The organism is Ectobacillus sp. JY-23 (genome assembly GCF_023022965.1).
In the GTDB taxonomy this organism is placed as follows: domain Bacteria; phylum Bacillota; class Bacilli; order Bacillales; family Bacillaceae_G; genus Ectobacillus.
This window is the reverse complement of sequence record NZ_CP095462.1, coordinates 2,356,729-2,414,399: the sequence shown is the minus strand read 5'-3', so window position 1 is coordinate 2,414,399 and position 57,671 is coordinate 2,356,729. Positions and strand designations below refer to the sequence as shown.

The window sequence follows — 57,671 nt, the reverse complement described above, 5'->3', positions numbered from 1 at the left end:
GGTTTCCTGGTGCTGCTGAGTTAAGAATAAAGTTAATGAGCACGAGATCGACAGATGAAGTGCGTGCATTGCTTGATAGCTTTGAAAAAGAATGTTGATGGGGCAAGAACAGTGAGATGATGTCAGTCTCAAATAGTGAGAGAAAAAATGTGTACCGATTTGATTGGGATAAAAGGTATATGGTTAAGAAAGTTAAGGAGAGAAGAGAGGACAACAAATCCTCTCTTTTTTTATGCAAGAAGCAATGATATGCATTAATAAAGCTGAAAGCACTTCTAACATCTGTTTCCAAACTGTAACAAAATATACCTAATCATTAAGCAAGATTAACATGTACTTAAAATTTATCGTGTTTAATAGAGTTGTGAGAGACAAATTACTAGGAGGCAGTTAGGATGATTAATAAGAAACTAGTAAAAAAGGGAGCAGCTTTAGCGCTTGCCCTAGCTATTACAGCTCCAGCACTAGCACCTGCAGAAGTAGCTGCTCAGAATAAATTTAAAGTAGAATCAGTTAAGTTTAATGGAATGAAGGCACCTACTACTGTTGACGAAATGGTAAAAACATATACAAACGCATCAGTTACAGTAAAGTATCAAAATGGGAAAGAGAAAACATTCCCGTTAATATACAAAACTTTGTTTAAATCAGAAGATAAAGTAGCAACAGTAAAGGGAGAACGAGTTCCTGCGGGTACACCAATTGATGTGAATGGAAATCCTATTGTTGATCCAAGTAGCCCAGAAAAAAAATACTTTGTTTCAGATGCACCAGACTCAAATACAATATTGAACCCAATTAACGGTAAGTTATATATGATTACGCATTACGAGTATCAAACGGTTGATGCTGCCGGGAAATCAGCTTATGGATTAGTTCCTGCTTCTATGTCTTTAACGGAATTGAATCAAAACTCAAAAACAGGAGAGCTTAAAGCAAAATCCGTTAAAAAAATTGATTTTTCTGCAGTAAACGGCCTTTGGATTCCTTGTAATGGCTCTATGTCTCCATGGAATACGCACTTAGGCTCTGAAGAGTATGAGCCAGACGCACGTCAATTTTTAGATACACAATCTAAAACAAGAAGCCAAGTAGAAACGTTTGCTCAGTTTTACTTTGGAGATAAGTCAAAAGCAAATCCATACTACTATGGCTTTACGCCAGAAATTACAGTAGATAAAAAAGGTAAAGCTTCGGTCGTGAAGCATTACAGCACTGGACGTATCTCGCATGAATTAGCTAAGGTAATGCCGGATAATAGAACTGTTTATTTTGGTGATGATGGTGGGAATACAGGATTATTTATGTATGTAGCCGATAAAGAAAAAGATTTATCAGCAGGTACACTATATGCAGCTAAATTTAAGCAAACAGGTTCTGAAAATGGTGGTTCTGGTGATTTAGAATGGATTAATCTAGGGCATGCGACGGATAAGGAGGTAGAAGATATCATTAAGAGCGGCATCACGTTTAATGATATTTTTGAAACGTCAGAGGTCCCTGCTGAAGGTTTTACAGCCATTAAGCAATATTCATACGGTAAGATAGAGTATTTAAAAGTAAAGCCTGGTAAAGAAAAAGCAGCAGCTTTCCTAGAAACACGTCGTTATGCAGCTATGCTTGGCGCAACAACAGAGTTTAACAAAATGGAAGGTGTAACGTTAAACGAAAAAGATAGAAAGCTATACCTAGCAATTTCTGACCAAAGCAAAAGTATGGAAAAGGATCCGACAGGAAAAGATCCGGCCGACCATATTCAACTACCAAAAATTAAATCAGGTGTAACGTATGAATTAGGGTTGAAAAAAGGTCAAACAGATAGCAAAGGAAAAGCGATTCATAGCTCCTATGTAGCTCCTTCTATGCATGGCTTAATTGTAGGTGAAGATCTTCCTAAAGCTGATGCTTATGGTAATACAGCAAATGTAGATAAAGTAGCTAACCCAGATAATCTAAGCTATTCTGAAGCAATGAGAACACTCTTTATCGGTGAGGATAGCGGAAACCATACCAATAACTATGTTTGGGCTTATAATGTTGATACAAAAGAGTTAGCGCGTATTTTATCTGTTCCAGCTGGTGCAGAAGCAACCGGATTGAATGCTATAGATAACAGAAATAACTACGCTTATATCTTTAGCAATTTCCAACACCCTGGTGATGAGATTGCTGATAGATCAATTACAGCGGTTAATAAAGATGAGTTATTGAAGGCCGTGGATGAACAGATTGGAATTAATAAAACAGGTGGTATTGGATATATCTCTGGTTTACCTTCTTTTACAAAGATGTCTGATGCTGTATCTAAAAAATCTGTAAGTAAATAAGCTAAAATCAATAAAAAAAGGCAACTACACAGCTATTTAATAGCTGTGTAGTTGCCTTTTTTGATGTAGGTTAATACTACTTTTATTAGAATACTTGTAGTTGAAACTACAAGCTAAGAAAAGAATGTGTTCTTTCATAAAGAGGCATTGCAGTCTATATATGTACGCTTGTACATTCATTTCTCCTATGCAATAATATATCGTGGAATAATACTGATTTTTCGTAAAATAAAGAGGTGAAAGGATGTCCAAAAATTCGCCGCTATTGACCATTGTGGTACCCTGCTACAATGAAGAGGCTGTATTGGGAGAAACAACAAAGGAATTAACAAGAGTAATGAATCGTTTAGTTACGGATGAAAAGATTAGTGACGCAAGTATTATCTTATATGTTGATGATGGAAGCGCAGATCGGACATGGGACATTATTGAAGAGCAAATTGCCTCTCATAAGTATGTAGAAGGCTTAAAGCTAAGCCGAAATTTTGGGCATCAAGGGGCGTTAATTGCGGGCTTAGAGACGGCGAGACAATTCTCTGATTGCGTTGTTTCAATTGATGCAGACCTCCAAGATGATGTAGATGTGATTTATGAATTTATAGAGAAGTATCAGCAAGGCTATGAGATTGTTTATGGTGTTCGTGATAAGCGTGATACCGATACGGCTTTTAAGCGAAATACAGCTTTGGGCTTTTATCGGTTAATGGGGAAACTGGGTATTAAGCTGGTGCCTAATCATGCTGATTATCGATTGATGAGTAAGCGAGCTCTAGATGAGTTTGTAAAGTATCAGGAGGAGAATGTATTCATTCGCGGCATTGTACCGCTATTAGGCTTTAAGGCAACTAATGTATATTACAATCGAAAAGAGCGTTTTGCAGGAGAATCAAAATATCCGTTAAAAAAGATGCTGGCATTTGCTTGGGAAGGTATTACATCATTTAGTATTGTCCCAATCCGCTTTGTATCAGCGCTTGGATTCTTTATGGTGTTAATTGGAATCGGGATTGCGATTTATACCTTGTTTGCTAAGCTTTTTTCAGAAACAGTTAGCGGGTGGACTTCGCTTATGTTATCTATTTGGATGGTTGGTGGTATACAGCTTCTTGCTTTAGGCATCATTGGTGAATACATTGGGAAGATTTTTAGAGAGACGAAGAAGCGTCCAAGGTATACGATCGAAAAAAACAGCTATGTAGAAAATCAAGAAAGACATTTGATGAATAGTAAATAAATGTACATAGTATCTGATGAGTGATTATGGTACTTTCATAGGCTAGACAAGTAAGTTATGTTCCTACCAAGTATCTGATATTAAGAAGAGGTTAAAGTATGAATTTAAAGATGTACCGATGGATCCCTATTGTATTACTTTACATCATTCTGGTTGTATATCATCAAGTCGTCTATCTTGTGCCTGGTGATGATTTGAATTTTCTAAAACTGACTCAACAGTATTCTCTACCTGGGTATGTATATATGAGATATTATGATTGGTCAGGGCGTGCGTTCTCAGAGGCGCTAGAATATATCACACTAAACATTCCTTTAATAATATGGTATATCTTAAACCCACTTTTTTTAATGGGGCTTGCATATGGTCTCGTAAGAATTTGGAAAGAGAAGGTTGATATTCTTGCATTTTTTGCCGCTTTCGCAATGATTGGTTATTTTGCACAAAGTACGTTAAGCGCAGCTTTCTTTTGGGTTACAGGCACGCAGTTTTATTTGTGGCCCCTTACGCTAGGTTTGTTTGCCATTACTCCGTATGCAGATAAAGTGCTACGCGGTCGTGAGGATTGGGATAATCGATACTTTGTACTGTGTGTAATATTAGGAGTTTGTGCTTCTATGGGTACAGAGCAAATTTCCTTATGCATGACAGCATTTGCGGTGCTGTCTCATGTAGCGATACTCATACAACGTAAGAAGCAAAGCAAGCGTTTATTGTTGTTTACTGCCCTTATGGCAATGGGAACGAGTATTTTGGTATTTTCTCCTGGAAACAAGGTGCGAACAATTGAAGAGGCGGCCTACTGGTATCCTGGTTTTAATGAGCTCAGCATCCGCGATCATTTCTATATTGGCTTTAGCTGGGCATTTGAGCGTGTATTTATTGATATGAAGTTTATCGTCTTGCTACTGACAATCGTAGTACTAGTGGCTTATATGAGAAAGGAAACGAAAAAAGGAATTTGGACAGCATATACGCTTATCTTGTTGGTGAGTATTAGTGTATATGCCCAAATGAGCAAAGTGGGCACGCGGGAATTATATATGTTCAATGAAATTAAAAAGTTTGATATTAGTGCTAATATATTGGCTCTTAATGACCAAGCATTTTTAATTGCATTGCTTCCTTATATATTCTGGATTGCATATGGGTTGTTGCTTTTATATGTAATGATGCAGGTGACGAGAAGTCGATTTTTTGTGCTTGTATGTGTACTTGCTGCAGCGTGTTGTCTAATCGTTATGTTTTTCTCCCCTACTATTTACGGTTCGGGAAACCGTTCCTTAGCAGTCAGCTCTGTATTGCTTTCGCTTGTAACAATAGGAATATTAATTGAAAATCAACTGATAAGAACTTCAATGGCTGTATATTTCATTGGTTTATTTGCTTTATTAAACTTTGCTCATATGTATTCCAAATGGTTTAGAGACGGTTTTAATTCATTTCTTTAAATAAGACGAAAAAAGGGTGTTCCGTTACTTTTGGAACATCCTTTTTCTATACATATAAGTTTTTTATGTTTCATGTGAAACATATTTTCGTTACGATTTAAAGGTCCAGAGTTTATTTAAGATGAAATTATAAAAAACATTAAAAAAAGTGACTATTACTTGTGCCGGAAATTCAGATATAATAAATACATCTACCAAGCAAAAAAGTAATAGCAAATTAATTAGCAAAGACGAAATATAAACACTAATAAATTTTAATGCTTGCCCGGCTGTTCGCTTTTGTTTGAAAACGAAGGATGAGCTTAAAAGATAGCCATTTAAAAGACCTGCACAATAAGCAAGGGTGCTGGCAAGCAGGTATGGTACATCAGCGTTTAATAAAAAGTAGTATACAATAAGTGAAATAGATGTATTTGTCACGCCGACAATACAAAACTTAATAAATTGTGCATGTTTTTGAAACAAAATCTTTATAGTATTCAATGTATAATCCTTTCAGTCCTTACATTCTGCAGTATGTATAAGTCTCATAAACCTATATAAAGTTGAAGAACAAGCTTCCATTCCAACTATATCATTCGAGGGTATCTATGCCAATAGGTTCTCCGCATCCATTCATGCTTGAGGTATGTTTACCTATTCAAACACTTTAAGGATTATTTTAGTAAGATACTGCTTTTTTGCTCTCTAATGGCTTTTACAGTAAAAGGTTCTTGCAATAAAATGTAATAATATAATGAACGATTCAGGTATGCATATGATAACATTAGATATTTTAATATTTTAAATATTTCTGATATAATATAATGAGGCTATGGATGATTCGGAGAAGATATGCATGTAGGTTATATTCTTACTTTGCTTTAAGGCCGAAACATAAGTGTCTATATCTTTTCTGCAAATCTTAGGGGATAAGGATGGGGAAAATGAGTAACAGACAAACAAGCACAGACGTTATTTTAATAGGTGCCGGAGTCATGAGTGCAACTTTGGGCGCATTACTAAAAGAGTTAGCACCAGAATGGGAAATTAAAGTATTTGAGAAACTTGCAAATGCAGGAGAAGAAAGTTCTAATGAATGGAATAATGCAGGAACGGGTCATGCTGCACTGTGTGAGCTTAACTATACATCCGAAAAATCCGATGGATCAGTAGATGTTAGCAAAGCGATAAAGATTAATGAACAGTTTCAGCTTTCAAAGCAGTTCTGGTCTTATCTTGTGAATAAAAACGTGATTCAAAATCCACAGGATTTTATTATGCCCATACCTCATATGAGTTTAGTGCAAGGAGAAAAAGATGTAGCCTTTTTGAAAAAGCGTTTTGAAGCGCTTTCAAAAAATCCGTTGTTTCAAGGAATGGAATTTTCTACGGACCCCGAGAAGTTGAAAAAGTGGATGCCACTTATTATGGAAGGACGTACATCTCAGGAACCGATGGCAGCTACTAAAATCGACTCAGGGACAGACGTAAACTTTGGTGCTTTAACACGCATTTTGTTCAAGCATTTAAAGAGTAAACATGTTCAAATTCACTATAAGCATAGTGTTGAGAATATTAAACGTGCAAATGATGGCTTATGGGAATTGAAAGTGCGCAATATAGATAGCGGTGTGGTTGAACACCATGCTGCAAAATTTGTGTTTATTGGGGGCGGGGGCGGAAGCTTGCCGTTGCTACAAAAAACAGGTATTCCTGAATCCAAACAAATTGGTGGATTCCCAGTAAGTGGTCTATTCATGGTATGTAAAAACCCTGAGGTTATAGAAATGCATCATGCAAAAGTATATGGTAAAGCGAAGGTTGGCGCTCCACCAATGTCAGTGCCACATCTTGATACGCGATATATCGATGGTGAAAAAACATTATTATTTGGACCGTTCGCTGGTTTTTCACCAAAGTTTTTAAAAACAGGTTCATATTTTGATTTAATTGGTTCCGTAAAGCCAAACAATGTCCTTACAATGTTAGCAGCAGGTATAAAGGAGATGGCTTTAACGAAATACTTGATTCAACAGGTTATGTTATCGAATGAAAAGCGTATGGAAGAATTACGCGAATTTATTCCAAATGCTAAAAGTGAGGATTGGGATATTATTGTAGCTGGTCAACGCGTACAGGTTATTAAGGATACAGAAACAGGCGGAAAAGGAACACTTCAATTTGGTACAGAAGTAGTTAGTGCGGCAGATGGTTCTATCGCGGCATTATTAGGTGCTTCTCCAGGAGCTTCTACTGCAGTTCATGTTATGCTTGAAGTATTAGAAAAATGTTTCCCAGAACAAATGCATGCATGGGAAGCTAAAATAAAAGAAATGGTTCCTTCTTACGGTATATCATTAACAGGAAAACCGGAATTGTTTCAACAGATTGACACTTCCACATCCGAAACTTTGGGACTGTGCAAAAAAAAACTGGTTTATAGTTAATTTGAGAAGTAGATAGGAGAAAAAGAGGGGGATTTTAAAAACGCCCCCTCTTTTTCTTGCTAGTTTAAATTTCATCTTCATCATTAATAAATATAGTTAGAATGGAATCTAATGCTTCAGTTCCGTTAGCTACTGCGTTTACTTTATTGACATATTTCTCGCCAATTAGATGCTTTAAAGGTTGTTTTACCTTGTTGAAGTATTTAAATGCTTCTCTCGCCATTTCATCCCATACTGTATAATAGGTTAAATAATCGTTGGCAGTCACTCTTATTCTTGATGTACCTTCTTCCGGTATGCATTCAAATGTCTCGTCTTCTCCCATCGCTCCATAATCAGCTGTCAATTGTTCGCCAGGTTGGATATCCCTCGCAGCTAATTCAAAGTCATATGCAGTATCTACGCAATTTGGATTGAAGCTATGATTCATGTATCTCGCATGATCCCAACATAATACATACTCCCCCTCACGATCTTCGTAAGCATATTTATATATGAACTCTTTTCTAATAGCGTCAAGACTTTCAATATACTCTTCACTAAGAATCATATCTAAGTCATCTTTAATCCAAACGATAGTCCCTTGTGGAATGAATTTGGTTGCAAATATACCAATCCCTACTTCTTTACTTACATATCGAATTTCTGTATCTGGATGCATCATTTTCTTTTCCTCCTTTGTATTAACCAGCTTCAATATATTTATGCGTGTGTTTTATAATTGGAGTAGATTTTTGTCCCATCCTCAAACTACGATAATATAAACTTAAAAAATGATTGAGCACCTAAGTATTTCTAAAATTAACCCTAATTTTTTTTAGTCAACACGTGTTACACTGAAGGAAATAAAAAATAAGATAGGTGCAGCAGATATGAGGGAGCAAAAAATACGAGCTATTTTGAAGAAAGAATTAGTAGTTGCATTGGGGTGTACGGAGCCAGTAGCAATCGCGTTAGCCGCTGCAACAGCAAGAAGCTATGTGATGGGGGAGGCAATTGAATCTCTTCATTTAGAAGCTAGCGGAAATATTATTAAGAATGCGAAAGCAGTAGGTATACCTGGTATGAAGGCAAAAGGCCTCACGTTTGTTGCTGCGCTTGGAGCAGTAGCAGGCAATCCCGACAAGCAGCTGGAAATTTTAAATGGTCTTACACAAGAGGATGAAATGAAAGCGTTAGAGCTAGTAGAGGAAGGAAAAGTAACAGCGGCGCAGGCGTATACATCAAAGCGGCTTTATATTGATGTGTATATCAAAACAAAATCACATACTTCGAGAGTTGTAATTTCTGATGATCATACAAATATATCTTTAATTGAAGTAGATGGCGAAGTAAGGTATCAAGGTAGTTGTGAGGATGGAGCTTCTACATCAGAACAAACAGTGTTACATGGACTTACAATAGATGAAATCTTCGACTGGGTATTGCAGGCACATCCAGAGGATTTGGTGCTCGTTCAAAAAAGCATCACATTAAATCGAGCAATTGGTATGGAAGGCCTTTCTGGTACGTACGGATTAAATGTGGGACGGACGATACAGGAAAATGTAAAAAAAGGCTTTCTATCAAATGATTTAGCATCGGCAGCAATGGCATTAGCCGCCGCAGGATCGGATGCGAGAATGGCGGGATCTATTCTACCTGTTATGGCAAACAGCGGAAGTGGAAATCAAGGGATTGCTGTTACTCTTCCAGTTGTAGCGGTTGCAGAGCGACTACAGGTTTCTGAGGAAAAGCTGGTACGCGCTGTGGCTCTCAGTCATTTAATTACCATTCATATTAAATCTAAGTTTGGTCGTCTTTCCGCTCTATGTGGTGTAACTGCTGCAGGAATGGGAGCGAGCGGAGGCATCGTGTATTTGCTAGGGGGAGGACTTGAAGAGGTAAAGTCATCCATTCAGAATACAATTGGTAATGTTTCCGGTATGATTTGTGATGGTGCTAAGGCAGGTTGTGCAATGAAGGTGTCTACTTGTGCTAATGCTGCTGTTCAATCCGCTCTTATGGCAATCAACCAGCAGAGGATTCAGTCGACAGATGGTTTTATTCATGATGATGTCGAGAAAAGTATTGAAAGCTTCTGCAAGCTTGGAAACGAGGGAACGAGACAAACAGATGAGCTTATCTTACAGCTCATGATGGAAAAGGAATCTGCCTTAAAGGGGAGCGTTTAAAAATAGGTACTGTCTGTGATGACAGTACCTGTTGATTTTATTCTTGTTTGAGAAAACGCCAAGCATAGTCAACCTCTAGATTTATAACGCCCGTAAAGACAAATAAAAATTGGCCTCCATAAGGATTTCCTATGTAAAGGGGTTTACTATATTTTGCGTGTTGACAATACATATGACACTTGTATACACTACGTGAGAATTCACTATAAAATAGGCAGTAAGATGGAGAACATAAATATGAGCATTTCAAATAGAATTGAGTGGATTGATGTATGTAAAGGAATAGGGATTTTTTTCGTGGTGCTCGGCCACACCATGATTGATGGTATGGCGAGAAGTTATATCTATTCGTTTCATATGCCGCTTTTCTTTTTCATTTCAGGTTATTTGTTTTCGACAAAAAAATATGTTACTTTTAAAGCATTTTTAACAGCTAAAGCGAAGACGTTACTCATTCCGTATATAAGCTTTTCTATTATTGCGCTCATCGCACTGAAGGTGCTGGTTCATCAAAGTATAGATGTAACAAGCTTTATAAAAGCATTTGTTATGTCAAAACGAAATGAAATTTATTATAACGATCCGTTATGGTTTCTAACGGCTTTATTTACAATTGAGGTTATGTATTATCTATTTGATAAGTATGTAAAAAGAAAATATGTCGTAATGATAGTTGCTATTTTAGTAAGCTATTATTCTTTTCTTATCTTTAACCCATTAGCGGGTACTCATGTTTTGCCGTGGAGCTTAGATCAATCTTTATATTATCTTATTTACTTTGGTATTGGATATTTTATAAAAACAACAATTCCAATGAGAAATGAGTTGAAAAGATCTTATGTGTTAATAAGTGGTGCTGTGATACATGTGTATATTGTCTGCAACTCTACAGACGTTTTTAATATGTGGAAAGATATTACTGTATACGGTGTATTTCCAGATAGTGCTAATGTTTACCTTTACGATATAGTAACGACGCTATGTGCGATTAGCTTTTGGATATATGCCTCGAGCTATTTATCTTTTATGAAACCTATAACATACATGGGTAAAAACTCTTTAATCATATTAGCATTGCATATATGTGTAGGATTCAATCTTGTTCATCAGCTCTTTTTACAGAGGATTTTCCCGAAAATTGGATTATCGATTGAAAATCCTAATATGTTAGGTCTTTTCTTTACTATTGCTTCGCTCTGTATACTAGTTCCTTGTATACATGTGATCAATCGATATATACCCTTTATACTTGGGAGGATTAGTGTAAAAAAACAATCTCAATCTCAAAGGAGAGCTGCTTAATCTATAAATTTTTATGCAGTATACAAATATTACAGATATAATATAGTTATAGATGAATATAAAGGGGACGAACTGGATGGAGGCAATTGTTAATCAATTAAAAAAGCACTTGCGCAATATGAAGGTGTACGAGCTGTTAAAAGCAAATCCGCTATTAGCAAAAGTGAATGCAGGCTATCGCGCAAAGCAAACGCAAGAAAAAAGCAAGAAGCTGCAGGAGCATGGATTACAAGCTCTAGCTCTTATGAAAGAAGCTTTGCTTGCAACCAAGCATGAGTTTTGGTTAGATTATGGGACATTACTGGGCGCAATTCGTGAAAAAGATTTTATCGGTCATGACTTTGATATTGATTTTGGTGTGCTATATATAGACAACGAAAAAGTAAGGCAATTGGAAGAACAATTGCTTACTAAAGGTTTTTCTAAGTCACGAACATTTGACTTAGATGGTCGTATTGTAGAAGAAACATATCTTTATGAAGGCGTTCATATCGATTTGTTTTATTATGAAAGTAGTGCACCGGGGAAAGTAAGTTGTTATTCCTTAGAAGCGGGTGAACATACAAAGTATACGTATCCAGAAGGGCGAGAAGAGATTACAAATCTAGTTGTGAAAAAGATTACCTCATCCTTCAATGGGACTACTACAATTGATTTTAAAGGCCATACATTCCCTGTTCCTTCTAATTACCATGAGTATTTAACAGACAATTACGGTGAAACATACATGATTAAGAATGCTAACTGGGATTGGACAACATCTGTTTCTAATTTTGAAGTTTTGAATCATCAAGGTGTAACTAAGGCAGTTATATACAAATAAGCAAAATTATATATGTTATAATGAAGCATAGAAAAAATAACCTTAATCTATAGATTAAGGTTATTTTAATGCTAGGTAAACTATGGATAAGGAATGAAATGAATGAATCCGTCATTATTTAAAAATACCATCTATAAAATCATACTGAATGCTTTTAACTTAGTATTGCCAATCTTTGTAGGGGCATATGTAGCTCGTACCTTAGGGGCTACCTCAATGGGAAAGGTACAGTTTTCCGAAACCATTTTTATGTACTTCTTTATTTTTGCAACGTTTGGTGTATATCAGTATGGTATGCGGGAAATGAGCCGTGTTAAAGGAAATCCGCAGAAAGTTAGTCAGCTATTTACAAGTTTATTCACGATTAGTACAATTACAAGCTTGCTTTCATTAGGGTTATATATTTTAGTGGTATATACAGGATATGGAGAGCGTGATATATTTCCTATTCTTTTACTATTCTCATTTAACTTTCTTTCTAATATATTCTATGTAGAATGGGCGAATGAGGCGTTAGAACGATATGGATTTATTACATTAAAAACAGTCATCTTACGTTTAATTTATGCTGTACTAATTATTGTCTTTATTCAAGGGGCGGAGGATTACACTCAGTACACCATTTTATTAGTGTTGTTTATGTTTTTAAATAATATTGTAAGCTTTGTGTATGTAAAACGTCATATTCCATTTTCATTTTCAAATCTTATCTTAAAAAAACATATTAAGCCTTTATTTTTAATGGTTATTTTTTCTAACGCCAGCATTTTATACACGCAGCTAGATCGATTCATGCTTGGTGAATTTTCAAGCGCAAGCAACGTTTCATACTATGTAGTTTCACAGCAAATTATGGGTATTATTAATATGCTAATGTTAAGTGTTGTGCAGGTCACAATTCCAAGGCTTTCCTATCTATCTGAAAATGAAGGCGAAGAAGCATACATCAGCGTATTAAATCAAGTTTCTAAGGTATATTTTTCAACCTTGTTTCCGGCCGCATTCGGTCTGTTCCTCATCTCGGATGTGGGGGTCGTTCTATATGGCGGTGTTGAGTTTACGCCTGCGGGAGCTGTATTAGCTGCCTTTGCGTTATACATGATTACATTAGGGATGGAATCTATCTTATCTAATCAAATTATGTATATTAAAGAAAAAGAACATATATTAGTTAGAATTGTATTTATTGGTGGTATAGTTAACCTACTATTAAATGTTTCCTTAGTTGTATCGGGTTACTTAACGCCATTATATGCTGTATTAACAACCGTGCTTGCTAATGCTGTTCTAGTAGGTGTGGAATATTGGTATATAAGAACAAAGCTAAAAGTTGCATATCGAATGTTTGAGTGGGCCAAACTAAAATACTTTGTCTACTCCTTGTCGTTTTTGCCTGTCTCCTATCCAATTAAAGTGTTCGTAGATAATATCTTTGTAGAGATAGGTTTGTTAGTTATTGTAAATGCTAGTTTATATATAATGATTCTCTTTGTGGTAAAGGATGAAGTTTTATACTTATTCATTAATAAAATTCGAGCTAGATTAAAACGCTTTTAAGTATGAGAAGCACGCAGTATATAAGCTGCGTGCTTTTTATATAGCAACAGCTTTTTGTAAATATTACTTTACGTAAAATTAATAAAAGTTAAATAAAATATTTACATATTAAACGCCCTGTGTCATGATAATCTTACATTCAAAAATTGAATCTATAGGGCGGAGATGGGATGAAGCAGGAAGAATTAAGCATTTTAAATGTGATTAATAATAAAACAGATGTAAGTCAGAAGGATATAGCTCAGATGTGCGGTGTATCTGTCGGTAAGATTAATTATATGATTAATCCACTAATTGAGCAGGAGTATATTTATAGAAAACGAGTAGGAAAAAGCACGCGCTATCATTTAACCGAAAAAGGAATTGAATCACTAACACAAGGACTCAGCAGTCTGCAAGACAACCGAGTAAACATTCATCATCGTTCATTTAAACCAATTAAGCAAGCTGTCATCTTGGCGGCGGGCCAGCGTAAAGAATTACAAAATCCGGCCGGCTTAGCCGATTTAGATGGACAAGTATTACTTGAACGTAATGTCGAGATACTGAAAAGAAATGGTATTGAAACTATTGTTATGGTTACAGGCTATAAAAAGGAACTATTTACGCGGTTTAGTGAAGATGAATCTATTACAATTGTAGAAAACAATCAGTATAAATGGACAGGCACAATGATTTCTTTAGCGTGCGCTGCAAAATATATTACAGATGACTTCCTATTATGGGAATCAGATATTTTAATTGAAGAGTACGCGATTTCTAAGCTGTTAAAGCATGAAGAACGTGATTGCGTTCTCATTACGAATGAAAGTGGCTCGGGTGATGAAGCATTTGTTGAAATTAGAAACGGAAATTTATACAAAATTACAAAAGATATTCATCAGCTAAACAAGATAGATGGAGAAATGGTGGGTATTAGTAAAATTTCCTACAATATGTTTAAGCGGCTCTTAACAGAATTCAAAGATAATCGCAATCCATATGTAAATTACGAGTATTTGTTGTTAGATGCGGCTAGACACTACAAACTAGGTTATTTAAAGGTCCCTGATGCGGTTTGGGCGGAGATTGACACACCACAGCAATACCATAATGTAGTGAACTTTGTTTATCCGAGGCTTAAGCGAAAAGAAGCGGAATATCAAAAACAACAGATTAAAGAGATTTTACGTGAAGCGCTTCAGCTTAATGAAGAGGAACACTTTGTAATTGAGCCGTTTGGCGGTATGACAAATAAAAACTATAAAGTAACGCTGCGTAATAAGGAATATGTATTGCGTATTCCTGGAAATGGTACGGAAAGCATGATTAATCGATATGAAGAAAAGTTTAACGCTCGTATCGCAAGTGATTTAGGAATTGATACACCTATTCTTTACTTCAATGAACATACAGGTGTGAAGGTAGCAGAAATGATTCCAGATGCGGAAACCTTAAATGCAAAGAGCGCAAAGCGTCAAGAGCATATGCATTTAACTGCAGAATTGCTGCGGACCCTTCATACTTCTCAGGCTGTGATGAAGAATAGATTTGACGTATTTGAAAAGATTGAGGAATATGAGCTGTTGTTAAAACAGGCAAACGGTGAAAACTTTTCGGACTATAAGGAAACACGTGCAGCAATTATGTACATGAAAGATATATATGAAGCTTTAGACGTAACGCTTACACCTTGTCATAATGATACATTACCTGAAAACTTTGTGAAAAGTGGAAGCGGTAGAATGTATTTGATTGATTGGGAATACAGCGGTATGAATGATCCGATGTGGGACGTAGCGGCTCATTCGTTAGAATGTAATTTCTCTCCTGAAGAAGAAGAATTATTTCTTCAGCTCTACTTTGGTCAGCCGGCAGAAGAGAAAATCAAAACACGTATATTGCTTAATAAAATTTTTCAAGACTTTTTATGGACTATCTGGACCCAGATCAAAGAAGCACAGGGCGATGATTTTGGTACGTATGGAATAGATCGTTATAACAGAGCGAAGGCAAACTTAACGCAATTATTTGAGCGCGTTTAATACAGAGGGGGATATATGATGAACAAGGGGCAAGGAAAAGGTATTTTTTTCGGATTATCTTCAGGGATACTGTGGGCACTTGATACCGTATTAATTGGAATTGTTTTATCAAGAGCCGTATTTTTATCAAACGAGCAAGTGATTTTTTTGGCACCTTTGGTAAGTACTTTGCTTCATGATATGTTGTCTGCTATCTGGATGGCAATTTATATGTTGTTCCGCGGTGAACTCAAACAAACATTTTCTAAACTAAGGACGAAAAGCGGCTTGTTTGTTGTATTAGCAGCATTAATGGGTGGTCCTGTAGGTATGACTGGTTATGTGTTAGCAGTAAAGTATATCGGAGCCTCTTATACAGCTTCTATCTCGGCTGTTTATCCAGCTGTTGGCGCATTGTTTGCGTTTATCTTCCTAAAAGATAAATTAGGTCTTAGAAGTTGGTTTGGTTTATTAATTAGTATTGGCTTTATCTTTTTCTTGGGCTACTCTAATGAAGGAATAGCAACTGAAAGTTATTTACTTGGATTTTTCTTTGCAGCAATGTGTGTTGTTGGTTGGGGACTAGAGTGTGTTATTATTGCATATGGTATGAAGGATGATGAAGTAAGTCCGGAGCAAGCCTTGCAAATCAGACAGCTTACATCAGCTCTTACTTTTGCGGCCATCATTATTCCGGTGTTTGGCGGTCATTTCTTAACAGTGGATGTTTTGATGAGTAAAGAGCTTCCGCTAATTGCAGTCATTGCTTTAGCAGGTACAGCATCGTATGTATTTTACTATAAAGCAATCAATCATATCGGACCTACAAAGGCAATGGCACTCAATATCACATATGCGGCATGGACAGTTATTATTGGTATGATTGTACTAGGAACAGCCTTCTCGCCAAAGCTATTGCTTTGCAGTATTGGAATTATTGTTGGCTCAATTTTAACAGTAGCAAGTCCAAAAGAAGTCATTGGTATTAGTTTTAGAAATGGAGAAAAGAAAACGGCATGAGAGCGATATTACTAGCAGCAGGAATGGGAACAAGACTACGACCTTTAACATTGACTACGCCAAAATCGTTAGTTGAAGTAAACGGGAAACCGATGCTAGAAAAGCAAATCGAATTCCTTCGTGAAAAAGGTATACAAGAAATCATTGTGGTGACAGGCTATTTGCATGAGAAGTTTAACTATTTAACTGAGAAATACGGTGTTACGCTTGTTCATAACGATAAATATGATCAGTATAACAACATTTACACTATGTATTTAGTCAAAGAGTATTTAACGGATTCTTATGTAATTGATGCGGATGTATACTTGCATCGAAATTTTTTGCTAGAAAATCCACAGACTTCATTATACTTTAGTTCGAAAAAACCTGATTTTAAAAATGAGTGGGTTTTACGATACGACGAAAGTGATCGTATTTACGATATTGAAGTACGAGATGGAACTGAGGATTATATCCTTTGTGGTATTTCCTATTGGGCAAAAAGAGACGCAGAGAAGATACAAGCAAGTTTAGAAGAGTTTATTGCAGATGGAAATTTCACAGATTTATATTGGGATGATGTAGTGAAGCATAATTTGCCTTCCTTACAAGTACATCTACATCGCATTCAAAGCGATGATAGCTTTGAAATTGATTCTCTTGAGGATTTGAGAAAAACACAGGAAATCTTAAAGCTGGAGAATATAAAATAACAGTGTATATCCCTTATGTATAAACAAAGAGCTCCCAATCATTTGGGAGCTCTTTGTTTATACGATTCTCTATTAAAGAGAATATATTAATTGCGGATAAGGTAGTCGAATGCACCTAGTGCTGCAGTGGCACCTGAACCCATGGAGATAATAATTTGCTTATAGGCGCTGTCCGTGCAGTCGCCGGCCGCAAATACGCCAGGGATACTTGTAGCACCATGCTTGTCCACAATGATTTCACCGAAGCGTGTGCGTTCAATCGTATCGCCTAACCATTCTGTGTTCGGTACCAGGCCAATTTGAACGAATACGCCTTCCAGTTCAATGTGGTGAACTTCCTCTGTGTCGCGATCCATATAGCTAATACCGTTCACTTTATCAGTACCTGTAATTTCTTTTGTTTGCACATTTTTCAGTACTGTTACGTTAGGAAGACTATATAGACGCTCTTGTAGTACTGCATCTGCCTTTAACTCTGGCATAAACTCAAGAACTGTTACATGCTTTACAATACCTGCAAGATCAATCGCAGCTTCGATACCAGAGTTACCACCACCGATAACAGCCACGCGCTTGCCTTCAAACAGAGGACCATCGCAGTGTGGGCAATATGCGACGCCTTTGTTTTTGAATTCTGCTTCGCCAGGAACGCCAACATTGCGCCAACGTGCACCTGTAGAAAGAATGACAGTTTTACTTTTTAGAACAGCACCGTTCTCAAGCTCAACTTCAATAAGATCTTTCTTTTCCAAACGTTTTGCACGTTGTAAGTTCATGACATCAACGCCATACTCTTTCACATGCTCTTCCAAGCCTGCTACAAGCTTAGGACCTTCAGTTTGTTTTACACTGATAAAGTTTTCAATCGCCATTGTGTCCATAACCTGACCACCGAAGCGCTCCGCTACAAGACCTGTACGAATGCCTTTACGTGCCGCATAGATTGCTGCACTGGAGCCTGCCGGACCACCGCCAACAATCAGTACATCATAAGGCTCTTTATCCGCAAATTCAGAAGCGTCTGGGGCGCTGCCGATTTTCGCCAGAATTTCTTCAAGCGTCATGCGGCCGCTGCCGAAGGATTCGCCGTTTACGAAAACAGTCGGTACTGCCATGATATTTTTGCTTTCAACTTCTTGCTTGAAAGCTGCGCCGTCAATCATGGTATGCGTAATACCTTCATTTAAGATACTCATTAGATTAAGCGCTTGTACCACATCAGGACAGTTGTGGCAGCTTAAGCTAATATAGGACTCAAAATGGTATTCGCCTTTCATATTTTTAATCTGATCAATTAGCTTTTGATCTACTTTTGGGGCTCTGCCGCTAACCTGCAGCAAAGCCAAAACAAGGGAAGTAAACTCATGTCCTAGAGGGATACCGGCAAATGTTACGCCCGTATCTTCTCCAATACGATTAACGCTAAAACTTGGTGTACGCGATAGTTCTGCGTGTTCTACTTTAATTTTAGGTGACATAGTGGCCAGTTCGTCCACTAGAGTCAGCATGTCACGGGATACTTCGTCCGTTCCCGCGCTGACTTTAAGCATTATATCGCTCTCTAATAATTGGAGGTACTGGGCCAACTGTGCCTTTATATCTGCATCTAGTAACATTTGTATCAAACTCCTTAGATTTTACCTACAAGGTCAAGGCTTGGTTTAAGTGTAGCGCCACCCTCTTGCCATTTAGCAGGGCAAACTTCGCCTGGGTTGTTGCGCACGTATTGTGCTGCTTTAATTTTGTTTACAAGTGTGCTTGCATCGCGGCCAATGCCACCTGCGTTGATTTCAACTGTTTGAATAACGCCATCTGGATCGATGATGAATGTTCCGCGCTCTGCTAAGCCGTCTTCTTCGTTTAATACGTCGAAGTTGCGAGAAATTACATGAGAAGGGTCACCAATCATAATATACTCAATTTTACCGATTGTTTCAGAAGTATCATGCCATGCTTTGTGCGTGAAGTGAGTATCTGTAGAAACAGAGTATACTTCTACGCCAAGTTCTTTAAGAGCTGCATATTGATTTTGAAGATCTTCTAGTTCTGTAGGGCATACAAACGTGAAGTCTGCAGGATAGAAGCAAACAACGCTCCATTGACCTTTAAAGTTTGCTTCTGTAACGTCGATGAACTCACCTTTTTGAAAAGCCTTTGCTGAAAATGGTGCTACTTCTTTACCGATTAATGCCATTTGAAAATCCTCCTAAAATAAAAAGTTTTAGTGCAATAACACTTTGTAATAATTCTAATTCGATATTAATTATTATATAAATCCTATTACTTTGTCAAAGGAAAAGCATATATATTTTTAAAATTGTTGAACGTAAGGAAATTTACATGCTGTGTATACAAGGCGCTGTAAGGCGAATTTTACGCATTATAGGCATCTTATAGGCTCTCTATGTAAACAAAAATCACGTCAATTTGCTGCTTATCCTTCTATATCTACCAATTAAATTTTTACCTATCTTATATTTTTCATTCATGAAAATATGAAGTATAAAAAAATATTCTGTTTTTTGGATATTGTTTACATTATAATAATCTAAATACGATATCATTTTCTAAAAATAGGAGAAAGATATATGAAAATTTTCAAGCAATTACGTAAGTCTAATACGTTTTGGTTATTAGCAATACTGATTGTTTTAAAAGCTTCTTTAAAATTACAAGGCATTGAAACACAAATAGGTATATTTTTTGATATAGCTATAGGTGTGACTATTCTCATTTTAGCGCTATTCACATTTTATTTTATGCATAAGGATTTACAAGACTATGCCCAAGAGCTAGAAGAATCGCGTGAAAAAATGAATAATATATTTCAAGCGCTGGATATAGCAGTTTGGTCACATGATCTTGTGGAAGATACATTATTAATTACATCGAAAATAGAAACGCTGTATGGTTATTCGCTGCGACAATTTTACCAAGATAAAAACCTATGGAAGAAGGTTATTATACAAGAAGATATACACCTGTTGCTAGAACGCCAAACAGAGCTTCTTAAGGGAAACCCGGTAACAAGCATATATCGTATTCGCCGTGCTGATGGAGAGGTACGCTGGATTCAAGATAAGGGCTTTCCAATATTAGATGCGAAAGGGAATTTTGTACACTTTACAAGTGTACTCATGGATATCACAGACAGAAAAGAAAGTGAAAGCTTATATCAAAGCTTAGTAGAAATGTCACCTGACAGTATCGCAGTTGTGAGCGGCGGACGAATTGACTATGTGAATGAGGCGGGATGTCAATTGCTTGGAGCTAAAACACAGCATGATTTAAAACGCATTTCAATAGAAGCTTTCCTTGATAAAGCAACATTACAAAAAATCAGAGAGCATCGTTCGCAAGGTGAACCAGTCAACCGTTTGGAGTTGGTTATGCATAATCTCAAGGGACAAGAAGTACAAATGGAAATGTCTATGAGCGAGCTGTTTTATGAAGGGCGTCCTGCCGTACAAGTCATCGGTAGAGATATAACAGATCGTAAACAGTCTGAAAAATCCATGGAAATGTTAGCATATTATGATTCCTTAACAGGTCTGCCTAATCGTTATAAATTTCGAAAATACCTAGGAGAATTATTACGAGATCATAAAACAGAAGGCTTTGTAATTATGTTTTTAGATTTAGATCGTTTTAAAATCATCAACGATACCAAGGGACATACGGTTGGCGATAAGCTTTTGCAGGGCGTAGCAGATCGATTGCATACATCTATTACCAGTAACGGTATTGTGTCAAGACAAGGCGGAGATGAGTTTATTGTTCTGTTGGAACATGCAAATATACAAGAAGCAAAACAAGTAGCAGGAGACATTTTACATGCATTTGCGAATCCTATTGATGTTGAAGATGACCAGTACTATATCACTCCTAGTATCGGAATTAGTATGTATCCGCAGGATGGAGATAATGTAGAAACGCTCATTAAGCATGCGGATACTGCAATGTATGCGGCAAAAGAAAGAGGTAAAAATACATATCAATTCTATACAGCTCATTTAATGGAGCGTTCTGCACGTAAAATGGAATTAGAAAATGATTTGCGTAAGGCTCTGAGCAAACAGGAGTTGCAAGTATATTATCAGCCACAAATAGATTTACAAACAGGAGTCGTCACAGGGATGGAGGCGCTTTTACGTTGGTCGCATGAGAAATATGGCTTTATATCTCCTTTAGAATTTATCCCAATCGCAGAAGAGAGCGGCTTAATCGTTCCGTTAGGCGAGTGGGTCTTAAGGCAAGCCTGTCAGCAAAATAAAAAATGGCAGGAAGAGAAAATTGCATGTATCCCTGTTGCGGTAAACTTATCTGCCCGTCAAATGCAGGAAGAAAACTTTATTGATAGGATGATACAGGTACTGCATGACACGGAGCTGACACCTCAGTTTTTAGATTTAGAAATCACGGAGAGTGTAGTGCAGGATATTGAAAACTCCACTGTAATTTTACATAAACTCAGAGATCTTGGGGTTAAGCTGTCCATTGATGATTTTGGCACAGGTTATTCGTCTTTAAGCTATCTCAAGCACCTTCCAATCGATAAAATAAAAATCGATAAGTCTTTTGTTGATGATATTATTCATCATGAAAATCAGGGTGCCATCGTTAAAACAATTATTGATATGGGGCACAATCTTCAATTCAAAGTCATTGCAGAAGGAATTGAGAAAGAAGAACAGGTTGAGTTTTTAATGAAACATGGATGTACCATGGGACAGGGTTACTTTTTTAGTCCACCTTTACATACCAAAGAAATGAAAAAATTCTTATTGCGAGATAAGGAAGTATTGGAAAGAGCATAATAAAGAAATGAAGAAAATGTGTAAGTGGCGAAGTTTAAATTTCACTTTAGCCCATATGGTACTATAATATATAAGGGACAACATACATAGGAAGGAATGAATATTATGCCAAAACAACAAATTGGAGTTGTCGGTGTAGGTGTTATGGGAAAAAGTCTAGCGCTTAACTTCGAAAGCAAAGGTTATTCCGTAGCCCTTTATGATATCTCAAAAGAAAGAGTTGACGCGATTATCGCTGAAAATACTGGAAAAAACTTGGTAGGTACAAGTGAAGTTCAGACTTTTATCGATTCCTTAGAATTGCCACGCAAAATTTTATTGATGGTAAATGCAGGTGAAATTACAGATAAAGCAATTGATTCTTTACTTCCTTACTTAGATGCGGGCGATATCCTTATCGACGGTGGTAACACGTACTTTGAAGACACGGTTCGCCGCAATAAAAAGCTTGCGGAAAAAGGTGTTAACTTCATCGGTGCTGGTGTATCCGGCGGTGAAGAGGGCGCTCTAAAAGGTCCTTCCATCATGCCTGGTGGTCAAAAGGAAGCCTATGAAAAAGTAAAGGATATGCTTGAGAACATTGCAGCAAAGGTCAATGGTGAGGCTTGCTGTTCATATATCGGTCCAGACGGAGCGGGACATTACGTTAAAATGGTGCATAACGGTATTGAATATGGCGATATGCAGCTTATCTGTGAGGCATATTTCTTCCTTAAACAAACACTTAATCTGAGTGCGCAAGAGTTTCACGAGATTTTTGCAGAGTGGAACAAAGGTGAGTTAAATAGCTACTTAATTGAAATTACAGCAGATATCTTTACAAAGATTGATGACGAAACAGGAAAGCCGCTTGTTGACATGATCTTAGATAAAGCTGGTCAAAAAGGTACAGGAAAATGGACAAGCCAAAGTGCGCTTGATTTAGGCGTTTCCTTGCCAATTATCACAGAGTCTGTATTCGCGCGCTGCATCTCCGCTTTAAAAGAAGAGCGTATTCATGCAAGTACAGTGTTGGCAGGCCCTGAAAAGTTACCACTAGGCTTAAGCAAAGAAGAATTAATTGAGGCTGTTCGTCAAGCGTTATACATGAGCAAGATTTGTTCCTACGCACAGGGCTTCACACAATTGAAGGCGGCGTCTGAAGAGTACGGATGGAACCTTGACTTTGGAAGTATTTCTATGCTTTGGAGAGGCGGTTGCATCATTCGTGCGGCATTCCTACAAAATATTAAAGAAGCTTACGAACGTCAAGCAGACCTGCCAAATCTGCTTCTTGACCCATATTTTAAAGAAATTGTAGAAGCGTACCAAGGGGGGTTACGTACAATTATCGCAGCTGCGGTACAACAAGGAATTCCAGTGCCAGCATTCTCAGCAGCTGTTTCTTACTACGACAGCTATCGCACAGCCACTCTGCCTGCAAATTTACTGCAAGCGCAACGCGATTACTTCGGTGCACATACGTATAAGCGTATTGATAAAGAAGGAACTTTCCATACACAATGGAAGTAAAAACAGCATATGTGGCTTAGCTGCTAAACAAAAAACCGAGCCGAGGCTCGGTTTTTTATTATATAGAATAGTCACTGTCATCTCCGATTGGCCACCAGTGGAAGCCATCTTGTGCCAGCAGATCATCAGCAGCCTTTGGTCCCATAGAACCGGCAGGATACAGCTCAAACTCACTGCTTGTATCTTCTTTCCATGCTTCAGAGATTACATCAACAAATTTCCAGGATAGTGCAACTTCATCCCAGTGTGTAAAGTTTGTTGCATCACCGTGAATTGCATCGTTAAGAAGCTTCTCGTATGCTTCCGGTGTATTGATACCGTCGATGCAATGATTGCAATAATCCAGCTTAGCCGGTGTTGTTTTATCAGTCATCCCAATCTTTTTACCATTTAAAATCAGTGAGATACCTTCATCTGGCTGGATATGGATAATAAGAAGATTTGGATGAACGTTATTTTCTGATTTAGAGTACAGATTCATTGGCAATTCTTTAAATTCAACTACAATCTTTGTAGATTTTTCTTGCATACGCTTCCCTGTACGGATATAAATCGGTACACCTGCCCAGCGGAAGTTGTCAATCATCAGCTTACCTGCGACAAATGTCTCTGTACGAGATTCTGGGTTTACCTTAGGCTCACTGCGGTAGCCAGGTACTTCTTTTCCATTCATGGAGCCCGGACCATACTGACTGCGAACGAAATATTGCTTTACCTCATCCTTTGTCATTGGGCGCATAGCACGTAATGCTTTAATCTTTTCACTGCGGATTTCTTCTGTTGTTAAGCGAATTGGTGGCTCCATCGCAAGCAAAGCTACCATTTGAATCATATGGTTTTGTACCATGTCGCGCAAGGCGCCTGACGTATCATAATAACCACCGCGGTCTTCTACACCAAGTGATTCACTGGAAGTGATTTGAATATTAGAGATGTGGCGATTGTTCCATAACGATTCAAAAATCGCATTGGCAAAACGGATTACACCAATATTTTGAACCATTTCTTTGCCTAGATAATGGTCAATACGGTAGATTTCATCCTCCGCAAACGCTTGTCTTAAATCCTCGTTTAGCTTCTGCGCAGAAGCGAAATCATGACCAAATGGTTTTTCAATAATAAGGCGATTCCAGCCTTGTTCATTGGTTACACCTTCAGACTTTAAGTAGGAAGCAATTGTTCCAAAGAACTCCGGTGCCATTGCCATGTAAAACATGCGGTTGCCCGGGATAGAAAATTCTTGCTCTAAGCTGTTTAATAGCTCATGTAAATCTTGATAAGAAGCTGCATTGGTAACATCAAACGCAAGATAACGAAAATGAGAGAGGAATTCCGTTAGGTCGCCTTCAATAGAAATATTGGAATCCTGCAAGGAAGCAGTAACATTTTCACGAAAAACTTCATCGCTCCACTCTCTGCGCGCCACACCTACTACAGCGAAATTTTTGTCTAGCGTACCTTTTTTGTACAGATTGTATATAGATGGGAAAAGCTTCCGTTTCGCTAAGTCGCCTGTTGCTCCAAAAATAACCATGGAGCAATATGTATGATTGTTCATGACAAACCCTCACCTTTATTAATTTATAAGAAATATTATTCCACAAAACAATAACATAATCCCGAATAAAGCAATCTCCTATTTCCAAAAAAACTTCATAATAGCCGTAAGTACCTTAAAAAGTATAACCCTTTTTATAATAGTTATCAATTTCTTGCTACATCATTTCGTATTAAGCGACATAAAAGTGATAAAATGAAAATGGATAAAGAGCTGAGAGGATGAAATCAATGTATATGACAATCGCAGAAACGGCGGAGTATTTATCACTTCCAGAAGCAACAATTCGTGCATTAGTTGGACAGGGTAAAATTAGAACTGTTCATGACGGCGAGCAGTACCTCATCTATAAAGACCAATTTGCTGACCATATGAAGCAGGTAGAAAAAGCAAAAAAGCAGCTTGCTGAATGGAACAGCGAGCCACTTCCCGAGGATATTGATATTAAGGATGAAGATTGAAGCCTTTGCGATGCAAGGGCTTTACTTAATAGTGAAGCCTTCCTCATCTAGATATTGAGCTGCTTCTCGATAGGAGTTGAATGTACCATCAAGGTTTAAACCAGCATACACATTCCACAAATCGTCTTCTTCCACAAGCGTGAGAGTATGTCCTTCGTCATTGATCCACTCTTCTTCAAAAGCAGGCTTATCAGGAACCGCTATCTCTTCTTCTGATAGAGACAAAATGGACTGCTCGACAATTGTGCGAAGCGCATCCGCTGAGAAATCACGGATATTGACCATACCCTTGTCGTTCATTTCATACCCATTCAGATATTCCCCATATACAAAGCCATTGCCATTTGGGTGCAGGTGATAAACAACCACTTTTTTCTCCTTCACGCTGCCTTCAAAATGGAAATTCACGCGCCCTAACGACACGTTTTTTCGCTCTAATTCTGAAAAAGATGAGATAATTGCAAGTTTTTCTTCAAAAGTTAGCATAATGCCTCCAAAATATATGATGAGTACTTATTATAGCATAAGAGCAAAAGCAAACAAAAAGCCAGCCTCCCCTTTACCAGTAAGAGGAGGCTGAAATGTGTGAATAGCTGATTAGAACAACTTCGTTGTCCAGCTCTCGCAATTCCATACTTCAGTCGCAACCTCACGATAGAATTCCGGTTCGTGACTGATAAGTAGGATGCTACCTTTGTAGGCTTTTAAGGCGCGCTTTAACTCTTCCTTCGCATCTACGTCCAAGTGGTTGGTAGGCTCGTCCAGTACCAGCAGGTTTGTCTCGCTATTTACTAGCTTACACAGGCGTACCTTCGCCTTTTCTCCCCCGCTCAGGACTTCTACCTTGCTTTCAATATGCTTTGTTGTAAGGCCGCATTTTGCTAATGCAGCACGCACTTCGTATTGTGTAAAGGAAGGAAACGCGTTCCAAACCTCTTCAATACAAGTATTGTAGTTGGATGTTTTAATTTCTTGCTCGAAGTAGCCGATTTGCAAGTAATCACCGCGCTGAACGCTGCCAGAAATCGGCTTAATTTCGCCTAAAATACTCTTTAGAAGTGTTGTTTTACCAATACCGTTTGCACCCATCAAGGCAATTTTTTGACCGCGCTCCATTTTCAAGTTTAAAGGTCTAGAAAGTGGGCTGTCATAGCCAATAACAAGATCCTTCGTCTCAAAAATCAGCTTGCCGGATGTACGACCTTCCTTAAAATGAAACTCCGGCTTCGGTTTTTCCTTCGCTAGCTCAATCACTTCCATTTTATCAAGCTTTTTCTGGCGGGACATTGCCATATTTCGTGTAGAAACACGCGCTTTATTGCGGGCAACAAAGTCTTTTAGCTCGGAAATTTCCTGCTGCTGACGCTTATAAGCAGACTCCAGTTGTTGTTTTTTCACTTCATAAATCTTTAGGAAGTTATCATAATCACCCACATAGCGATTCAATTCTTGGTTTTCCATATGGTAGATTAGATTAACTACACTATTTAAGAACGGAATATCATGGGATATCAAAATAAATGCGTTCTCATATTCCTGTAGGTAGCGCTTCAGCCACTCAATGTGCTTTTCATCTAGGTAGTTGGTAGGCTCATCTAGCAATAAGATATCCGGCTTCTCAAGCAATAGCTTCGCAAGCAGAACCTTTGTGCGTTGTCCCCCGCTCAGGTCGTGTACATCACGATCTAGGCCGACATCATCTAAACCAAGTCCGCGCGCTACCTCTTCTACTTTAGAGTCAATAATATAGAAGTCATTGTTAGTTAAAGTATCTTGAATGACCCCAACATCTTCCAGCATTCTCTCTAGCTCTTCAGGAGTTGCTTCTCCCATTTTCTCATAAATACCGTTCATCTCAGCTTCCATATCAAAGAGATATTGAAAAGCAGTTTTTAAGGCATCACGAATTGTCATTCCTTGCGACAAAACAGCATGCTGATCCAAATAGCCTACGCGCATATGCTTAGACCATTCAACTTTCCCTTCATCTGGCTGCAGCTTGCCAGTAACAATGTTCATAAAGGTAGATTTACCTTCTCCGTTGGCCCCGACTAACCCAATATGCTCGCCTTTTAATAGGCGGAAGGAGACGTTATTAAAGATAGCGCGGTCGCCAAAGCCATGACTTAAATTGCTTACTGATAAAATACTCATCTATGCATACACCTTTTCTTTATAGTGACGTAGTTGAAACTTCTCTATTGATTATAACGAAGTTGCAGGGAGGATTAAAGAGGGCAAATTATGTAGTACAGATAACACAAACTATATCATACAGTTTATTTATGAGAGGTACGAAGAAGCGGCAGACTATATGTATATGCTTCTCTTTGATTTTTGTATATCTATATAATAATTAGGCTCTTTTATAAAAGATTGTTGTTTTTAGATAGGTTTCTTTGTTTCAGGTTGGTTGGAGCGGAAATCAACCACTCCCCATTATTTGTTACATAGCAACAAAGTTTGCGAAAACAGCCAATAATTATGAATATATGTACCATTATTTCCCGAAGGTCTTTGTTAATATATTTTCTTTGCAGTCACACGATATATCGTCAAAAAGTGTTAAAATAAAGGAATGAACTTTATGAGGCAGTCAAAGGAGACTTTATAATATGCTGCGTGAAAGAACGGATATGGAAGGAGGAAATGCATTGAGTTATACAATAGATCATACCGGCCAGACCTCCGATAGCTTGATTTTAGAGCACTATGGCCTCAATGAACTGAATTTCGAGTCGGTAAAAAACTACCGGCAGCGCTTTGCGGCGGTCAAGCCGGATCATCCGTGGAATGCGCTGGAGTTAAAGGAGTTTCTTTATAAAATCGGTGCCTGGGGAAAGATTCGTAATACAAATAAAGAAGGACTGACTTTGGCTGGCTTATTAATGTTTAGTGAAGAGCGAATGATTACAGAAGTTTTGCCGCAATACTTTCTTGAGTATCGTGAGAGTTTGGGAAATAATGAAAATCTATCTTGGTCCCATCGATTTACTTCACAAGATGGAACTTGGTCTGGAAACATATACGACTTCTATTTCCGAACATTAGATAATATAAGGAATAGTATGTCTGGTGATCTTGGAGTTGAACAAGCTACTATTTTTCATGAAGCGATTATAAATGCGATTGTACATGGAGATTATTATGCAGAGGGCGGTATTGTAATCGAGAAAACACAAGATGCATATATATTCACTAACCCTGGTTATTCACGTGTTGCAGCAGAACAAGCTCTTGAGGGCGGCATTAGCAATTTAAGAAATCCCAATCTATTTAAAATGTTTATTATGATTGATTTATGTAAAAGAGCTGGCTCAGGTATACGCAATATGGATGTAGCGGCAAAACAGCTCAATTGGATCATGAGGTTTACATCTGATTCGGAAAATAATAAAACGAATCTTACCCTGAAGATATATCCTATGATTGTACCTATAGAAGAGGCATTTTTGTCGGGATGGCAGGAAAATGAGGACTCCTATACTAACGGTAGAAACTCCGATAATAAAGATTACAACTCCTATAATAAGGTTAAAAACTCTTATAATAACGATTTTAACTCCGCTAACAAAGACGTAATCTCCGTGAATAAAGAGTTTGGCTCCGATAATAAAGATTACAACTCCTATAATAAAGATATTGTCGGAAATAGTGAATCAACGAGGTCCATAAATAACAAAATGAAGGATTCTGTCGAAGTGCCTAGTACTGAAGATATATATGAAGAGGTGCTAGAGGATGATATAGAAGCAGAGCTATGGCAAATAGCTGAGCTAGCCAGGAAGAAAAAACGCCTGTCTCCAGACGTGATGGAAGATATTATTTTGCAGCTTTGTGCCAAGCGTCCATTGAGACTTAAGGAGTTTGCTTATCTGCTAGAGCGAACACCGGATGGTCTGAGAAACAATTATTTAGCTAAGCTTTTAGATAAAGGCAAAATTAAGTTAAAATACCCGAATCAGGTGAATCATCCAAAGCAAGCATACGTGATAAAATAGCGGACTAATTAATAGTTAAGGATTATATATTGAAACCTAGGTAAAGGAAGAGTGAGGATTACTCTTCCTTATTCTATTTCCTAGGTAATGGAAAGGAGGCATATAAATGGCTATATGGAATCCAGAATATATCGTCACACAAGAACTGGCAAAACGCCTAATTGAAGAGCAGTTTCAAGAGTTGATACCTGTTAAGCTCTCTTTATTAGGAGAGGGCTTTGATAATACGGTTTACCTGGTCAATAACATGTATGTATTTCGTTTCCCGAGACGAGGCATTGCCATCCCGCTTTTACAGACAGAAGGAGAAGTATTGCCGTTCCTCGCTGAGCAGTTACCTCTTGCTGTGCCGGAACCAGTCTATTATGGAACAGAAACAGAGCAGTATCCATATCCTTTCCTCGGATATAAGCTAGTAAAGGGACATGCTATTATGCAGTTATCTTCAAAGCAACGAAAAAAGATGGTTGAGCCGCTTGCCCTGTTCTTACGTACCCTACATGATGTACCGGTGCCTGATGGAGTGACGTTTGATGAACGAGATCGTTTGCATATTGAAAAGCGGAGGCCTATGCTACAAGATTATATCGAACGTATCGCAAGCCTAAATCTATATGACGTAACCTTTTTAAGAGAATACGCAATCAATATCCCGCATTGCGAGCATATAGCCCGGGAAACGCTTGTACACGGAGATCTTCATATCCGAAATATGATAGTGGATACGGAAGGGAATTTATCAGGTGTGATAGATTGGGGTGATATGCATCAGGGGGACCGTTCCGTGGACTTAGCGGCAATTTATACATTATTTGAACCGGAAGATCGTCGAGTGTTCTTCGACATATATGGAACAGTCCAATATCATGAACGAGAGCTGGCGAGATTTCGGGCCATTTTTACAAATGCTGTGCTTCTTCTATACGGATATGACAAAAGCGATGAAGCGCTTGTCAAATTAGCGCAGAACAGCTTGTATCTTGCGCTGACGAATGATGTCTAAATATCAGAATGCTTTTCATTTATGTACAAAACGTCTAAGATATAGAATAGAAGAAACCGGAAAGGATGTTTAGATGAAAACAGTTGTATTGGCGGAAAAGCCGTCTGTTGCCCGTGATTTGGCACGTGTATTAAAGTGTGGTAAAAAAGGGAACGGTTATTTAGAAGGAGAGCAATATATCGTAACATGGGCGCTTGGTCATCTGGTGACACTTGCCGATCCTGAGGCTTACGATGATAAATATAAGTCATGGAAAATAGAAGATTTACCCATGCTTCCAGCTCATTTGAAACTTGTGGTTATTAAACAAACGGGTAAACAGTTTCAGGCGGTAAAATCGCAGCTGCTTCGTAAGGATGTAAAAGATATCGTGATTGCGACAGATGCGGGACGCGAGGGCGAGCTGGTCGCACGCTGGATTTTGGAAAAGGTGCAGGTGAAAAAGCCAATTAAACGGCTTTGGATTTCATCTGTTACGGATAAAGCGATTCAGGAAGGTTTTCGTAAGTTGCGTGACGGCAAGGAGTATGAAAATTTATACGCGTCTGCGGTCGCGCGCGCGGAAGCAGATTGGTTCGTCGGTATTAATGCAACGCGCGCTTTAACATGCAAGCATAATGCGCAGCTATCCTGTGGCCGTGTACAAACACCAACGCTCGCAATTATCGCAAAGCGTGAAGAAGAGATTAAAAGCTTCCAGCCAAAACCGTTTTATGGTGTAACCGCCATCGGTAAAAATGTAAAGTTTATCTGGCAGGATGGGAAGACAAAGGAAACAAGAACATTTTCTAAAGAAACGGGAGATGCGATTGTAAAGGCGGTACGCAATCAAAAAGCGAAGGTTACAGAAGTGCAGAAAACCTTGAAAAAAACGTATGCGCCGCAGTTGTATGATTTGACAGAATTACAGCGCGATGCAAACCGTATTTTCGGCTATTCTGCCAAAGAAACGCTGTCTATTATGCAAAAGCTGTATGAACAGCATAAGGTGGTCACGTATCCGCGTACGGATTCCCGTTATCTTTCAACAGATATGGTAGATACATTGAAGGATCGCATTGCGGCTTGTAATGTAAAGCCCTATGCAAAAATTGCTTCAAGGTTGCTGCAAAAGCCAATTAAGGCGAGCAAATCCTTTGTTGATAACAGCAAGGTTTCTGATCACCATGCGATTATTCCAACAGAAGAAGCTGTCTTGCTTAGTTCCTTGAGCGATAAAGAGAGAAAGATTTATGACCTTGTTGTAAAGCGCTTTTTAGCGGTACTATCACCAGCCTTTGAGTTTGAGCAAGTAACGATTCGTGCCACAATCGGGAAAGAATCCTTTGTAGCCAAAGGGAAAACAATTCTTTCACAGGGCTGGAAGGAAGTATATGATAATGACTTTGAAGAAGAGGAACGTGAGGATGTATCGGATCAGGTTCTTCCATTCATTGAGCAAGGAGAAGAAATTGAAATTCTAAATATCTTGCAAACAAAAGGTGAAACCAAGCCGCCGGAGCGCTTCACAGAAGGAACGCTTTTGTCTGCGATGGAAAACCCAGCAAAATATATGTCCAGTGAAAGCAAGGATTTAATTCAAACGATTGGAAAAACAGGCGGTCTTGGTACTGTCGCGACACGTGCAGATATTATTGAGAAGCTGTTCAATAGCTTTTCACTTGAGAAAAAAGGGAAGTATATTCATATTACTTCTAAAGGGAAACAGTTGCTAGAGCTTGTTCCAGAGGATTTAAAATCGCCGGCGTTAACCGCCGAATGGGAGCAAAAGCTTGAGGCAATTGCGAAGGGAAACTTAAAGAAGGATACCTTCTTAAAAGAGATTCGTGAATATACGAAAACGGCTGTACATGAAGTGAAAAATAGTGACCAAAAGTTTAAACACGACAATATAACAGCGACGAGATGCCCGGATTGCGGCAAGCCGATGCTTGAGGTAAATGGTAAAAAGGGCCGTATGCTTGTATGTCAGGATCGTGAATGCGGTCATCGTAAAAATATTGCCAAGCTGACCAATGCAAGATGTCCAAACTGCCATAAGAAGATGGAGCTTCGCGGTCAAGGTGACGGACAAATCTTTGTCTGCAGCTGCGGTCATCGTGAAAAAATGAATGCATTCCAAGAGCGCCGTAATAAGGCCAAGCAAGGGAACGTATCAAAGAAAGACGTGGCCAAGTATTTGAAGCAGCAGGATGATGAGCCAGTAAACACAGCATTAGCAGATGCATTAGCGAAGTTTAAATTTAATAAATAAGAAAAAGGCGTTGTGCATGTGCACAGCGCCTTTTAATCTGCAATGATCACTTCAACTCCGTAATGGTCTGACACAATCGGGCGATTATTCTCATTGAAAATAACTGTTGAACGTTCGACTGCAACCGGCTTATTCGTTAGAATTAAATCAAGGCGAAGGTCTGCTTTGTTTTGATCCCAGCCGGCAATTTTGCCTTTTACGGTAATCCCGCTATCTTTTTCCTTTGCGAGGGCAAATGTATCATACAAGCCTTTTTCGAGTAAATAGTCGTACCCTTCACTGCGAATAAAGGCATTGTTATTAAAATCGCCCATCAAGTAAAAGATTTCGTTTTGCTGCACGTGCGCAAGCAAACGATCCGCTTGATACACGAAAGGCTCTTCTTCATCTTCCCACCAACCAAGGTGGCAGCTGTAGAATGAAATAGGCTTTCCGTTATATTCAATAGTGATACCAACGATTTTACGTGTTTTCCAATAGGATGTATCTTCGCTTTTAGAGATAAAGAAGGAAGCTTGGTCAATGATAGGATGCTTTGTTAAAAGCGCCAATCCTTCTTCGTACACATCATAGCCGATATGAGCAAAGTCCCATACATACTCGTATTCAGAAGTACCAAGCTGCTGCAATTCTTCAAGCAAAACCGAAGCGAAATTTTTCGCTTCGATGTTAGGGTCAATGGATTGGCTTACTTCTTGTAAGGCAACCACATCATATTGCTTTTCATGTATTGCTTTCGCAATGTCACGAATTTTTTCCCATTGCTTGTCTTCCTGCCAGGAGTGACAATTCAGCGTTAAAAGCTTCATCGCTTTATGCTCCTAAAAGGTCTTGAATATCAGATTTCAATACATCTGCTTTTGGACCGTAGATTGCTTGTACACCTTTGTCTTTTAGAATTAGGCCTAATGCGCCTTTATCTTTCCATTCCTTCTCAGATCCAACAGCACTTGGATCTTTTACTGTTACACGAAGGCGTGTCATACATGCATCTACATCTTCAATGTTATCTGCACCGCCAAGCAATTGAATTAAGTCAGCTGCTAGAGAGCCGTCGTTTACATTGTTATTGCCAGATGCAGCTGGTGCCTCATCTTCAATGTAGTTTCCATTACGACCAGGTGTCGGAAGGTTGAACTTTTTAATTAATAAGCTGAATACACCAAAGTTTAAGGCAAAGAATGCAAGTGATGCGAAGACAAAGTTAATTAAGTCTTTTGTTAATCCTGCTTTTACCATCATCGGTGTTCTTGTTAGTAATTCGATGAAACCGAATGCGTGAACACGAAGGTTAATGATATCGGCAAGCGCGAATGCTAAACCTGTTGTAATTGCGTATACTACGTACAGAACTGGCGCTACGAACATGAACATAAATTCGATTGGCTCTGTAACACCTGTTAAAAATACTGCAAGACCTGCAGAAAGGAACATTGGCTTATATTTGTGACGCTTTTCTTTATCAACATTCATGTACATCGCAAGAGCTGCACCGATTAGTGCTGCAGTAGAACCGATAACTTGTCCCGCTTTAAAACGTGCAGGGTGAACATCGCCAAGCAATGCCTCGTATGCAGCTGTTTTACCTGCATCTAGTAGGTTGTTCAAATCTGTAATCCATGCCAACCACAGTGGATCTTGACCCGCAACGATTTGACCTGCTTTTGCACCTGTTAGAATTTTATAAGTACCGCCAAGCTCAGTGTAGTTCATTGGTACCGTTAACATATGATGCAAGCCGAACGGAAGTAAAATACGTTCTAATGTTCCATATACAAATGGCGCGATAATTGGTGCTGTATCTTTTGATGTCGCAATCCAACGACCGAAAGAATTTAATAGACCTTGTACAAATGGCCATACAGTTGCCAAAATAAGTGCCGCTGCAACAGAACCTACGATAACAACGAATGGTACGAAACGCTTACCATTAAAGAATGCAAGTGAGTTAGGTAACTTATTGTAGTTGTAATACTTATTATAAAGAGAAGCTCCCAAGAAACCGGAGATAATACCAACGAATACACCCATGTTTAAAGCAGGTGCACCTAGAACAGAAGTGAAGTAATCCTTAACAACAAGCTCTGCTCCAAATAAAGATTTAACCGTTGCGCCTTCTTTTGTTAGCATATCGCCGGATACACCAAAGATTGCTCCGGTAATACGGTTTGTTAAGATAAATGCGATAAGTGCAGCGAATGCGCCGCCAGCACGATCTTTTGCCCAAGAACCACCGATTGCTACAGCGAACAGGATGTGCAGGTTAACAATGATACCCCAACCGATATCCTCCATGATACGTGCAATCGTTTGTACAAAACCAATGTCTCCTGCAGACATTCCAATTAATTTACCGATAGAAATCATTAGACCGGCAGCTGGCATAACAGCTACTACAACAAGCAGCGCTTTACCGAACTTTTGCCAAAAGTCGAATGAAATCAATTGTTTCATTTTTGACATATGTGTTCCTCCTTTTATGGTAACGTTCTCATAATGCAGAAAAAATAAAAAACTAGAATAATAGCGTGAAGTTTTTGTGCAAATAAGTGCAATCGCTTGCACTATCCTATTCTAATAAAAGGGCTTTCATAAATCAAGAGGAAAAAATTATTTTTTTGAGGTTTTATAAAACAAAAGGAAACATTCTTTGGAGTAGAACGTTTCCTTTCTTATATACATAGCTTTTAATTTACGTGTATGATGTAGTTAATCAGTAATGTATATATCAAAATATTTCCAATTGTTACAATCCAAGAAGAAGTTTTTGGATTGCGGTTTACTAAATTGTTGTTGGATAATAAAAGGAATAAGAATGATGCGATTGGAACGAAATAACGTCCTTGAACACCTTTAATAACAGGATCTCCAACACTTGTAAATCCAACGTACAGTGCTGTCATTGTTAAAACGACTACTGCAATAATAATAAAGGCAAATAGTACTTTATTGAGCGCCGTTAGCTTCATATGAGCATCTTCTTCCGTTTGTATCATACCAAATAACACCAATAATATAAGGAAGCTATCAACGACAAATAACGGTGTAGCATAAGAGTAATTGGTAGCGATTTGTCCAAGTATCCCCATTAAGTAAGGCATGGCTTGTGAAAGAAAAGAGCTAAGTAAAATTTTCGTGTACGTAATTGGATTGGTTAACACGAACTTAACCTGGTCAGATGGAGATACTCCTGCATAACCACGTAAATCTGGAACAGACATGTTTTTCATATTAAGCAGGTTCCATATAATAAATGGAATTAAACATCCAATGAGCACAAGTACAAACTTTTGAAGATAATCTTTCTTATTTTTAAACTTTGCTAATGGGATAATTAGAAACATAAAGATAATTGGTATATATACAATTTTTGATAGTGCAATGAAAATACCGATAGCACTAGAAATAATCATATGCTTTGTGCGTATGGCATCTGGCTTTCCATATGCCAAGTAAAGCATATAGCATACAAATAACAATGCAGAAGCATTTGTCATGCCATCTGCTGACAAGGATGAAGCGTGAATTAAGCTCATTGGCAAAATGGCTAATATAAAAAAGAATAGCTTTTTAACCGGTACAATTTTTAAACTGTAGTATGCAATCGCTGTGTAAGCAGCGAAATTAAATAAACGGCCTAAAAATAGCATAAGTAGTGGCGAATCAAATAAAACGCGTCCCAATATCAACCCCAAGCTTTGTGGGATGTACACCAAAGGCGGGTATGAAGATGCATAATTTCGAAGGAAAATTCTCTCCTCCGACTGTAGCGGAATATCCAATGCTTCCTTTACTAGGCTATATTTGTAGCCATCCTGATGTATATATCGAACACTGGTTACAGTGTCAACGAGGCTTTTGGGGATATAATTTCCGACCTTACCGTCCACAATTTGGTTGATAAATTTCCCTTCTGAAACTTCAAAAGCCCTATAATAGTGTTCAAGCTCGTCAAGTTGATCAAAAGGAGGAACAATAAGAGACATGACGACTCCAAATGGAATAACAATCGCTAAAAACGCTTTATGAAGTACATGTTTATATTTTAAAACGAGTAACGAAGACACACCGAACATGATAAAAAAGATAAGTGTAATAAAAGCAAGTTGTTGCTTAGTAAGAAGGGGCTTATTTTCAACATACATGACCTGAAAGTATAAATCCCCTGTTCGATTGATCCCGTCAATTGTAAATGTACCATCCGCATAGGAATCTTTAGAGCTTTTCCAAAGAGTAAAAGATTTCCCAGGTAAAGTATTCGTACTTCTTAAAGTAAATTCATATGTTTTTCCTTTTGCGTTTTGAACAGCAGGAAAGGAGAAGCTGTTGATACCATCCTTTAGCTGTTGTATCTCAATGGTTGTTTCAAAGAGTGGCTGCGATTGCCCCGCTTCTTTTAATTGGAAAGAAACAACGCCTTGATTTTCTCTTTGATAGGTACCGACAGATAGCTGCACTTTTGAAAATGTATCTTTAGGGGAAACAAAAGATTGTGAAACAAGCATATTGTTTCCAAGCTCACCCATAATCGCATTACTCTCATTTTGGGATACAACTGTATGATCCATCTCTCTAGGTACTAAAAAAAGAGAGCGATGGTCGTACATAAACAGTAGAAATGAAAGCAAGGTGAGTAGTATTAAAAGGCCATGAAGCCAATAGCTTTTCAGGACTGATTGAAATCTAGACATAATGAGTACATACCTCTTTACGTTTTTATTTTACGATTAAATACACGCCAAATAATATAACTCCTGTCCCAATCCACCTTGTAATAGGAATATGTTCTTTAAAGATAAGGAAGGCGATGATTAGTGAAAATACATATGCTAAGCTTTGCAATGGATATAAAAAGCTTAAAGGCAGTTTAGATAACAGATACATCCATATCACGGTAGCTAATATGTATAATACAAAGCCTAAAAAGATAAGGGGCGAGAAAACAAACTGAAAGAATTTCTGTACAATGTTTCCGTGCAGCTGCATATTTTCCATTCCAAGCTTCCATGATGTTTGGCCCAAAACAAGGCACAAGATGTTAACTAAGATTAATACATATTTCATATATCCATCCTCTTGCTTTCACGATTTTGGCTTTGTTTATAAGCCTCAAAGTCATTCTTTAAAATACCAACTTCTTGAGACAATTGACTAAGCTTATTAGAAATACGTGAAATTGTAAGTGTGAGGCTGAAAATTAGAAAGAACTGAAACATAAAAGATAGAAGAAAAATAGCATTTACAGGCTCTTGGATACTTAGTGCATCGGCAACAAAGGTTGAGATGTTCGAGAATGAAGCCAATAAAATATTTACAATACAGAAGAATAACCACAGGAGAGAATACTTTAATTCCAGGTTATATTTTCGTATCATATTGATAATAAGAAAGAAAGTAATTATCGATGCTATCAATAGGATGATTTGCAGTTTTACTGTAATCATAAAAAGCTCCTTTCAATAGGAAAAGTAGGTAAATCTACTGGTAAATCCTTTATGTTAAACCGTATTTACGCAAATTATCAATAATAATAGCTAATGAAACTTTGATCATGTAATACACAGATTTGAATGCGTTGATACTGGATTCTCCACCCATTCTTTCATTCATAATAACTGGTACTTCAGCTACTTTATAATTATTGCGAAGCAAATACACAATAGATTCTGGCTCTGGATAGTCGACCGGGTAACGCTGGCTAAACAACTCAATAACCTCGCGATCACATGCTCTAAAGCCTGATGTGGGATCTGTGATTTTTTGTTTTTGCAGCAACTTGATTAAAAAACTGAAATAGGTAATCCCTACACGCCTCATAAATGTAGATTGAAAGCCTTCTTTATTTAAATATCTGGACCCAATTACTAGATTCGCTTTTCCTTCTACAATAGGTTGTATAAGACCTTCAATGTAGGAAGGGTTATGCTGTCCATCTCCATCGACTTGAATAGCTATGTCATAGTTATGCAGCTTGGCGTATTTATAGCCTGTTTGTACAGCCCCGCCAATCCCTAAATTACAAGGTAAATCGACAACATTTAACCCGAATTCGCGACAGACTTTTGATGTTCTGTCTTTGGAGCAATCATTGACAACTAATATATCAACATTATTTATATTCTTAAATTGCTCTACAACATGTTTAATACCTTCTTCTTCATTGAATGCGGGGACAATTACCAAAACCTTCATCATAATAGACCTCCTATTAAGTAAATATGTTCGGTACAAGGTGTTGGAAAGCTCGGATAACAAAGCTTGTAATAAAGAATGCTGTATTTATAATTTCCAAACCAATGAAAATCTTATGTTTGCCATGTGCTGGAAACAGCTTTATCCGATATTTAGATTACCATATCAACCATGAATCTACAATGTTCGTCAAAAAGTACACTATAAGAAAAGGGTATCCCGACAAAGGATACCCTTCTTATGAATGCTTTACTTCTTCGCCTATAGCAGGGTCTGATTTTAGCACAGGGAAATGGACGTTGTAATAAAAAGAAACCACTCTGACAACAAATGTGATAAATAAGCATATATAGAGAGCGAATATATGCGATACACTATTATATGTTAAGAGAAAGCTTACTGCGCCTAGGATTGAGGCAATTGCATATACTTCTTTGCGAAATACATAAGGGATATCTTTTGCGAAAATATCCCGCAAGATACCGCCACCAATACCTGTAATTAAGCCCATTGAAACAACCAAAAACGGCTCATGTACATGATTCATGACAGCGGCGTTAGCGCCTACTGCTGTGAATACACCAAGACCTACTGCATCTGAAAGCATGATAACATTTTGTAATTTCGTAATTCTTTCATAAAAAATACAAGTGATAAGAGCCGTCCCTACACTAACAAAAAAGTAAATCGGTTTAATAAATGCGACAGGAGGGAGATGACCAATCATTACATCGCGGATGATACCACCGCCTAAAGCTGTAGCTACTGCTAAGCAAATCACTCCAAACCAGTCTAGTCGTTTCTTCATTCCTACCAATGTCCCAGAAACTGCAGCAGCTATGATGCCGATAAAGACGAAAATATTAATTAAAAGCATTTCTTGTAACCCTCTCTATTCCATACTTTATATCTTGATTTGCTAATGAATAGAGAAACTATACAATAAAGTATTCCAAATGACAATCGTTGTTTTGCGACATGCAAAAAATGGTGTAAAAGATGATAAGAAAGCGTTTATTATAGTAGATTTGCAGCCTGAAGTTCTAATCTTTAGAATATGAATTTGAAATATGTTGTAATATGATAATTGTCTTAAAATGAATTAAACTAGGATAAAAGATCATCTATTATCAAGCGAACAATAAGTTTCTATCGCATTTGTTATTGCACGTATTATACAATGATAAAGAACTTTATCGATAGCAAAATAAAGTAATGCCATTAGGAAAATGATTCTTTATATGCTATCTTTTAGATTACGTAACAATAGTCTGCAATAAAACTACATATGGGAGTTCAGTGAATGTCTGTTAAAAAGAAATTGGTTACCAACTTTGTTTCCTTAGCAAGTGTACAAGGGCTAAATTTTATTCTACCTCTCATTACCATTCCATACTTGCTTCATGTATTAGGACCTGATAGGGTGGGGTTAATTAATTTTGCTCAAGCTTTTATTCAGTATTTTATTTTATTTACGGATTATGGCTTCATATTTGTAGCAACAAGAGATATCTCCCTAGCGAGGGAAGACAATAAAAAGCTTTCCGTTATCTTTTCTACAGTCATGCTAGTGCGGACGCTATTGATGCTGATTAGCTTTATTGTGTTGATAGTTTTACTTTACACGGTACCAAAGTTTAAAGCGGACAGTATGATTTACATCTTAACTTTCGGTATGGTGTTAGGAAATGTTCTGTTCCCGATTTGGTTTTTTCAAGGAATAGAAAAGATGAAAACAATCTCAATTTTAAATGCAATTTCTAAGGTTATTTTCACTCTAGGTATCTTTGTATTTGTGACAGACGAATCAAAGTTTATGTACGTACCTATCTTTAACTCGTTAGGATATATTGCAATTGGTATCATTGCTATTTATGTAATTACATCACACCACGGTATTCATTTTGTAAAGCCTTCTAAAGAAGATATTATGTACCAGTTAAAATCGGGCTGGCATATTTTTGTATCTAACATCATGACAAGCTTATATACGACAAGCAACGTCTTTATTCTAGGCTTCTTTGCAAGCAACACCATTGTCGGATATTATTCTAGTGCAGAAAAAGTGGTCAAAGCTGTTTTGAGTATTATTACGCCTCTTGTTCAAACCGTCTATCCGCATTTAAGCCGGGCGCTACAAGAGTCTAGGGAAGCAGCAATTGCCTTATTGCATAAAGTATTCTTGCTCGTTACAGTCCTTATGGCTACATTATCCTTATTTGTTGGAATTTTTGCGGCACAGATTGTTGAAATTGTATTCAAGTATGAAGAAATTACACCTATCTTGCAAATTTTAGCAGCGTTTCCGCTCATATTGGGTTGGGCCAATGTGTTCGCCATTTTAACAATGATTAATTTTGATTATAAAAAAGAGCTGTCTCGTATTTATATTGCGGCCAGTATATTCAGTGTTATATTAATGTTTCTGTTAATTCCTCAGTTCAAACAATACGGAACTGCGTGGACAGCTGTTTTGACGGAGGCGTTTGCGACGAGCTTAATGGCAATCTTCTTATGGAAAAAAGGCATTCATGTTTGGAAGTGGCGGGGAAAATAAAAAAAGGAATCGGGCAACCGATTCCTTTTTTATTGTTGTTTTTCATTTGTGATAGTATGCTTTTGAGCTGTATTTATTTCTTGCTGATTTGCTACAGATTTATTTAAGTGAAGATGATCAAGAAGCTTATTAGACAGTGCTTTGCGATCTTTCTCTTCTACATTGTAGTACCAAAGCTCATCGCTCATAATCTTACCTTCTCCCGGAATTTCAATCTGCTCAACGTTGAAGGCGGCAGATTTATAATGAGATTGGATATCCATCATTTCTTTAAAGGTTAAGTTTGTTTTAATGTTTTGTTCTAAAGCCTTAAGAACTTTGTCATACTTCGTTAAGGAAGAGAAGCTAGCGCCTTTATCTAGTATTTTTTGAATGACTTCACGCTGTCTTTTTTGACGACCAAAATCACCGTTAGGGTCTTCTTTACGCATTCTCGCATACTGCAAAGCTTGTTCACCGTCTAAATGAACAGCTCCTTCCGGGACATACACGCCATCTAGTTCGAATGCAAACTTGTTGTTGACGTCAATTCCTCCTACCGCGTCTACAATATCACGAAACCCTTCCATATTAACTTTAATATAGTAATCAATAGGAATATCTAAGAAATTTTCTATTGTCAATATAGATCCTTCAATGCCGCCATACGCATAAGCATGGTTAATTTTATCCTTTTTATTCATGCCTACAATGGTTGCCCGAGTATCTCTTGGGATACTGACCAATTTAGTTGATTTCATTTGAGGATTTACAGTTAATACAAGAATGGAATCTGTTCTTGAATTTTGTCCTTCACGTTCATCTACACCAACCAAAAGTACAGAAAAAGGATCTTTTTCCTTGAATTCAAGTTCTTCTTCACGCTTTTCGGATTTTGTTCTTGATATAGAACTATGCATCTTATCCGTAGCTTTTGCGACGTCTAAATATAGCTTATATGCAAACCCTGCTCCTAATAACCCTACAAAAAACAAAGTAAATAATAATATACGTGCAATCGTTTTCTTTTTACTTTTCTTTATGTTTTCTCTTGAAATGTTCATATAATTGTCTTCCTTTTGCTTGTTTGTAATGACTTACTTAGAAAAGCAGCTACTAAACTATCAATATACCAATTCTGAAAAATTAGACATTTAAAAATAAAAAAATTCTGAATCAGATAAGGCGTCATCACCCGCCTAAAACTAAGTCTAACACTAAATTGCGAGTTGTCAATATTGTGTACAAATTAGGTATAGTTAGTGTTATAATGTTAATTTGTTAAAGGGTAGGTACAGTTTTCTATTTGTATTTCACATAATGTAGGATGTAAGGTGAACACTCGCCTGCTCTATAGTAGTTATGATGATAAATTTGTATGAAGATATACAAGATAAGTAAGGGATTTTAGTTTTAAATCGTTTGTTACAGTTACATGAGATATGATTTGAAAAGGAGCATCATAGGTTCTGCTTCAATATAAGGAGAGTGAAAAAATGGGTGCAATGGTCGCTGTTAGTATAGTAACATACAATAGTAAACATATCTTTAAGGTATTAGATAATATTAAAGAAGAGTTCGACGGTGACGAACGTTTTCGGTTCGTTATCTTTGATAATAATTCAGAAAAAGAATATCAAGAGCGTTTAGCAACTTATAAGGGCCTCGTAGATCTTACATTTTATCATGAAAATAATGGTTTTGGTTTCGGTCACAATTATAATTTAATGCATGCAGATGAGAAGTACTTCCTTGTTTTCAATCCAGACATTATTTTAAAAAAGCAAGATTTATTGAATATGTTGGAAATAATGGAGCAGCAAGGTGATATTTCTCTTTTAGTACCCAAGGTATTAAATGCAGACGGCACGACGCAACATTTAGTACGTAACCGTGTTTCTGTTTTTGATTATGCGCTTAGATTTATCCCTTTCCAGTTTGTAAAGAAAATGTTCAGCAAACGACTGCATTCATATGAATGCCGAGACCTACCTAATGATAGAAATGTTGATATTCGTATCGGTTCAGGTTGCTTTATGCTAGTTAGGGCAGAAGCTTTTAAACGCGTAAATGGCTTTGATGATCGTTATTTCATGTACTTTGAAGACTATGACTTATGCTTAAAACTTAGACAGCGAGACGAGCGTGTTGTGTATACTCCGTTTTCCGAAGTAATTCATTACTATGAAAGAGGGGCACACAAAAACTCCAAGTTATTTAAAATTTTTATGCAATCTATGTATAAATTCTTTGATAAATGGGGTTGGAAACTGTTTTAAACATAAAATATAAGTTCGGCTACATTTATTTCAGGAGTGAGAGGATTAGTGAATAAGTTTGAAAAATGGCTGTTAACAGTGTTTTTTATTGAGCTTTTCGTCGGCGGTGGCGGTAGGCTGATTGACTTTGGTGTGTTATCGATCCGTCAGGTATTATTCCTTTTGGTTGTTGCGACTTTCTTGTTTAGAATTATAAAAACCAGAGCCTTTTTTGATAAAAAGGTAAATACATTTTTGTTATTTGATCGAACAGCAATCGCGATTTATATGTTAATGGGATGGTTTGTAGTCAGTGCAGTGATAGGTGCTATTAATGGAAATGCCTTATCAGTGATTGTAATGGATTTTCTTCGGGTTGCATTCTTTGCATTGTACTTCCCGCTCGCATATTACATTTCTAAAGATAGATATGAAAAAGAAACTATTATTACCATTTTAAAGTATTCTTCTTTAGGTGTTGCTGTTTTTACAATTGTTATTTCTCTATTAGGAAAGACTGTATTTAGTAGCAACTTTGCTTCTTATTACTACTTTTTAAATGATGTAATGAATGATGATTTATTTTTTAGACCGAGTCACAGCGTGTTCTATAAAAGCCATTTCTTTGTGTTAATGGGTGTATTCCTTTCTTTGAATGCATTATTAAGCAGAAAATATTCTAAGCTTGACATTGCAAATGTTGTATTAGGTTTGATATCAATTGTATGGTCAGAGACAAGGGGCTTTTTATTAGCGCTTATGTTTGGCATTATGTTCATCGTGTTCCTTGATGTTAAAACATTTACAGATGCAATCCGTGGCTTGAAAAATAAGTTTTTGACAGTTGTACAATCTAAAGTTATGCTGCGTAAAATCGCGGTATCACTTATGATTGTCGCTGCTGTGCCATTTATGTACAAGTACATGACGATTGAGCGCTTTGGGCAGGATGTCGCGGCTCCTACGCAGGAAGGCACAGAATCATCGAAAGGCGATAAAGCGGAGCAAGAGATTAATGATGTCAGTGTGAATGCACGTCTTGATTTTATTTTGGCGTCTAAAGATCTTGTTTTTAAAAGTGTACCTGATTTTGTCGTTGGTAGTGGCTATGGAACAGAAATTGCTGGTCGTGATACAGGAATAGAAATGAGCTTCTTGGATATTTTAGTGGAGCAAGGAATTATCGGACTAGCACTCTGGCTGTATGTATGCTTTATTTTATATTACAACTACCATATGTATTATGTGAAAAAAGGGGTTCCTGATACAAATGATGTATCTTTGCTTGCTTGTATAGCAGCGCTAGGACTTTTAACAAATATTAATCCGTTCATTAATAATCCATTGGGAATCGGCTTTTTGTTAATCGTATTAGTATTATCTAAGCGTAAAGCGGAATCGATTAAAACTACTGCATAATAGATGCAGGTAAAGAAGGTATTTGTATGAAAACAACAATTGTAATGGTCCTCTACAATCAAAAGCTACAGGAAAGCAAAACCTTTGTCACAATCGAACAGATATTACTCAATAATAAAGGCTTTACTGGGCAATATGAATTCATCGTGTATGACAACAGTTTAAAGCCGCAGGAAGTTCCTGCTACTGCAGGTATAACTTATGTGCATGATGAACGAAATCTGGGGATTGCACAGGCTTATCAGTATGCTTGGGAGCAGGCAAAACAAAATGGTAGTGAATGGCTGTTGCTATTAGATCATGATACAGAGTTAACACCAGAGTACGTAGATACATTTTTTCAGTTAGAGATAAATCGAGATGAAATAGCCGCTGTTGTACCGATGGTAATGTGTGAAGGAACGATGATTTCTCCTGTTTTCAGCCATACGTTGCAACCTTTAAGAGGGAAAAAACCGGTTGCAGGTAAGCAGGAGCAACCGGTTATGGCTATTAATTCCGGAACGGCTGTAAATATGGCGTTTCTCAGTGAAATTGGCGGTTTCACACAAGAATTCCCGCTAGATTTTTTAGATCATTGGTTCTTTTATAAGGTGTACGAAGAGGGGTATAAAGTACTTGTCTCTCCTGTGACTCTCGAGCATGAGTTGTCTGTGATGAACTATGATACAGTTTCCTTGAACAGATATAAAAGCATCATAGGTTCAGAACTGAAATTTTATAAAAAATACAAGCGTCATGTTTTAAAACGATATAGATTGCAATTAATGATGCGAGCAGGAAAGCAGTTATTGTTTGTGAAAAACAAAAAAATCGCTCTGCATACGTTGCGCACATTATTAAAAGTATAGAAAGGATTTCTGTCCATGATATCAGTATGTATAGCAACATATAACGGAGCTGGCTTCATTGTTCGGCAATTAAATTCTGTGCTATCGCAGCTTAGCGAGCAAGATCAGGTCGTAGTGGTGGACGATGGCTCTAAAGATGATACAGTGCAGGTAATCAAAGATACTTACGGCAATAGAGTCGAGGTTTACGTGAATGAGCGTAATGCTGGTGTAATCAAAAGCTTTGAAAAAGCAATCTCAAAAGCGCGCGGCGATATCATCTTTTTGTGCGATCAAGATGATATGTGGCTTGCTAATAAGGTAGAAACAGTCGTAAATGAATTTAGAACTACAAATGCATCGGTTATTGTGCATGACGCATATGTAACTGATGGAGACGGTGAAATCATTCACGAATCTTGGAATGCCCATAATAACAATCGTGAAAAGGGCCTGATCGGTAATATCGTGAAAAATAGCTTTACTGGATGCTGCATGGCCTTTAAAAAAGAGATTGTTGGGGATATCATACCGTTTCCAAAGTCTATTGAGATGCATGACCAATGGATCGCGTTGGTTTGTATGATGAGTAAGCGTAAAATAGTGTATATCCGCAAGCCATTGATGAAATATGTTCGCCATGGCGGAAATGTAACAGGTATGCGAAAGCGTTCTTTCAATGAGCAGCTCAAAGGAAGGCTAGGTACCATTAAAGCAGTCATGCAATATAAAGCTACGCATTAAAAAGTTAAGTTATTATTACTAAATGGTTACAATATAAGATATATGTTGTTCGTATTTGTGTGGTTTCATTATAATGTGAGGTGCGGTGTATAAAGCACCTCTTATCCATGAAAAGGGTAAACTAATTTGCAAGGAGATGGGATGTAATTATGAAGGGAATTATATTAGCAGGCGGTAGCGGTACACGCCTTTATCCGCTTACAAAGGTCGTTTCTAAACAGTTGTTACCTGTATACGATAAACCTATGATTTACTATCCACTTTCTGTTTTAATGCTAGCGGGCATTAAAGATATTCTTGTTATTTCTACACCACAGGACATTGAGCGTTTTGAACAAATTTTAGGTGATGGCTCTGATTTTGGCATTCAACTTACATATGCTGTACAGCCGCATCCAGGTGGTTTGGCACAAGCGTTCTTAATCGGCGAGGAATTTATTGGGGATGATAGTGTTGCGCTTGTGCTCGGCGACAATATTTTCTATGGACATGGCTTGACGCAATTATTGCATAATGCAGCACATCGTGAAGAAGGTGCTACCGTATTCGGTTACTATGTAAATGATCCAGAGCGCTTTGGCGTCGTTGAATTTGATGCGGAAGGTAAAGCTGTTTCTATTGAAGAGAAGCCAGAAGAACCTAAGTCGAATTACGCAGTAACAGGCTTGTATTTCTACGATAATCGCGTAGTAGAAATTGCAAAAAGCATTAAGCCTTCAGCACGTGGAGAACTTGAAATTACAGATATTAACCAAAAATATTTAGAGCTTGGGGCTTTAAATGTTGAGTTACTAGGTCGAGGCTATGCTTGGTTAGATACAGGAACGCATGAATCTTTACTAGAGGCCTCTCAATTTATTGAAACAATTGAAAAACGTCAAACGTTAAAAATCGCTTGCTTAGAAGAAATCGCATATAAAATGGGTTATATCTCTAAGGAAAAATTGTTGGAATTGGCAGAGCCATTAAAGAAAAATCAATACGGCCAATACTTAATTAAGATTGCAAATCAAACGAGATAGGTGAAAATATGAATATTGTCAAAACAAAAATTGAGGACGTAGTCATTTTAGAACCAAAGGTTTTTGGTGACCATCGCGGTTATTTTATGGAAAGCTATAACAAAGACCTGTTTGAACAATTAGGGCTGACCCAGGATTTTATCCAAGATAATCAATCCCTGTCTGTACCGGTCGGCACATTACGTGGCTTGCATTTTCAGTTAAATCCGAAGGCACAGACAAAAGTAGTGCGCTGTGTAACAGGAGCGATTTATGATGTGGCAGTTGATATTCGCAAAGGCTCTCCTACTTATGGTCAATGGGTAGGTGTAATTTTGAGTGAGCATAACAAGCGTCAGCTTGTTGTACCAAAAGGTTTTGCGCACGGCTTCTGCACATTGGTACCTAACACAACAGTTGCCTACAAGGTAGATGAATATTACTCTCCTGAGCATGATGCAGGCATTCTTTGGAACGACCCAGCACTGAGCATTGATTGGCCAGCAAGCAACCCAATTTTATCGGAAAAAGACACAAAGCATCCTGTATTAGCAGAAGCAGAGATTAACTTCGTATACGAGAAATAGGAGGATTACAATGAAATTACTAGTAACAGGCGGCGCAGGCTTTATCGGCAGTAACTTTGTACGCTATATGGTAAATAAATACCCTCAGTATCATATCGTGAACTTAGATGCGTTAACATATGCAGGTAACTTAGAGAATTTAAAAGACATTGAAGATGCTTCAAACTATACATTTGTTAAAGGTGATATCGCAGATCGCGATTTCATCAACGCTTTGTTTGAAGAGTATAAATTTGATTATGTATTAAACTTTGCGGCAGAATCTCATGTAGATAGAAGTATTACAAATCCAGATATTTTCGTGCGCACAAACGTGCAAGGCACACAAGTATTGTTAGATGCAGCGAAAAATATCGGTGTAAAGAAATATCTACAGGTTTCTACTGATGAAGTATATGGCACGTTAGGTGAAACAGGTTACTTTACAGAGGAAACACCACTTGCAGCAAACAGCCCATACAGCGCGAGTAAGGCTGGTGCAGATTTGTTAGTACGTGCATACAATGAAACATTCGGCTTGCCGGTAAACATTACGCGTTGCTCTAACAACTATGGCCCGTTCCATTTCCCAGAGAAGCTGATCCCATTGATGATTATCAATGCGCTTCATGACAAGCAGCTTCCTATTTACGGAGATGGATTAAACGTTCGCGATTGGTTACATGTAGAAGATCATTGCCAAGCAATTGACTTGGTTCTTCACAAAGGCCGCGATGGTGAAGTGTACAACGTAGGTGGTAACAATGAGCGTACAAACATTGAGATTGTAAAGACAATTTTGGCACACTTGAACAAACCTGAATCTCTTATCAAATTCGTAGAAGATCGTCTTGGTCACGATCGTCGCTATGCAATTGATGCAACAAAATTGCGTACAGAGCTTGGTTGGGAGCCAAAATATAACTTTGACACAGGTATCGAGCAAACAATTCAGTGGTACTTAGATAACAAAGACTGGTGGGAAAACATCATCTCCGGTGAGTATCAAGAGTACTTTGAAACACAATATGGGAAGAAGTTAGAGGCTGAGTAATGAGAGTTGTTGTAACGGGAGCAAAAGGTCAATTAGGTCAGGATGTAGTCGAGCAGTTGCAGCAAGGAGATTATACAATTTACGCATTAGACCGTGAATCTCTTGATATTACAGATGAACAGGCTGTGCAAACGTATATGGATGAAGTAAAGCCTGATGTAATTCTGCACTGTGCCGCGTATACAAATGTCGATCAAGCGGAAAGCGATCAAGAGAATGCATATCGTGTAAATGCTTTGGGTGCAAAATATTTAGCTAAAGCAGCGCAAAGGCATAATGCTAAAATACTATATGTAAGTACGGACTATGTTTTTAACGGTACAGCAACGGCACCATATGAAGTAGATGAGCCTACAGCACCGCTTGGTGTATATGGGGAAACTAAGCTTGCTGGTGAAAACTTTGTACAGCAAATAACGGACAAGCATTTTATTGTACGTACTGCATGGGTATTTGGCACAAAAGGGAATAACTTTGTGAAAACGATGATTCGCTTGGGCAAAGAACGCGGTGAGATAGGTGTTGTTCATGACCAAGTAGGTTCTCCCACATATACAGTTGATTTAGCACGCTTTATGATTGAGCTCATGCAATCTGAAGCTTATGGCATTTACCATGCCACGAATGAAGGCGTATGTTCTTGGTACGAGTTTGCACAAGAAATCTTTAGACAGGCAGGTATGGATGTGAAGGTATCTCCGCTTACTACGGAGCAATTTCCGCGTCCGGCGCAGCGTCCGAAGTATTCTGTGCTGAGCAAGAAGCGTATCACAAGTGAAGGCTTTACGCCGTTTAGAGAATGGCAACAAGCGCTTGCTGCTTATTTAGAAGAAGCAGGACAGAAGAACTGACCATAGTGTCAGTTCTTTTTTTAGACTTTAACAGGATGCTTCAAAGATATATGCGTACGGCAAAGTAAATTTTTAGGATATAACAATTCTTTATGATATCATAGTACAGATAAGTATGTGCGAAGGGGTGCCGTAACATAATATGAATAAGCGAAAATCCATGGAACAAGTAGTGTACGAAACAATTAAAACGGCTATCTTAGCTCGAGAGATTGCACCTGGTACACAATTGGTTGAGAATACAATTTCCGATAAATTAAAAGTAAGCAGAACGCCAATTCGAAATGCAATTAAAAAGCTGCAGGAGGAAGGGCTTGTGACAATGGTTCCCAATCGAGGAGCTTTTGTCATGCAGCCTACACGTGCAGAGATTATGCAAGCGTTTGAATTTCGAACGGAGTTAGAGTGTATGGCAGTACCGCTTGCCCTGCAGCATGTAACCAAGCAGGACATTGCGGAGTTAAAAGAAATGATGATAGGAGAAAGAGAAGCTTATAAAGAAAAAGACATTTTAACATATATTACAATTAATAAAGCATTTCATTTATTCCTTGCAAAAAGAACAGGAAACAAGTTTCTTATTGAGACGTTAGATACATTGCTTAGGAAAATAAATATATATTTAATCTTGTATGGTGTATTCAACTATGTAAGCCTAGATGAAGTTACAAATTTACAGGATCATGAGAGAATGATTACGTTTATTGAACAAAAAGAGGGTGAAGCGTTGCAATATTTAATACGCATGCACCTGCAAACAAGTTTGCATGAGCTTGAAATTGATAAACTGCAATATAAGGCTTTAGAGGATATTTTGTAGGAAAATATATAAGTGCGAGTTAGAAAATAAGCATTTGTTAGCTAGGAATGAAAAACAGTTATGTTCAGTGCTTAAGAGGAGCGCATGTATAGATATGAAGAGAATTGCGCTTTTACGGTTCTGGTAGAACAAATACTTGTATTTTACTATACATAAGGAGAATATAGAATGAAACAAACAGGAATCTCCAAGCGCAAGCTGCTTGGTGTAGCAGGACTCGGCTGGTTATTTGATGCAATGGATGTGGGGCTCTTGTCTTTTGTTATTGCGGCTCTGCAAAAGGATTGGAACTTAAGTGTGCAACAGATGGGCTGGATTGGAAGTATCAATTCGATTGGCATGGCTGTTGGTGCACTTGTCTTTGGACTATTGGCAGATAAAATTGGTCGCAAAGGGGTCTTTATTATTACCTTGTTGCTGTTTTCAGTGGGAAGCGGTCTATCAGCACTAGCGCCAACATTATCTGTCTTCCTTGTACTAAGATTTCTAATCGGTATGGGGCTTGGCGGAGAATTACCAGTTGCATCTACACTGGTTTCGGAAAGTGTACAAGCAAGTGAGCGCGGGAGAGTGGTAGTCCTTTTAGAAAGCTTTTGGGCGGGCGGTTGGTTAGTGGCTGCATTAATTGCTTATTTTATTATTCCGCATTACGGGTGGAAGGCAGCTATGCTCATCAGTGCGCTGCCAGCCTTTTATGCATTATATTTAAGGCTGAACCTGCCAGACTCTCCGCGCTTTGAAGGTGCAGTTCAGAAGCAATCTGCCTGGGAAAAGATACAAATTGTTTGGTCATCCACATATGTAAGACCAACAATTATGCTTTGGATTCTATGGTTTTGTGTGGTGTTTTCTTACTACGGCATGTTTTTGTGGCTACCGAGTGTTATGGTCCTAAAAGGATTTAGCTTAATTAAGAGTTTTGAGTATGTCTTAATTATGACACTTGCCCAGCTTCCTGGTTACTTTACAGCTGCTTGGCTCATTGAGCGTGCTGGTCGTAAATTTGTACTAGTTTCTTATTTATTGGGTACAGCTGCAAGTGCTTATTTTTTCGGTGCCGCGGAATCACTAGCTATGCTCATTACAGCAGGAGCATTTTTATCTTTCTTTAACTTAGGTGCATGGGGCGCTTTATATGCGTATACACCAGAGCAGTATCCTACAGCTGTGCGTGGGACAGGAGCAGGTATGGCAGCTTCTTTTGGACGAATCGGTGGCATATTGGGACCTCTCTTAATTGGTTATTTAGTTGCCCGAAACGCATCAATTACCTTTATCTTTACTATCTTCTGTATCGCAATTTTAATCGGAGCACTATCTGTGTTGTTTTTAGGGAAGGAAACGAAACAACAAGAGCTTGTATAAGAAAGAAGCTCCATCACATTCCGCTTTTTAAATAAAAAGCGGAATTTTTGTATGTTAGGGGAGGAATTTGTCATTTTGGGACGAATAGAAGCAGATAGATAAGCATTATATCTATAACAAGAAACAGCTAAAGCAATTAGTGCAGTTTACAGAAGCTAGTTATATAGACAGCAAAGAGGGGCGGATGACGGATGAAGGTTTTGGTTGTAAGTGAAGTACCTGAGCATAAGTTGGAGATTGAACGTGCATTTCAACGCGGTGAGGTAAAGGCAAGCTTTGTGGAAGCGAAGGTAGGTATAGAAGCTATTAAAGCAGCAAAGCGTTATGAACCGGATTTTCTATTTTTAGATGTCCATGTTTCAGACGAAAGCGGTCTCGAAATTGCTGAGTTGCTGCATCAACTCAATTTACAGGCAAATATTATTTTAATGGGAAATAAAGTAGATTATGCAATAGAAGCCTTTCGACTTCGGGCATTTTATTATTTGCTACAACCATTTCATGAGGACGATCTAGAGTATCTCGTATATTTAATGCGTAAAGAACATCTTCGTTGGTGTCGTGCTCTTAGTCATAAGCTACCGATTGAAGAACAGGACGGTATTGCTTATATATCACCGCAAAATATCATTTATGTAAGTAAAAATAAAGAAAACAAGACGGTTTCCATTTATACAAAAGAGGGCCACTTTACTTCTACTTATACGCTACAGGAGTTGGAAGAAAAACTTCATGTACACCAATTCCTGCGAGTGCATAAAAGCTATTTGGTTAACTTGCCCTATATAAAGGCGTTAAAGCCTTACTATAATGGAACGTACAATTTATATACGGAATACTATAGTGAACCTATTCCGGTCAGTCGAAATTATGTGCGTATTTTGCGAAATAAATTAGAGATATAACAAGTTATCGGCAATTTTTGACATCTTACCTCATCATATTTTCATTATAAGGGATATTTTATTTTATTATTCTGAAAATTTAGTATAATCCTCCTGAAGGCGTAACAAGGGGGGAGTTATTTGAAAAGTATAAAGTCTATTGTATTATGGGGAATCATTTCTGCACTTGGTGCAGCGGGATTTGCAGTATTGGCATTGAACCGCGGAGAAAGTATTAATGCCATTTGGTTGCTTGTTGCAGCTGTATCTGTTTATGCAGTTGCCTATCGTTTTTATAGTAAGTTTATCGCGCAAAAAGTTTTTCAATTAGATGATAACCGAAAAACACCGGCTGAACTAATGAACGATGGAAAAGATTATGTTCCCACAAATAAATGGGTATTATTTGGTCATCACTTTGCAGCAATCGCGGGAGCTGGACCGCTTGTAGGCCCCATTTTAGCAGCGCAGATGGGCTATTTACCTGGCACACTTTGGATTGTTGTCGGCGTAGTATTGGCAGGTGCTGTACAAGATTTTATTATTCTCTTTGCGTCTACAAGACGAAATGGAAAGTCTCTTGGGGAAATGATTAAAGAGGAAATTGGTCCTGTAACCGGCTTGATTGCAATGGTGGGTATTTTAGGAATTATGATTATTTTATTAGCGGTACTGGCGCTGGTTGTTGTAAAAGCATTGGTGGGAAGTCCTTGGGGAATGTTTACAATCGCAGCCACAATCCCTATCGCATTCTTTATGGGAGTTTACATGCGCTACATGAGACCCGGGCGCGTTGGGGAAGGCTCTATCATTGGTGTTATTTTACTTTTATTATCTATTGTAGGCGGGCAATATGTCGCGGAAACACCTGAGCTTGCAAAGTTGTTTACATTTAAAGGTGAAACCATCGCACTTATGCTGATCGCATATGGATTTATCGCATCTGCTTTACCGGTTTGGCTCCTTTTAGCACCACGTGATTACTTAAGCACCTTTTTAAAAATTGGTACCATTGTAGGTTTAGCAATCGGCATTTTAGTTGTTGCACCAAACTTGGAAATGCCGGCTGTATCCAAGTTTATTGATGGAACCGGTCCTGTATTTGCTGGCAACTTGTTTCCGTTCTTGTTCATTACAATTGCCTGTGGCGCTGTTTCCGGTTTCCATGCATTGGTTTCTTCAGGTACAACACCGAAGATGATGGAACGTGAATCACACGCTCGTCCGATTGGATACGGTGCGATGCTTATGGAATCTTTTGTGGCCATTATGGCTCTCATTGCCGCATGTGTACTAACACCTGGTACATATTTTGCAATTAACAGCGCTCCAGCTTTGATTGGTACAGATGTGGCGCAAGCTGCGAAAACAGTAACGTCATGGGGCTTTACAATCACACCGGATGATCTAACAAATCTGGCGAAGAATGTAGGAGAAGAAACCATTCTTTCTCGTACGGGAGGGGCACCAACCCTGGCAATTGGTATGGCACTTATTTTTTCTAAAGTAATTGGCGGAAAAGCATTAATGGCATTTTGGTATCACTTTGCAATCCTGTTTGAAGCATTGTTTATTTTAACGACAATCGATGCAGGAACGCGTGTAGGACGCTTTATGATTCAAGATATCATGGGAAATGTGTACAAGCCGCTTGGTCGAACAGATTCAACCTTATCAAATATTATTGCCACGGCGCTATGCGTATTTGGGTGGGGCTACTTCCTTTATCAAGGCGTTATTGATCCGCTTGGTGGGATTAACACATTGTGGCCATTGTTTGGAATTGCAAATCAAATGCTAGCTGGTATTGCCTTGCTTGTGGGTACAACAATTCTATTTAAAATGGGTAAGAAGGCCTATGTATGGGTGACGCTTGTTCCAACAACCTGGATTCTCGTTGTAACGATGACAGCTGGCTATCAAAAGCTGTTTCATGAAAATCCTAAGATTGGTTTCTTATCTCATGCCAAGGTATTCCAAACTGCTTTGGACAAAGGAACGGTATTAGCACCAGCGAAAAATACGGCGCAGATGAAGCAGATTATTACCAATGATTATGTAGATGCCGCGTTATGTGCATTCTTTATGATTGTTGTATTGGCAGTATTGCTGTCCGCAGCTCGTATTTGGGTTAAGGTGCTTCGCAATCAAGTAGTAGAAATGAAAGAATCCCCGTATGTTGCAAGAAACGAGGAAGGGACTAGAAATTATGCGTAAGTTAAGGGGACAATGGCGTGAATTTATTAGCTTATTAGTTGGTGTTCCAAGCTATGAAAAGTATGTAGCATACATGAAGGAAAAGCAGCCCTCGCAGCCAATCTTATCACGCAAAGCCTTCTTTGCAGATGTACAAAAAGCCAAGTTTGAAACAAAAGCAGGCAATGTTTCTCGCTGTTGTTGATCATTTTAATAAGATAGGAAAAGCTCAGAGTAAAGCGCTCTGAGCTTTTCTGTTTTAGTCGATAAGATGTTGATTATGTTGTGTTTGTAGGAAGTGTAAAGTCTGTGTTCTGTAATTGATAAGATAGCATTTGTTCTAAATTTGATGCAGCAATCGGTGGGCTAATCAAAAATCCCTGTGCATACTGACATTCATGTTCTTTTAAATAAGTAAGCTGTTCAACGGACTCAACTCCCTCAGCAATGACTGTCATGTTCAACTGTTGTGCCAAAGAAAGCAGCGTTGAAGTGATAATTGTACCGTATCCAGGATTCGGCAGGCAGTCGATAAATAATTTTGCAATTTTTATTGTTTGTGCTGGAATTTGTTCTAAGGAAGCGAGAGAAGAATAGCCTGTTCCAAAGTCGTCAATTGAAAAAGATATGTCATATCCCTGTAGCTCTTGCAGGTTTGATATAACAATGCTTTCTTTTTGCATGAATACGCCTTCTGTGATTTCTAACACAAGTAAATGTGGTGGTAATGAAAATTCTTCTAATATAGCTATTACACACTTCGCAAAATTTGGTTTATACAAGCTTTTAACAGATATATTGACTGAAATACGGATAGATGAAAGTCTTAGTCTCATCAGCCTGTCAATTTGTTTACAAGCCTGTCGAATCATCCAAATATCAATCGTTGTAATTATCCCCATTTCTTCAGCGAGGGGGATAAATAAATTAGGAGAAATTAGTCCTAACTTAGGGTGCTTCCAACGCACTAATGCTTCTGCAGCTTTTACTCTATGTGTAGTGATATTCATGATAGGTTGGTACAAGACTGTTAAACTATCATGATTAATTGCTTCATATAAATCATGTAATAAAAATGGGCTGGGAGCAGGCAATTGTGTACTTGGTTGATACGTACGATATTGATTTTTACCACCTTTTTTGGCGTTATACATAGCAATATCAGCGTGTTTAAGCAAGGTTTCTACATCTGTTCCATCCTGCGGATAGCGTGATATCCCAATGCTAGGGGTGACATGAAGGGTGAAATCATCCACAACAAAAGCAGGTTCAAACGCTTGCAGCAATTTTTTCGCTAAATAAATGGCAGAATCATGATGATCGGATTCGATTGTAAATATTGTAAACTCATCTCCCCCTAATCGAAATACGCTTCCATCTTTACCGATACTTTGTTGTAAACGATCTCCCACATGCACAAGCAATTTGTCACCGATATTATGGCCTAAAGAATCATTGATGTGCTTAAAGCGATCTACATCCATATACAGGATAGAGAACGGATTCTTTGCAAGTACAGCCTCTTCTATACGTTTATAAAATAATCTGCGATTAGGTAATGCTGTGAGTGCATCATAGTAAGCCATATGTCGAATTGTTTCTTCTTGTGTTATATGTTCTGTAATATCGACAGCCATTACATAGATACCAGTTACCTTATGATCTACAAGAATAGGGATAAAAGTCACATTTAGATGAACGATTTGCTTATCGATTTTTAATAGTCGCAAACATGCAGATTGAGATGATCCGTCCTTGGTTTTTTCAAACAATTCCAATGTAGCTGCAAGGTCTTCTTTGACAATCCAATCTGTAAAATATGTATTTATAAGGTGCTGTCTTGTAAAACTACCTAGAGCGAGAGCTGCTTCGTTCACATCTAGAAAGCGTCCTTCTAAATCTAATGAAATAACAGCATTAATATTTTGCTCAAAAAGTGACTTATATCGCTGCTCACTCTCATCTCGCGCTTGTTTAATCTCAGTCTGTTCGATTGCCAATCCCGCTAAATAAGAGAAAGTATAAAAAAACTCAATATCTTCCTGTGATGGCTTCTTACAATACGTATGATAGATTGCAAACGTACCAAGCACATCATTGTTAGAAGAAAAAATAGGAAGAGACCAACAAGATTTAAGGTCATGACTTAATGCGAGCTCTTTATAATGTTCCCAGTAAGGGTCCGTGGCAATATCCTCTACGATAATTAATTGTTTTAGATAAGCAGCAGTACCACAAGAGCCAACACCTGGGCCGAATTGAACCCCGTTCAATGCATGCGTGTATGTATCAGGTAACTTTGATGCGGCGCCATGATACAAGCGCCCTTCTTTT

At 38.0% G+C, this 57,671-nt stretch carries 48 protein-coding genes (2 of these 48 only partly in view); 32 read left to right on the top strand and 16 right to left on the bottom strand.

The window, feature by feature from the left end; translation table 11 throughout:
* The 4 genes from MUG87_RS12375 to MUG87_RS12360 form a co-directional block, all read left to right on the top strand.
* Positions 1–98 carry the final stretch of a tRNA dihydrouridine synthase gene (locus MUG87_RS12375; protein ID WP_247082560.1) on the top strand. The gene continues 865 nt to the left of window position 1, outside the view, so the window shows 98 of its 963 coding nt (coding positions 866–963); its start codon lies beyond the left edge, outside the window; the stop codon is at positions 96–98.
* 297 nt (positions 99–395) lie between these two features.
* Positions 396–2,327 carry a PhoX family protein gene (locus MUG87_RS12370; protein ID WP_247082558.1) on the top strand — a complete coding sequence of 644 codons (1,932 nt, stop codon included), beginning with the start codon at positions 396–398 and terminating at the stop codon, positions 2,325–2,327.
* 244 nt (positions 2,328–2,571) lie between these two features.
* Complete coding sequence (locus MUG87_RS12365; RefSeq protein ID WP_247082556.1) at positions 2,572–3,561, top strand: glycosyltransferase family 2 protein; 990 nt, start codon at positions 2,572–2,574, stop codon at positions 3,559–3,561.
* Between the two features lie 98 nt (positions 3,562–3,659).
* Positions 3,660–5,012: a DUF6056 family protein gene (locus MUG87_RS12360; protein ID WP_247082555.1), complete on the top strand. Its 1,353-nt coding sequence runs from the start codon at positions 3,660–3,662 to the stop codon at positions 5,010–5,012.
* 90 nt (positions 5,013–5,102) lie between these two features.
* On the opposite strand, the gene MUG87_RS19710 is transcribed toward MUG87_RS12360, so the two are convergent.
* Positions 5,103–5,477 (bottom strand): GtrA family protein, encoded by a 375-nt coding sequence (locus MUG87_RS19710; RefSeq protein ID WP_368042572.1) that lies wholly within the window; start codon positions 5,475–5,477, stop codon positions 5,103–5,105.
* A 461-nt stretch (positions 5,478–5,938) separates the two neighbouring features.
* On the opposite strand from MUG87_RS19710, the gene MUG87_RS12355 reads away from it, so the two are divergent.
* On the top strand, positions 5,939–7,441 hold the full coding sequence (locus MUG87_RS12355; protein ID WP_247082554.1) for a malate:quinone oxidoreductase: 1,503 nt from the start codon (positions 5,939–5,941) through the stop codon (positions 7,439–7,441).
* Between the two features lie 64 nt (positions 7,442–7,505).
* Here the strand turns inward: MUG87_RS12355 and MUG87_RS12350 are convergent, their stop codons facing one another.
* Positions 7,506–8,105 (bottom strand): SET domain-containing protein, encoded by a 600-nt coding sequence (locus MUG87_RS12350; protein WP_247082553.1) that lies wholly within the window; start codon positions 8,103–8,105, stop codon positions 7,506–7,508.
* A 208-nt stretch (positions 8,106–8,313) separates the two neighbouring features.
* Here MUG87_RS12350 and MUG87_RS12345 point away from each other — a divergent pair, with 208 nt between their 5' ends.
* The 7 genes from MUG87_RS12345 (at position 8,314) to MUG87_RS12315 (ending at position 17,015) form a co-directional block, all read left to right on the top strand.
* On the top strand, positions 8,314–9,615 hold the full coding sequence (locus tag MUG87_RS12345) for an L-cysteine desulfidase family protein (protein ID WP_247082552.1): 1,302 nt from the start codon (positions 8,314–8,316) through the stop codon (positions 9,613–9,615).
* A gap of 237 nt (positions 9,616–9,852) precedes the next feature.
* Complete coding sequence (locus MUG87_RS12340) at positions 9,853–10,917, top strand: acyltransferase family protein (protein ID WP_247082551.1); 1,065 nt, start codon at positions 9,853–9,855, stop codon at positions 10,915–10,917.
* A 76-nt stretch (positions 10,918–10,993) separates the two neighbouring features.
* On the top strand, positions 10,994–11,740 hold the full coding sequence (locus MUG87_RS12335; protein WP_247082550.1) for a LicD family protein: 747 nt from the start codon (positions 10,994–10,996) through the stop codon (positions 11,738–11,740).
* A 102-nt stretch (positions 11,741–11,842) separates the two neighbouring features.
* The gene (locus tag MUG87_RS12330) at positions 11,843–13,297 is read left to right on the top strand and encodes an oligosaccharide flippase family protein (RefSeq protein ID WP_247082548.1); all 1,455 of its coding nucleotides are present in this window, start codon (positions 11,843–11,845) and stop codon (positions 13,295–13,297) included.
* Positions 13,298–13,467: 170 nt separating this feature from the next.
* Positions 13,468–15,321: a phosphotransferase gene (locus MUG87_RS12325; protein ID WP_247082546.1), complete on the top strand. Its 1,854-nt coding sequence runs from the start codon at positions 13,468–13,470 to the stop codon at positions 15,319–15,321.
* Positions 15,322–15,339: 18 nt separating this feature from the next.
* A complete protein-coding gene (locus MUG87_RS12320) occupies positions 15,340–16,320 on the top strand; it encodes a DMT family transporter (RefSeq protein WP_368042571.1) in 981 nt (326 codons plus the stop codon).
* Positions 16,317–17,015 carry a sugar phosphate nucleotidyltransferase gene (locus tag MUG87_RS12315; protein WP_247082542.1) on the top strand — a complete coding sequence of 233 codons (699 nt, stop codon included), beginning with the start codon at positions 16,317–16,319 and terminating at the stop codon, positions 17,013–17,015. Before MUG87_RS12320 ends, MUG87_RS12315 begins: the two co-directional genes overlap by 4 nt.
* Positions 17,016–17,101: 86 nt before the next feature.
* Here MUG87_RS12315 and ahpF read toward each other — a convergent pair whose 3' ends face one another.
* Positions 17,102–18,631, bottom strand: coding sequence for an alkyl hydroperoxide reductase subunit F (gene ahpF, locus MUG87_RS12310; protein ID WP_247082540.1), 1,530 nt, complete (start codon positions 18,629–18,631; stop codon positions 17,102–17,104).
* Between the two features lie 14 nt (positions 18,632–18,645).
* Positions 18,646–19,209 carry an alkyl hydroperoxide reductase subunit C gene (gene ahpC, locus MUG87_RS12305; RefSeq protein ID WP_247082538.1) on the bottom strand — a complete coding sequence of 188 codons (564 nt, stop codon included), beginning with the start codon at positions 19,207–19,209 and terminating at the stop codon, positions 18,646–18,648.
* A 394-nt stretch (positions 19,210–19,603) separates the two neighbouring features.
* Here ahpC and MUG87_RS12300 point away from each other — a divergent pair, with 394 nt between their 5' ends.
* The gene (locus tag MUG87_RS12300; protein ID WP_247082536.1) at positions 19,604–21,832 is read left to right on the top strand and encodes a putative bifunctional diguanylate cyclase/phosphodiesterase; all 2,229 of its coding nucleotides are present in this window, start codon (positions 19,604–19,606) and stop codon (positions 21,830–21,832) included.
* Positions 21,833–21,937: 105 nt separating this feature from the next.
* Positions 21,938–23,344, top strand: coding sequence for an NADP-dependent phosphogluconate dehydrogenase (gene gndA / locus MUG87_RS12295; RefSeq protein WP_247082534.1), 1,407 nt, complete (start codon positions 21,938–21,940; stop codon positions 23,342–23,344).
* Between the two features lie 58 nt (positions 23,345–23,402).
* Here gndA and zwf read toward each other — a convergent pair whose 3' ends face one another.
* Entirely contained in the window at positions 23,403–24,902 is a 1,500-nt protein-coding gene (gene zwf / locus MUG87_RS12290) for a glucose-6-phosphate dehydrogenase (protein ID WP_247082532.1), read from the bottom strand.
* Positions 24,903–25,132: 230 nt separating this feature from the next.
* Here zwf and MUG87_RS12285 point away from each other — a divergent pair, with 230 nt between their 5' ends.
* Complete coding sequence (locus MUG87_RS12285) at positions 25,133–25,363, top strand: excisionase family DNA-binding protein (protein WP_247087684.1); 231 nt, start codon at positions 25,133–25,135, stop codon at positions 25,361–25,363.
* A 21-nt stretch (positions 25,364–25,384) separates the two neighbouring features.
* On the opposite strand, the gene MUG87_RS12280 is transcribed toward MUG87_RS12285, so the two are convergent.
* Positions 25,385–25,849 carry a hypothetical protein gene (locus MUG87_RS12280; RefSeq protein ID WP_247082530.1) on the bottom strand — a complete coding sequence of 155 codons (465 nt, stop codon included), beginning with the start codon at positions 25,847–25,849 and terminating at the stop codon, positions 25,385–25,387.
* 111 nt (positions 25,850–25,960) lie between these two features.
* Positions 25,961–27,517: an ABC-F family ATP-binding cassette domain-containing protein gene (locus MUG87_RS12275; RefSeq protein ID WP_247082528.1), complete on the bottom strand. Its 1,557-nt coding sequence runs from the start codon at positions 27,515–27,517 to the stop codon at positions 25,961–25,963.
* Positions 27,518–27,999: 482 nt separating this feature from the next.
* Here MUG87_RS12275 and MUG87_RS12270 point away from each other — a divergent pair, with 482 nt between their 5' ends.
* The 3 genes from MUG87_RS12270 to MUG87_RS12260 all read left to right on the top strand — a co-directional run bounded on the left by MUG87_RS12270 (position 28,000) and on the right by MUG87_RS12260 (position 32,621).
* Positions 28,000–29,364, top strand: a complete 1,365-nt coding sequence (locus MUG87_RS12270; RefSeq protein ID WP_247087682.1) for an ATP-binding protein — start codon at positions 28,000–28,002, stop codon at positions 29,362–29,364.
* A gap of 106 nt (positions 29,365–29,470) precedes the next feature.
* Positions 29,471–30,367: a phosphotransferase gene (locus MUG87_RS12265; RefSeq protein ID WP_247082526.1), complete on the top strand. Its 897-nt coding sequence runs from the start codon at positions 29,471–29,473 to the stop codon at positions 30,365–30,367.
* A 73-nt stretch (positions 30,368–30,440) separates the two neighbouring features.
* Positions 30,441–32,621 carry a DNA topoisomerase III gene (locus MUG87_RS12260; RefSeq protein ID WP_247082524.1) on the top strand — a complete coding sequence of 727 codons (2,181 nt, stop codon included), beginning with the start codon at positions 30,441–30,443 and terminating at the stop codon, positions 32,619–32,621.
* A gap of 32 nt (positions 32,622–32,653) precedes the next feature.
* Here the strand turns inward: MUG87_RS12260 and MUG87_RS12255 are convergent, their stop codons facing one another.
* From MUG87_RS12255 to MUG87_RS12225, 7 genes are all read right to left on the bottom strand, one after another.
* Complete coding sequence (locus tag MUG87_RS12255) at positions 32,654–33,430, bottom strand: endonuclease/exonuclease/phosphatase family protein (RefSeq protein ID WP_247082522.1); 777 nt, start codon at positions 33,428–33,430, stop codon at positions 32,654–32,656.
* A 4-nt stretch (positions 33,431–33,434) separates the two neighbouring features.
* On the bottom strand, positions 33,435–35,075 hold the full coding sequence (locus MUG87_RS12250) for a PTS transporter subunit IIBC (protein ID WP_247087680.1): 1,641 nt from the start codon (positions 35,073–35,075) through the stop codon (positions 33,435–33,437).
* A 233-nt stretch (positions 35,076–35,308) separates the two neighbouring features.
* The gene (locus MUG87_RS12245; protein ID WP_247082520.1) at positions 35,309–37,312 is read right to left on the bottom strand and encodes a DUF2142 domain-containing protein; all 2,004 of its coding nucleotides are present in this window, start codon (positions 37,310–37,312) and stop codon (positions 35,309–35,311) included.
* 25 nt (positions 37,313–37,337) lie between these two features.
* On the bottom strand, positions 37,338–37,685 hold the full coding sequence (locus MUG87_RS12240; RefSeq protein ID WP_247082518.1) for an EamA family transporter: 348 nt from the start codon (positions 37,683–37,685) through the stop codon (positions 37,338–37,340).
* Positions 37,682–38,065, bottom strand: a complete 384-nt coding sequence (locus tag MUG87_RS12235; protein ID WP_247082516.1) for a DUF2304 domain-containing protein — start codon at positions 38,063–38,065, stop codon at positions 37,682–37,684. Before MUG87_RS12235 ends, MUG87_RS12240 begins: the two co-directional genes overlap by 4 nt.
* A gap of 49 nt (positions 38,066–38,114) precedes the next feature.
* Positions 38,115–38,816, bottom strand: a complete 702-nt coding sequence (locus MUG87_RS12230) for a glycosyltransferase family 2 protein (protein WP_247082514.1) — start codon at positions 38,814–38,816, stop codon at positions 38,115–38,117.
* A 235-nt stretch (positions 38,817–39,051) separates the two neighbouring features.
* On the bottom strand, positions 39,052–39,690 hold the full coding sequence (locus tag MUG87_RS12225) for a trimeric intracellular cation channel family protein (protein ID WP_247082512.1): 639 nt from the start codon (positions 39,688–39,690) through the stop codon (positions 39,052–39,054).
* A gap of 426 nt (positions 39,691–40,116) precedes the next feature.
* Between MUG87_RS12225 and MUG87_RS12220 the strand changes: the two genes are divergently transcribed.
* Complete coding sequence (locus tag MUG87_RS12220; protein WP_247082510.1) at positions 40,117–41,370, top strand: flippase; 1,254 nt, start codon at positions 40,117–40,119, stop codon at positions 41,368–41,370.
* Between the two features lie 29 nt (positions 41,371–41,399).
* Here the strand turns inward: MUG87_RS12220 and MUG87_RS12215 are convergent, their stop codons facing one another.
* Complete coding sequence (locus tag MUG87_RS12215; protein ID WP_247082508.1) at positions 41,400–42,413, bottom strand: LCP family glycopolymer transferase; 1,014 nt, start codon at positions 42,411–42,413, stop codon at positions 41,400–41,402.
* Between the two features lie 432 nt (positions 42,414–42,845).
* Between MUG87_RS12215 and MUG87_RS12210 the strand changes: the two genes are divergently transcribed.
* The 13 genes from MUG87_RS12210 to MUG87_RS12150 all read left to right on the top strand — a co-directional run bounded on the left by MUG87_RS12210 (position 42,846) and on the right by MUG87_RS12150 (position 55,542).
* Positions 42,846–43,628 carry a glycosyltransferase family 2 protein gene (locus tag MUG87_RS12210; RefSeq protein ID WP_247082506.1) on the top strand — a complete coding sequence of 261 codons (783 nt, stop codon included), beginning with the start codon at positions 42,846–42,848 and terminating at the stop codon, positions 43,626–43,628.
* A gap of 48 nt (positions 43,629–43,676) precedes the next feature.
* Positions 43,677–45,026, top strand: coding sequence for a hypothetical protein (locus MUG87_RS12205; protein WP_247082504.1), 1,350 nt, complete (start codon positions 43,677–43,679; stop codon positions 45,024–45,026).
* Positions 45,027–45,052: 26 nt separating this feature from the next.
* Entirely contained in the window at positions 45,053–45,877 is an 825-nt protein-coding gene (locus MUG87_RS12200) for a glycosyltransferase (RefSeq protein WP_247082502.1), read from the top strand.
* A 15-nt stretch (positions 45,878–45,892) separates the two neighbouring features.
* On the top strand, positions 45,893–46,600 hold the full coding sequence (locus tag MUG87_RS12195) for a glycosyltransferase family 2 protein (protein WP_247082500.1): 708 nt from the start codon (positions 45,893–45,895) through the stop codon (positions 46,598–46,600).
* Between the two features lie 149 nt (positions 46,601–46,749).
* Positions 46,750–47,622, top strand: coding sequence for a glucose-1-phosphate thymidylyltransferase RfbA (rfbA, locus tag MUG87_RS12190; protein ID WP_247082497.1), 873 nt, complete (start codon positions 46,750–46,752; stop codon positions 47,620–47,622).
* Between the two features lie 8 nt (positions 47,623–47,630).
* Complete coding sequence (rfbC, locus tag MUG87_RS12185; RefSeq protein ID WP_247082495.1) at positions 47,631–48,188, top strand: dTDP-4-dehydrorhamnose 3,5-epimerase; 558 nt, start codon at positions 47,631–47,633, stop codon at positions 48,186–48,188.
* A 10-nt stretch (positions 48,189–48,198) separates the two neighbouring features.
* Positions 48,199–49,221: a dTDP-glucose 4,6-dehydratase gene (rfbB, locus tag MUG87_RS12180; protein WP_247082493.1), complete on the top strand. Its 1,023-nt coding sequence runs from the start codon at positions 48,199–48,201 to the stop codon at positions 49,219–49,221.
* Positions 49,221–50,072 carry a dTDP-4-dehydrorhamnose reductase gene (gene rfbD, locus MUG87_RS12175; protein ID WP_247082491.1) on the top strand — a complete coding sequence of 284 codons (852 nt, stop codon included), beginning with the start codon at positions 49,221–49,223 and terminating at the stop codon, positions 50,070–50,072. Before rfbB ends, rfbD begins: the two co-directional genes overlap by 1 nt.
* A 142-nt stretch (positions 50,073–50,214) precedes the next feature.
* On the top strand, positions 50,215–50,892 hold the full coding sequence (locus MUG87_RS12170) for a GntR family transcriptional regulator (protein ID WP_247082489.1): 678 nt from the start codon (positions 50,215–50,217) through the stop codon (positions 50,890–50,892).
* Positions 50,893–51,060: 168 nt separating this feature from the next.
* Positions 51,061–52,257 carry an MFS transporter gene (locus MUG87_RS12165; protein ID WP_247082487.1) on the top strand — a complete coding sequence of 399 codons (1,197 nt, stop codon included), beginning with the start codon at positions 51,061–51,063 and terminating at the stop codon, positions 52,255–52,257.
* A gap of 191 nt (positions 52,258–52,448) precedes the next feature.
* The gene (locus MUG87_RS12160; protein ID WP_247082485.1) at positions 52,449–53,162 is read left to right on the top strand and encodes a LytR/AlgR family response regulator transcription factor; all 714 of its coding nucleotides are present in this window, start codon (positions 52,449–52,451) and stop codon (positions 53,160–53,162) included.
* Between the two features lie 120 nt (positions 53,163–53,282).
* Complete coding sequence (locus MUG87_RS12155; protein WP_247082483.1) at positions 53,283–55,358, top strand: carbon starvation CstA family protein; 2,076 nt, start codon at positions 53,283–53,285, stop codon at positions 55,356–55,358.
* The gene (locus MUG87_RS12150) at positions 55,348–55,542 is read left to right on the top strand and encodes a YbdD/YjiX family protein (protein ID WP_247087678.1); all 195 of its coding nucleotides are present in this window, start codon (positions 55,348–55,350) and stop codon (positions 55,540–55,542) included. Before MUG87_RS12155 ends, MUG87_RS12150 begins: the two co-directional genes overlap by 11 nt.
* Positions 55,543–55,615: 73 nt before the next feature.
* Here MUG87_RS12150 and MUG87_RS12145 read toward each other — a convergent pair whose 3' ends face one another.
* Positions 55,616–57,671, bottom strand: partial view of a bifunctional diguanylate cyclase/phosphodiesterase gene (locus MUG87_RS12145; protein ID WP_247082481.1) — the 3' portion only. The gene runs 488 nt beyond the window's last position; 2,056 of the gene's 2,544 nt are visible here — the last part of the coding sequence; its start codon lies beyond the right edge, outside the window; the stop codon is at positions 55,616–55,618.

Excerpts from the sequence above, each read along its gene's own strand:
- MUG87_RS12325 (WP_247082546.1), top strand. The coding sequence starts at position 13,468 with ATGAAGCAGGAAGAATTAAGCATTTTAAATGTGATTAATAATAAAACA.
- ahpF (WP_247082540.1), bottom strand. The coding sequence starts at position 18,631 with ATGTTACTAGATGCAGATATAAAGGCACAGTTGGCCCAGTACCTCCAA.
- MUG87_RS12335 (WP_247082550.1), top strand. The coding sequence starts at position 10,994 with ATGGAGGCAATTGTTAATCAATTAAAAAAGCACTTGCGCAATATGAAG.
- MUG87_RS12165 (WP_247082487.1), top strand. The coding sequence starts at position 51,061 with ATGAAACAAACAGGAATCTCCAAGCGCAAGCTGCTTGGTGTAGCAGGA.
- rfbD (WP_247082491.1), top strand. The coding sequence starts at position 49,221 with ATGAGAGTTGTTGTAACGGGAGCAAAAGGTCAATTAGGTCAGGATGTA.
- MUG87_RS12285 (WP_247087684.1), top strand. The coding sequence starts at position 25,133 with ATGTATATGACAATCGCAGAAACGGCGGAGTATTTATCACTTCCAGAA.
- rfbC (WP_247082495.1), top strand. The coding sequence starts at position 47,631 with ATGAATATTGTCAAAACAAAAATTGAGGACGTAGTCATTTTAGAACCA.
- MUG87_RS12215 (WP_247082508.1), bottom strand. The coding sequence starts at position 42,413 with ATGAACATTTCAAGAGAAAACATAAAGAAAAGTAAAAAGAAAACGATT.
- MUG87_RS12255 (WP_247082522.1), bottom strand. The coding sequence starts at position 33,430 with ATGAAGCTTTTAACGCTGAATTGTCACTCCTGGCAGGAAGACAAGCAA.
- rfbB (WP_247082493.1), top strand. The coding sequence starts at position 48,199 with ATGAAATTACTAGTAACAGGCGGCGCAGGCTTTATCGGCAGTAACTTT.
- MUG87_RS12360 (WP_247082555.1), top strand. The coding sequence starts at position 3,660 with ATGAATTTAAAGATGTACCGATGGATCCCTATTGTATTACTTTACATC.
- MUG87_RS12200 (WP_247082502.1), top strand. The coding sequence starts at position 45,053 with ATGAAAACAACAATTGTAATGGTCCTCTACAATCAAAAGCTACAGGAA.
- MUG87_RS12235 (WP_247082516.1), bottom strand. The coding sequence starts at position 38,065 with ATGATTACAGTAAAACTGCAAATCATCCTATTGATAGCATCGATAATT.
- MUG87_RS12320 (WP_368042571.1), top strand. The coding sequence starts at position 15,340 with ATGAACAAGGGGCAAGGAAAAGGTATTTTTTTCGGATTATCTTCAGGG.
- MUG87_RS12340 (WP_247082551.1), top strand. The coding sequence starts at position 9,853 with ATGAGCATTTCAAATAGAATTGAGTGGATTGATGTATGTAAAGGAATA.
- MUG87_RS12225 (WP_247082512.1), bottom strand. The coding sequence starts at position 39,690 with ATGCTTTTAATTAATATTTTCGTCTTTATCGGCATCATAGCTGCTGCA.
- MUG87_RS12270 (WP_247087682.1), top strand. The coding sequence starts at position 28,000 with ATGGAAGGAGGAAATGCATTGAGTTATACAATAGATCATACCGGCCAG.
- MUG87_RS12195 (WP_247082500.1), top strand. The coding sequence starts at position 45,893 with ATGATATCAGTATGTATAGCAACATATAACGGAGCTGGCTTCATTGTT.
- MUG87_RS12210 (WP_247082506.1), top strand. The coding sequence starts at position 42,846 with ATGGGTGCAATGGTCGCTGTTAGTATAGTAACATACAATAGTAAACAT.
- MUG87_RS12355 (WP_247082554.1), top strand. The coding sequence starts at position 5,939 with ATGAGTAACAGACAAACAAGCACAGACGTTATTTTAATAGGTGCCGGA.
- MUG87_RS12245 (WP_247082520.1), bottom strand. The coding sequence starts at position 37,312 with ATGTCTAGATTTCAATCAGTCCTGAAAAGCTATTGGCTTCATGGCCTT.
- MUG87_RS12350 (WP_247082553.1), bottom strand. The coding sequence starts at position 8,105 with ATGATGCATCCAGATACAGAAATTCGATATGTAAGTAAAGAAGTAGGG.
- MUG87_RS12220 (WP_247082510.1), top strand. The coding sequence starts at position 40,117 with ATGTCTGTTAAAAAGAAATTGGTTACCAACTTTGTTTCCTTAGCAAGT.
- MUG87_RS12370 (WP_247082558.1), top strand. The coding sequence starts at position 396 with ATGATTAATAAGAAACTAGTAAAAAAGGGAGCAGCTTTAGCGCTTGCC.
- ahpC (WP_247082538.1), bottom strand. The coding sequence starts at position 19,209 with ATGGCATTAATCGGTAAAGAAGTAGCACCATTTTCAGCAAAGGCTTTT.
- MUG87_RS12230 (WP_247082514.1), bottom strand. The coding sequence starts at position 38,816 with ATGATGAAGGTTTTGGTAATTGTCCCCGCATTCAATGAAGAAGAAGGT.
- gndA (WP_247082534.1), top strand. The coding sequence starts at position 21,938 with ATGCCAAAACAACAAATTGGAGTTGTCGGTGTAGGTGTTATGGGAAAA.
- MUG87_RS12330 (WP_247082548.1), top strand. The coding sequence starts at position 11,843 with ATGAATCCGTCATTATTTAAAAATACCATCTATAAAATCATACTGAAT.
- MUG87_RS12345 (WP_247082552.1), top strand. The coding sequence starts at position 8,314 with ATGAGGGAGCAAAAAATACGAGCTATTTTGAAGAAAGAATTAGTAGTT.
- MUG87_RS12265 (WP_247082526.1), top strand. The coding sequence starts at position 29,471 with ATGGCTATATGGAATCCAGAATATATCGTCACACAAGAACTGGCAAAA.
- MUG87_RS12250 (WP_247087680.1), bottom strand. The coding sequence starts at position 35,075 with ATGAAACAATTGATTTCATTCGACTTTTGGCAAAAGTTCGGTAAAGCG.
- MUG87_RS12260 (WP_247082524.1), top strand. The coding sequence starts at position 30,441 with ATGAAAACAGTTGTATTGGCGGAAAAGCCGTCTGTTGCCCGTGATTTG.
- MUG87_RS12275 (WP_247082528.1), bottom strand. The coding sequence starts at position 27,517 with ATGAGTATTTTATCAGTAAGCAATTTAAGTCATGGCTTTGGCGACCGC.
- MUG87_RS12365 (WP_247082556.1), top strand. The coding sequence starts at position 2,572 with ATGTCCAAAAATTCGCCGCTATTGACCATTGTGGTACCCTGCTACAAT.
- MUG87_RS12315 (WP_247082542.1), top strand. The coding sequence starts at position 16,317 with ATGAGAGCGATATTACTAGCAGCAGGAATGGGAACAAGACTACGACCT.
- MUG87_RS12160 (WP_247082485.1), top strand. The coding sequence starts at position 52,449 with ATGAAGGTTTTGGTTGTAAGTGAAGTACCTGAGCATAAGTTGGAGATT.
- rfbA (WP_247082497.1), top strand. The coding sequence starts at position 46,750 with ATGAAGGGAATTATATTAGCAGGCGGTAGCGGTACACGCCTTTATCCG.
- MUG87_RS12170 (WP_247082489.1), top strand. The coding sequence starts at position 50,215 with ATGAATAAGCGAAAATCCATGGAACAAGTAGTGTACGAAACAATTAAA.
- zwf (WP_247082532.1), bottom strand. The coding sequence starts at position 24,902 with ATGAACAATCATACATATTGCTCCATGGTTATTTTTGGAGCAACAGGC.
- MUG87_RS12300 (WP_247082536.1), top strand. The coding sequence starts at position 19,604 with ATGAAAATTTTCAAGCAATTACGTAAGTCTAATACGTTTTGGTTATTA.
- MUG87_RS12240 (WP_247082518.1), bottom strand. The coding sequence starts at position 37,685 with ATGAAATATGTATTAATCTTAGTTAACATCTTGTGCCTTGTTTTGGGC.
- MUG87_RS12280 (WP_247082530.1), bottom strand. The coding sequence starts at position 25,849 with ATGCTAACTTTTGAAGAAAAACTTGCAATTATCTCATCTTTTTCAGAA.